This window comes from Sphingomonas sp. PSPC2-2 (genome assembly GCF_049897725.1).
GTDB lineage: Bacteria > Pseudomonadota > Alphaproteobacteria > Sphingomonadales > Sphingomonadaceae > Sphingomonas.
On record NZ_JAFCWU010000002.1, the window covers coordinates 109,310 to 166,980 of the forward strand.

Below are 57,671 nucleotides of genomic sequence, written 5' to 3' on the forward strand. Positions count from 1 at the left end.
GGCGAACGCCGCTGGTATAATGACCGGCTGACGATGTTCATCCTGCGCCACCATCTGACCGATCGCTATGGCGGGCCCGGCCTCGCCCCTGGCACGCGCAACCGCGCGACGATCGAGCGCGAGGCCGCCGAGAATTGCCCGGTGTGCAAGGCGCGCAACCCGGCCTCCATGTCCGAGGCGGACCGCGCGCGCGCCGGTGCCGAGCGCCATGACGATTTCATGCGGCACTATACCAATAAGGTTAAAGCCGAGCGCCAGGCGCGCTTGCGCGGCGACATCGTCGGTGCCGATTTCGCTCTGCGCCAGTTGACCGAAATCGAGTTCATCTTCTGCGTGATCGACCGGCCCGACGCGATCGTCGCGTTCTGGAACGACATGTTCCTGCATCTCGATGATCCCGACCCGGCGGCAGGCACCGAGGATTCCTTCGCGGCGCGGCGCGCCTTGCTCAAACAGGCGCGCGAGGCGGTGTGGGCGCAGGACGCCATGCTGCGTCCCGCGCCGATGACGCGGCGCGGCCTGTCGAGCGCCATTGCCAGCGGCGCGACGCTCGACGCGCGCAGGACAGCCCGAAAGGAAGCCTGCACCCAAATGGCCGCCGCCCAGGCGCAATGGGAAGCCGCCGCGACCGAGGATGGCTGGCGGGCTTGGTGTGCGCGGGAGGGGTAGCATTCGTCTCGGTCCGCCATGCCGGCCGAGGGGACTCAGGCCGTGAAACTCTCCATTTCATAGCGATAGCGCCGATCTTCTTTGTAGAGGATCACGCGTCCCGGGAAAACGGTGGTGCGCCACCCTACGGGAAGCGCTTTCATGATTTTGATGAGGAGCGTTCGGGTCGTGTCGTCGTCGGTGACCTCAATGATCTCAGCATTTCGCTGATCGATATGCCCCTTTCGGTAGCTGATATACTTGTCATCAGTTCCGGGCTTCAGATCTGTCTCGTAGCGCAGATCATAAGGCAAATGCTGCTTCAGAGCGATTAGTAGCAGGAGCGGCAAATAGCGACCCGGCCGGACCAGATGAAGCGGACGGTCGATGTTGATTGGGTAAGAAATATCGAAATCGGCGGGTTGCTGACCTTCTCGATTGTGTCCGGGGTCATTCGAACCAAAACCGCTGTCATTCCAAGCGAGCGCTTTGCCGTCGGCTTTTCGCATAGCATCGATGAGAATTGCCTCGACGTCGAAGTTCGAAAAGACGAGAATCCGGATGGCCTTAAACGCGATTTTCGAAGGGTCGAGATTGCGCCGATTTTGGATCGTAAAGGCATGTCGGTTCAGTCGATCGCGAAAGCCGTGACGCGTGTCCGTCTTGCCCGCATAAACGGGATAGCCGTCGACGAACAAGACATACGCACCTTTGGCACCCTCGGGTATGCTATTAACCGCAGCCGCAGTGAGGGGTGCCAGATCGATCGCCGCGATGACTTCTGGAAGCTCTGTGCGTAACACCTTCTCTATGTCGATTTCGTACTCGACATAGCCCTTGTGTTCGGGGTCGATTATCGTTGCAGCTGCGGTTTGCGATTCGGTCACGCCGCCATTGGCAGCTTCGAGCGGGTCTTCGTCAAGATGTGCGCTGTCCAACGACCCACAGCCTCTGCAAGCTCGCATGGAACGGCATTACCGAGTTGTCGCATGCTTTCACTCCAACTGCGCGGGAATTCGTAGTCATCCGGCAGGCCTTGAAGACGAGCCGCCTCCCGCGTGCTGAAATACCGTACTCCCCCATCTGGAAGTACCATCATGTTTTCCCCGCCGGGCACCCCGTGGTCTCCGGCTTTAAGTGCCTTGGCAGGTTGGTCGAGCAAGCTGCCCGTATGCCCCTTATAAATCTTGGCGCCGGGTTGAAATACGTGATTGTTCATACCGTTGGGTTCGCCCAAGCCCGTCAGCTTATCCCGCACCGTGACCCAGCGTTTGGCGTTCGGCTCTATACCGTTTTTCCGTAAACGGTGTACCGCCCCGGCATCGATCGCTTCGTAGGAATCGAGGGATCGTTTTATCTTATGCTGCTTCCAATACTCGCCCGTTACAAACTGATCCCATAGCAGTCGGTCGCGCGAATGACTTGGGTCAAGCACCGGAATCTCGCCATTGACTACATCCGAACGGAAACCGGCGATCACAACGCGGTGCCGCTTTTGCGCTGCGCCATAGTCGGCCGCATTCAACTGGACGACCCGAACCTGGTAATGAAGGTCGGTGGTCGGCTTGGTCAGCCGTTGCACGATAGAGTTCAGATAGCTCGCAAACTTCGGTCGCGCGATGCCACGCACGTTTTCAAACAGAAAGCTGCTAGGGCGGATTTCGCGAACTGCGCGAATTGCCTGCGGCCACATGTCACGGTGATCGTCGTCGCCACGATGTTTCCCGCCGATGCTAAAGGGCTGGCATGGCGGGCCGCCCGCGACCAGATCGGCCCCTGCATAACTCCGCCAATCAATCTCCCGCACGTCTTTGCGAACAATCGGCCAATGCTTGACGTGTTCAACGCCCTTCGACCGATTGTGAAGGACAGTTTCGACGGCATCACGGTTCCATTCAACCATGAGCTTGTGGCAAAAGCCCGCTTGGGCAAGGCCGAATCCCAAGCCCCCGCAACCGGTGAACAGTTCAACGCTGTGCACGAGCCCAAACCCCTTTCCTGATCGATCCTATCCAACCTGGCGCGATATCGATCGCATTCTGCTCCAGCGTCAGCAAATCCAAATTCCTTTGCCGCGCCAATTTCTAACCGGCCTTGCATGGCCAATTTTTGGCACATGTTCGGCCTATGTTCTACCGAAAATAATGCCAAAACGGATCGATTTTTCGATTGGGCTAATTCGATTGGGCTAAAATGCGCGACCTCCCAGCCAACGCTACCCCTCATCCCCCATCCGCAGCGCCGCAATAAACGCCTCCTGCGGGATGCTCACGCTCCCATATTCGCGCATCTTGAGCTTGCCCTTCTTTTGCTTGTCGAGCAGCTTGCGCTTGCGGCTGGCGTCGCCGCCATAGCATTTCGCGGTCACGTCCTTGCGCATCGCGCTGATCGTCTCGCGCGCGATCACCTTGCCGCCGATCGCGGCCTGGATCGGGATCTTGAACAAATGGCGCGGGATCAGGTCCTTCAAGCGCTCGACCATGCCGCGCCCGCGCACCTCGGCGGTGCCGCGGTGGACGATCATCGACAGCGCGTCGACCGGCTCTTCGTTGACGAGGATGCTCATCTTGACGAGGTCGCCCTCGCGCTTGCCGATCTGGGTGTAATCGAAGCTGGCATAGCCCTTGGAGAGCGACTTCAGCCGGTCGTAGAAATCGAACACGACTTCGTTGAGCGGCAGCTCATAGGTCGCCTGTGCGCGGCCGCCGACATAGGTCAGGTCCTTCTGGATGCCGCGACGGTCCTGGCAGAGTTTCAGCACGCTGCCGAGATATTCGTCGGGGACATAGATCACCGCCTGGATCCACGGCTCGGAAATGCTTTCGATTTTGTTGGGATCGGGCATGTCGGCGGGGTTGTGCAGCTCGATCGTGCCGCCGCCATGCGTCAGCTCGAGTTCGTACACCACCGACGGTGCGGTGGTGATGAGGTCGAGGTCGTACTCGCGCGTGAGGCGCTCCTGGATGATTTCGAGGTGGAGGAGCCCGAGGAAGCCGCAGCGGAAGCCGAAGCCGAGCGCGGCGCTGGTTTCCATCTCGAACGAGAAGCTCGCGTCGTTGAGGCGCAGCTTGCTGATGCTTTCGCGCAGTTTCTCGAAATCGTTCGCGTCGACCGGGAACAGGCCGCAGAACACCACCGGCTGGACTTCCTTGAAACCCGGCAGTGCCTCGGCGGCGGGGCGCTTGGCGTCGGTGATGGTGTCGCCGACGCGGGTCTGCGCGACTTCCTTGATCTGTGCGGTGATGAAGCCGATTTCGCCGGGGCCGAGATCGGTCAGTTGCTCGATCTTGGGGCGGAAGCAGCCGACGCGGTCGACCAGATGGAGCGTGCCCGCCTGCATGAACTTGATCTGCTGGCCTTTTTTCAGCACGCCCGCCATCACGCGCACCAGGATGACGACGCCGAGATAGGGGTCGTACCAGCTATCGACCAGCATGGCTTTGAGCGGCGCATCGGCATCGCCCTTGGGCGGCGGGATGCGGGTGACGATCGCTTCGAGGACTTCGGCGATGCCGATCCCGGCCTTGGCGCTGGTCAGCACCGCCTGGCTCGCGTCGAGGCCGATCACTTCCTCGATCTCGGCCTTGACCTTGTCGGGGTCGGCGGCGGGGAGATCGATCTTGTTGATGACGGGCACGATCTCATGATCATGCTCGATCGACTGATAGACGTTGGCGAGCGTCTGCGCCTCGACGCCTTGCGCGGCATCGACCACCAGCAGCGCGCCTTCGCACGCGGCGAGGCTGCGGCTCACTTCATAGGCGAAGTCGACATGGCCCGGCGTGTCCATCAGGTTGAGGACGTATTCGATGCCGTCCTTGGCGGTGTAGCGCAGGCGCACGGTCTGCGCCTTGATGGTGATCCCACGTTCCTTCTCAATGTCCATATTATCAAGGACTTGTTCGGACATTTCGCGGTCGCTGAGGCCGCCGGTCGCCTGAATCAGGCGATCGGCAAGCGTCGACTTGCCATGATCGATATGGGCGATGATGCTGAAATTGCGGATGGTCTGAAGAGGGGTCACGAATTCGCCCGGTTGTGTGCTGGAAACAGAAGAGGGGGCCATAGCATCGCCTGCACGCCTGCACAAAGCCCGTCATCATCGCGGTCATCTCTATGCCGCCTGACGCAAATCGGATATCGAGCCAGCGTAACGACTCTAAGCGGGGGCAGGGTATGTCGAAAATCGTGACCGGGATGGCGATGGCAGCGATCATCGGGAGCATGCCGATGCAGGTCGCCGCGCAGCGACTGGCCAAGCCCTCGGGCACCCAGAAGCTGCAAGAAGCGACGATGAACGACGTGCCGCATTGCGCGCGCAAGCATGGCACGATCTCGATCGTCGACGGCGACGATTCGCGCGGCTGGACGCAATACAACCTCGCGCCGCCGCAGAAGCTGCTCAAGGTGCTGGTACAGCGTTCGGGCTGCTTCAACATCGTCGATCGCGGCAGCGGCTTGCAGGCAGCACAGCGCGAGCGCGATATCGGCGGCGATCTCGGGCTGCAGCGCGGTTCCAATGTCGGCCAGGGCCAGATCAAGGCCGCCGACTATGTCCTCCAGGCCGAAGTGCAGGGTGCCAATAGCAACGCTAGCGGCAGTGGTGTCGCAGCCGGGCTCGGCGGTCTGATCGGCGGACCGATCGGCGGAATCGTCGGCGGCGTGCGCAGCCGGAAGATGGAAGCCAATGTCGTGCTGTCGATCACCAATGTGCGCACCACCGAAACGCTGGCGACCGAGGACGGCTATGCCGCCAAGAACAGCCTCAGCTTCGGCGGCGGTGGCGGCGTATTCGGCGGCGTCGCAGGCGGCGGGGTGATCGGCGGCGGCTATGACAATACCGATATCGGCCGGATCGTAACGCTGGCGTTCATCCAGGCCTATGCGAAGCTGGTCAACGATCTCGGCTACGTGACGCCGGGTGACACCGGCACGGCCGAAGCCGCGCCTGCCAAGACCTTCACCGCGCAAGGCCCGCTGGCCTTGCGCTCGGCGGCCAGCGCGACCGGCCGTGTGCTGCGCACCTTGCCCGCCGGTGCGATCGTCTACCCGACCGGCAACAAGAATGGCCTGTGGTGGGAAGTCGCCGACGAGAATGACAATGTCGGCTGGGTGCTCAACACCAAGCTCGCGCCGTCGCGCTAACGGGCGGGCTGGCGGCGGCCGGGGCGGCGGGCTAGGGTGAGGGATCGTTTTAGGAGACGTCGCCATGAAGTTTGCCATCCCGTTTGTCGCCGCCAGCCTCGCGCTTGGCTTTGCTACCCCTGCCATGGCCGCGCTGAAGGTTGGCGATACCGCACCGAATTTCACCACCGAAGCCGCGCTTGGCGGCAAGACGCATAGCTTTACGCTGGCGACCGCGCTCAAGAAGGGGCCGGTGGTGCTGTATTTCTTCCCCGCCGCCTTCACCTCGGGCTGCACCGCGGAGGCGCATGCCTTTGCCGAGGCGGCGGCCGATTTCGAGAAGCAGGGTGCCACGCTGATCGGCCTGACGGCGGGTAATGCCGAGCGAATCAAGGAATTCTCATCGGTCGAATGCCGCGACAAATTCCCGGTCGGGCTCGCCACGCCTGCAACGATCTCGGGCTATGACGTCGCGCTGCCGCAAAAGGCCGGCTGGACCAACCGCACCTCCTATGTGATCGGCACCAACGGCAAGATCGCTTACGTGCTGTCCGAGATGAAGCCCGAGGGGCACATCACCGGGACCTTGGCGGCAGTGAAGGCGCTCAAAGCGAAGAAGGGCTGAGCGAGGCGGGATTGGGAGTGGCGGGGTGCCCCCCGACCGAGGCGAGCGCAGCGAGCGCCGCCGCGAGACGGTCGGGGCCGCGCCCGCCCACAAGCACATAGGCCAGGCCGCGCCGCTCCAGCTCGGCACGTGACAGGTCGAAGAAGCGCTGCCGCTCCGCCGTACTGCCGAACAGGCGCGTACCATCGTCGATCCACGGTAAGTCGATGTCGAGCAGCAGGTACAGGTCGGCGGTGTTGTGCCACGCGTCGAACCACGGGTCGCGGGTGCCGAACAGCATGTCGGCCCACACCGCCGTCATCAGCGGATCTGTATCGAGGAATAAAGGGTCAGCACCGGTAGCGCGCGCGGCCTGTGTCATCGCATCGTGCGTTTGGGCAATCTCGACCAGATCGGCCATGGTGAAATCGGTGCCGTGCTGTTCGGCGAAGGTGCGGCCATATTCGGGGACGAACACCGTCGCATAATGCGCGGCAAGCTGTTCGATCAGCGTCGATTTGCCCGTGCTTTCGGGCCCGTGCAGGCAAATCACGGTCATGCGGGGGCGGTCCGTCGCGCGACCCGCTGCCAGTCGAACAGACCCCAGATCGCCAGTGCCAGGAAGATCGCGTAGAGCAGCATCGTCAGCCACAATCCCTTGGCGGCATAGAGGCCGACCGAGCCGATATCGACTGCGATCCACAGCCACCAGCTTTCGACCACACGGCGCGATTGCAAAATCTGCGCGGCGACGCTCATCGCAGCAAGCGTCGCATCGGCCCAGGGGAAGGAGGCGTCGGTGAAGCGGTGCATTGCATATCCCCACAGCGCCGCTGCGGCCAGACACCCGATCGTCCAGGTCAATCGAGCGCGGTTCGTCAAAAGCCCGACCGTCACTTCACCCGCAGCCGCGCGGGCGCGGGACCAGTTCCACCAGCCATAGATTTGCACGACGAAGAAAAACACCTGCAGCAAAGCATCGCTGTAGAGTCGTGTATGGAGAAAGATGACCGCGTAGAGAGTGACCATCGCGAGGCCGAAGACATAGTTCCAGATGCTGCGCAAAACGACCAGCGTGACATTGGCCAGTCCGAGCAGGAACGCGACAATTTCGAGAGCGGTCATGGCGCGGAGCGGTAGCAGTGGGAGATGCCACGCGTCGAGCATGGATGCGCAAAGGGCCGCCCGGTCACCCGAACGGCCCGCTGGCTTAACGCGATATCCCGCTCAGAAGGCGATCTTGACCGTCGCGCGGTAGCTTTGGTTGGAGATGTCGGTCCGACCGGCTGTCGTATCCGCCCCGATGGACAGCGTGACGTCCTTGGTCGCGTAGGACAGGCCGCCGCCGATCTCGCCCCAGTCTTTGTCTTGCGCAGCCAGTGCGAAGGATGCGTTGGGGCCAACGCCGCCGACGAAATTCGCACCGAAGGCGCTCGGCTGGTCGCGGAACGCATGCACATAATAAGCGGACAGATAGGGCTTGAGGATCTTGCCGCCGCTCAGGTTGACACCGCCCAATGCCTGAACGCTGTTCGAGGGTAGCGGCGCGATCCGCAGCGCGGTGCCCCCGCCGGTCTCATTCGTACCCGCCCAGTCGATCTGCCCTGCGCGCAGTGCGGCGCGCGGCGTGATCTTCAGGCCGCCCCCGACGCTTATGTCATATCCCAGCCCGAGCTGCGTCGAATAGGTCAGCGAGCTTTCGTGCCCACGCAGCGTGAAGGGCGTTCCGACCAGGGAAACGCTGCGGCGCGTTGCCGTATCGAGGAAGCCCAGGCTCGCCTGAACATCGAACGTGAGCGGCCCTGCAAGCGCGATTTTGCCATAGGCGCTGGTCTGGAACAGGTCCGCCCGGGCATATTGGCCGCCGGTCGTGGAGCCGCTCGCGTTGGTGTAGGAGAAGGACATGCCGACGGCGGTACGGCTGTCGAGTTCGCCTTCGATGCCGCCGACGACGTAGAACCCGTCAAAGGTGTCGCGCGCGCCGAGCGGAACGGCGGTGGGCATTGGGCGGCTGTTGCCGTTGAGATAGCCTGCCGCGATGTAACCGTTGACGGTTTCGGGCAGCTTGCCCGGGCGCAGCGCCGTATCGTTTGCAGCGAGGGCAGCGCCACTGGCGACGACATCTCCCGACGCGCGGCTCGCCGCGAAGACGAGCGGATTGCCGATGATCGCGAGCGTCCCGTCAAGGTCGCCATGATCGAGATTGGCCAAGCGGGTGGCGGTGAACCGCTGCATATTGTCCACCGCGAGCGTGCCGAGCGCGCGCTTCAGCGTCTGCTCGCGCGGGGCAAGGCTGTCGAGCGTACCTTGGATCGTGGCCGCGTTCTGCAGATCGAGCGGGCCATAAACACCGGCATAGGTGTTGTAGATGCTGCGGTTCTGGTCGAGCAATTGCGCATAAGCGCGCTGCACCGGCGAACTGCCAACGACGTTTGCATACAATCCAGCGTCGATCGCCACCTGCACCGCATTGGCGGAATAGATGAAGCGCGGGGTGAGGATCGCGCTGAGCGCGGTCGGGGCCGCATAGGTGCCGGTCACGCCGCCTTGCGCGGTCAGGATCGTATAGACATCGCCATAGCGAATCGTGTGGCCCGCGACGGGCGCGAAGCCAACGATGCCGCCAACGCTCGCAGCACCTGTGACCGCGAGTTTATCGGAGGTATTTGCCGGTCCAAGGTCGATGAACTGCACCGTTCCCGAGGACAGGATCAAATTGCCGCCGAAGGTGATGGTGCCAATGGTACCGGCCGTGCCGGGCATGATCATGCCGCTCACGCTGGTGAAGAACGGCGCGTTGAAGCGCCCCGCACCGGTGATACCGCCGGTCAGCAACAGATAGTCGCCAACCGAGGTGACCGTGCCGTTATTGGTGACGAGACCCTGCAATTGATTGATGTTGATCAGGCTGGTCAACGAAGCGCCGCTGTTGACGGTCAGTTTGGCGGCAGTGCCATTGAGCGTTAGGCGGTCGATCGTCACGGCCGATCCGAGCGTGGTGGTGCCGGCCGCGGCCAACGTCACGTCGAAATAGCGTGCGTTGATCTGATTCACCGAGTCGGGATTGATATTGTTCGGCACGAAGTTGGTTGCCCCGGGCAAGCCATTGGCGAGCGTCGCGGCGGGGAGGGCGGTCGAGCTGGCGGTGGTGCCGGGAACTGGGTTGGTGACCGCGACGCCGTGGTCATAATAGACGCCGGTCTTCACGTCATAGCAGACGTCATAGGCGAAATTGGGTTCCTGATCGCAGATCTGGCCGAATTTGCCCGATGTACCGGTGGTGCCCTGACCTGCCGTGGTGGGCACGCCGTTGACCAGCGCGCCGTTGACGATGACGTTATAGGCGGGGTCGAGGTTGGTCACCCAATGCGTTGGGTCGGTCCAATTGCCGTCGCCCGCAAGCGTGCTGACGTAGCGATAGGGATTGGCGGCCGCGATATAGTCCCAATACAGATAAAGCGGCTGGTAGAAGGCGCTGGTGCCGTAGCTGCCGGACGGCTGCGCACTGAAATAGCGCGTCCCGCCCGAGAGCACTGCGATCACCAGTTGCTTGGCATAAGTGCGGTCGAGGATCAGCGGACCGCCCGAATCGCCGGGTCCGGTAATCCCTTCTCCAGACAGGGCGTTATCCTTGAAGATATTGAAGTCGAAACCGTTGGTGCGGCTGTTCGGTGCTCCGCTGCTGTCGAAGTCGATCTGATAGAGATTCTGGGGGCGACCCCGTGGCGCGATGCCGAACAGGCCGATATCGATATCGTCGAGCGACCCGAGCAAGCCCAAATAATTCTCTGCCAAGCGCCGCCGATAGTCGACGCCGACCGAAGCGCCGCTGGTCGCGGTCCCGGTATTGCCATAGCCGGCGATGGCCACGTGATAGCCGGTGCCGGTCGTGTCGCTGATCGAGGTGGGGGCGGGCAGTGCAGAGAATAGCAGCGCCCAGGTCGGCACATTCGCTGCGGGCGTATCGAGCGAAGCGACGGCGACGTCTGCCTGCAGGAAGTTGTTTGCCAGCCCCAGATCAAGCGAGTGCGCGTTATATTGCACCTGATTGACGTTATAGAGATAGTCCGTGATCGAGGTCAGATACTTGGCACCGCCCGCGGTGCCATTGAGCCAGTGCCCGAAAGCCGAATTGCCCGCGAGATTGTTGTTCGTCTGAAAGCCGAACGCGATCGGCAACTGGCCAGTACCGGTGCCGTAACCCCAGGGGTTCATAGCCGTGCCCGTCGGGCTCTCATTGACGCAGTGCGCCGCGAAAATGACGGTGCGCGGGTTGATCAGCGTGCCGGTGCACAGGCCGATAAAGCCGTTCTTCTGATCGATGATCATCTGCCCGATGCCGGTGACGTTGGTCGGGTCGCGGTCGGTCACCGATGTGCCGGGCGGCGCGATGACAATGCTGGGATCCGAAACGGGCGGCACCGCGATATTGGTCTGCGGTTCAAGAACGTAGCTCGCAGGGCCGACACCCACCGGTGTGTCGTTGAGCGTAGCGGCCTGCGTCGCGCCAGCGGCGACAAGCGACCAAGTTGCGGCGGACGCGAGAAGGACTGCTCGCGCAGCAGGCGCACGTTTACCAAGCTCGACCATGATAGACTCCCCCGTTTGGCGCTGCCCCTGCCGCGCCGTATTGGGAGGGAGGCTAAATACCCGTTATCAAAAGCTCAAGGCGTGGAAGGCCCGTAACGGGCGCATTTTGTAATATTTCAAGATAATTACAGCGTGTTGCGCTAATGCAACATTGATCGAGTTTATGGGGCACGCCACGATCGATTGTACCTGCCTGGACGGCAATTTTCAGCCGGCGGCGGATCATCATGACATCGGGGAATATGGGGGGACGCCAGGGCAGCCTTCAACGGCAAGTGCCCGCTTCGTTCCAGCAATGGTCGGGGCGATAGGATTCGAACCTACGACCCCTGGACCCCGAGACCAGTGCGCTACCAGACTGCGCCACGCCCCGACACATTGCAGGGCGCAGCGCGTAGCCGCAGGGCGCGGCGGTAGCAAGTCAAAAAAATGCCACGCAGGCGGATCGCGCGTCTGCCGCGGCTCAAAGGAGCACGGCGAGCATCTCGTCGATCGTCGCGAATTTCTCACGGGGGGCACCCTGACGCGCGCGCGCGACCTCCGCCGCCTCGATCTTTTGCCAATCGCGGAAGGTCACGATCTCGACACCGCGCTGTGCGAGCAATTCATCAAGATCGATGCGCCCGCGCTTGCCACTGTCGGCCGGAATGTCCGCAGCGATGAGCTCTGCGATGGCGAAACCGTCGGGGCGGTTGGTGCCGATCGTGCCAGTTGGACCGCGACGGGCCCATCCGACCGCGTAAAGCCCCGGCGCGATCCGTCCCTCGACATTGGCGAAGCGCCCGAGCTTCTCGTCATATGGCACCCCGGCGATCGGCGGCGTGCGATAGCCGATACAGCTGACGACCAGGCCAGCGGGGACCGCATAGGTGTCGCCGGTGTCGCGCACGTTCCCAAGATCATCGATCATGGTGCGGGCGACGATAACCCGTTCCGCGACACCGGTGCCCTCGATACGAAGTGGACGGGCGAAAAAATCGAAGACGATGTGGACCGGCTTGTCGTCCTTCCGCTCGGCAAAAGCCCTCAGGTGAGCGATCGATTTCCGCAGGCCCGGGTCCAGCGCCGCGTCGCTTTCGGGCGAGGGAAGGTCGGAGGGATCCACAACAGGGAGCGCCCGCGAAAGATGGGCAAGCTCGCCGAGCTCCTTCGGGGTCATCGCGATCTGCTGCGGTCCGCGCCTCGAGAGCACGGTGATCGTGGCCAATTCTGTCTCGCGCAATCGTCCAAGCGCGTGGGCGGCGATGTCCGATCCGGCAAACTCGTCCTCGGCTTTTGCGAGAATGCGAGCAACGTCGAGCGCGACATTGCCGGCCCCGATGACCACCGCATCGCCGCGGGTGAGCGGCGGATCGAGGTCGGCAAAGTCGGGATGGCCGTTGTACCAGCCGACAAAGGCGGCCGATCCGATGACGCCGGGCAGGCCGTCGCCCGGTACGCCGAGCGGCTTATCCGCCGGTGCCCCGGTGGCGAGGATGACGGCATCGTAACGATCGAGCAATTCGCCAATGGAGACGTCGCTTCCCACCGTGACGTTGCCGACAAACCGCACCGTGTCGCTCAACGCGACCGTTTCATAGCGTCGGGCCACGCCTTTGATCGATTGATGGTCGGGGGCAACGCCGCTGCGGATCAAACCATAGGGTACCGGCAAACGATCGATGATATCGACGCGTGCAGCATCGCCGAACGTCTTTTGACAGCCTTCCGCGCTATAATAACCCGCAGGGCCTGAGCCGATGATCGCAATGTGGCGCATTGGGGCTCTCCTATGGGGGATATCCTAGCGTGGGGTTCGCTGACGGCAAGGTGCGCCGGCACTCTAGCCTTTGGACCGAAGATAACGATAGAGTTACGAATGACATGAATGTCATGTTGGCGTCGCGTTTAGGCCATGCGAAGGGGCCGATGCGATCATGACGATTTTACCCGAGGACAGGAATTCCATGAGCAGTGCCCCCGTTTTCTACGATGCCTCGGGGCGCCGTCGGCGGCGTTTCGCGGTGGCGGTGACGGCGTTTGTGCTGTTGATCGTGGTGGCGATTGCCGCGCTCGGGGTTTCTATCGGGGCTGTGCCGCGCGCGCCCTTGTTGCCGGTCGAGGCCGAGCACGCCGCGTTGACCAAGCTGCCGCCGCCGCATGAGCCGCTGCTGAAGCGCGCGCGGCATGATTTGAACGACTATGCCCGGCTGCTCGGCGCGCGTCCGCGCGGGGTTGGGGTCGATCAGCCATTGGCGATCGCGTTTCATGCGCCTTGGGACGAGTCCTCGGCGGCATCCCTCCGTCGCAATATCGCTGAGCTTGACTGGCTGATTCCGGGCTGGGTTTCGGTCACTGGCGCGGATCATAAGGTCACTGTGTTTCGGGATGTTGCGGGGCGGGAGATCATCAACCGGTCGCCACATCGCCCCCTGATCTTGCCGATGATCCAGAATGCGGTGAACGGCAATTGGGATCCGCGCGGCATGGAGGCGTTGTTGCGGGCACCGGCGCAACGCAAGGCGTTGCTGGACAAGCTCGAACCCTGGCTGGCGGCCAACCATGCGGGCGGCGCGTTTTTCGATTTCGAAGAGCTTACGCCCAGGGGGCAGGCCGACTTTCGCACGTTCCTGGCCGAGGCGCGGGCGCGTTTTATCAAGCACAGCTGGGTGATCGCGATCGCTGTGCCGATCGGCGAAGCCGATGGGCAGAATGGCTGGAATATGCAGGCATTCGCCCCCGTGGTCGATCGTATCTTCCTGATGGCCTATGACGAGCATGAAGTCGGCGGCGCAGCAGGGCCAATTGCGTCGCAAGCGTGGTTTGAACAGTCTGTCGCAAGAGCGGCGCATGGCCTGCCGCGCAGCAAGGTCGTCGTCGCGATCGGCAGCTATGCCTATAACTGGCACGATCATACCGGGGAGCCGCTCGCGATCGACGAAGCGTGGGAAACCGCGCGGGAATCGAGCGCAATGCCCGTGTTCGACAGGGCCAGCGGCAATACCGGCTTTGCCTATCAGGAAAACGGCAGTCGTCACGAGGTGTGGATGCTGGATGCGGCCTCGGCCTACAACCAGTTGCGCTTTCTGGCGCGATCGGGGCTGGACGGGGTCGCGGTCTGGCGCTTGGGATCGGAGGATCCCGGACTCTGGTCGATCTTCGGCCGCTCGCACCGAACCTTGCCCCCTGCGTCCGTCATCGAGAAAATCCCCGCCGGGACCGACGTCGACATTGATGGCAGCGGTGAGATCCTGAAGATCGCAGGTGTGCCCGTGCAGGGCGTGCGGCGCGTCCAGACCAACAAGGACGGCGCGATCACGAATGTCGTGTTCGAAACCTTACCCTCGCCCTACATCGTCGCGCGCACCGGGTATAAGCCGGGGCTTGTCGCGCTGACCTTCGACGACGGGCCCGACCCGACCTGGACCCCCAAGGTGCTCGACATCCTGAAAGAAAAGAAGGTACCCGGTACCTTCTTCATCGTCGGCGAAAACGCGCTAACCCAGCGGCCGTTGCTCGAACGCATGGTCCGCGAAGGCCATGAAATCGGCAGCCACACCTATACGCATCCCAATCTGGCGGGTGCCTCGCTTGCCGAGACGACCTTTCAGCTCAACACCACGCAGCGCCTGTTCCAGGCGTTTACCGGGCATTCGCTCCGCCTGTTCCGCGCACCGTATTTTGGCGACGCCGAGCCAACCACCGCCGACGAAATCGATCCGGCGCTGCAGGCGCAGGATCGGGGGTATATCTCGGTCGGGCTGCACGTCGATCCGGGTGATTGGAAGCGCCCGGGCGTCCAGAATATCATCGATTCGACGGTGGCGCAGGTAACCGACCCCACGGCCAAGTGCGACCCCACCAATCCCGAGCCGCAGTGCAGCCGCAACATCGTGCTGCTCCACGACGCCGGTGGAGATCGTTCTCAGACGGTTGAGGCGCTGCCGCAGATCATCGATCAGTTGCGCGCCAGGGGGTACACCTTCGTGCCCGTGTCGACGTTGGCCGGCATCCCGCGCGATGTGGTGATGCCGAAGCTGTCCGCGAGTGATCAAGCAGCCGCGGCGACCGATCTGTTCATCTTCAGCGCGCTCGGCGCGATCGTCATCGGGCTAGGGTGGATCTTCTTTCTTGCCATTACGATCGGTATCGCGCGCGCGGTGATCCTCTCGGCGCTGGCGCTGATTCAGGCCCGACGCGAGAGCCGGACGATCTTCCCCGAGATCGACCCGACGCGTTTCGTTACCGTGATGATCCCTGCGTTCAACGAGGAATTGGTGATCGAGCGCGCGGTGCGCGGTGTGCTCGCCTCGACCGATGTGCGCGTCGAAGTCATCGTGATCGATGATGGATCGAGCGATGAGACCAGCGAGGTCGTCGCGTCGGCGTTTGCGCAAGACCCGCGCGTGAAGCTGTTAACGCTCGAAAATGGCGGGAAGGCGCGGGCGCTCAACCACGCCCTCGCGCTGGCAACGGGCGAGATCGTAATCGCGCTCGACGCCGATACCCAGTTCGAGCCAACCACGATCGCCCGGCTCGCGCGCTGGTTCGCCGACCCAAAGATCGGCGCGGTGGCGGGCAATGCCAAGGTTGGCAACCGCGTGAACCTGCTGACCAAATTCCAGGCGGTCGAATATATCACTGCGCAGAATCTCGAGCGTCGGGCGCTGGCGCGGCTTGATGCGATGACGGTGGTGCCAGGCGCGGTCGGTGCATGGCGGCTTGCCGCGATCCAGCAGGTCGGCGGCTATCCCGATGACACGCTGGCTGAGGATCAGGATCTCACCATCGCGATCCAGCGGGCGGGCTGGAAGGTGACCTATGACCAATATGCCATCGCCTGGACCGAATCGCCCGAGACGGTGAAGGGGCTGGCCAAGCAACGCTTCCGCTGGGCGTTCGGCACGCTGCAATGCCTGTGGAAGCACGGCATCATCATCGCGACGGGCAAGCCGCGCGGGCTTGCCCGGGTCGGCTTGCCGCAGGCGATCCTGTTCCAGATCGTGTTCGCCGCGATTTCGCCGATCATCGATCTGGCGCTGATCGTCAGCTTCGTGACGACGTATCTGGCCGTGCAGGCGCATGGCTGGGCGCAGACCCAGCACGATGTCGAGAAGATGCTGATCTACTGGCTGGTGTTCACTGCGATCGATCTGCTCGCGGCGACCGTGGCGTTCGCGCTGGAGCGGCGGGAGAATTGGCGGTTGCTGTGGCTGCTGATCCCGCAGCGCATCGGCTATCGCCAGATCATGTATTACGTCGTGATCAAGGCCATTGCGCAGGCCTTGCGCGGCCCGCGCGTCGGCTGGGGCAAATTGGTGCGCACCGGGCGCGTGCAGGCGGGGTAGCGCGCGGGCGGGAGGGTTTTGCTATATGCGCGTCGATATAGCTATCGTATGGACGGGCCATGAAACGCCTCCTGCTCCTGTTGCTATTTCTGACCGGGATTGCCCCCGCGGTGGCGAGACCTCAGTCGCAAGGACCGTTGGTGCTGGCCGCAGCCAGCCTGCAGGAGGCAATGACTGCAGCGGGGCACGCCTGGGCGGCGCAGGGCCATGCCGAACCCGTGCTGTCCTTCGCCGCCTCCTCGGCGCTCGCGCGCCAGATCACGGCTGGCGCACCTGCCGACCTGTTCGTTTCGGCGGACCAGGCATGGATGGATGATGTCGCAGCCAAGGGGCTGCTGGTGCAGGGCACCCGCGCGCCCTTTCTCGGCAATCGGCTGGTGATCGTCGCGGCCGTGGGCAACCCGGTGAAGGTGCCGCTGGCCCCGGCAGCGCTCGCGCGGCTGCTGGCGGCAGGGCCGCTGGCGATGGCGGACCCCGACAGCGTGCCGGCCGGGCGCTACGGCAAGGCCGCGCTCACCGCGCTTGGCGTGTGGGCGCAGGTGCAACCGCATGTCGTCTCCGGGGACAGCGTACGCGCCGCGCTGGCGCTGGTCGAGCGTGGGGCGGCACCGCTCGGCATTGTTTACGCGACCGATGCGCGTGCCTCGTCCGCCGTCCGGATCGCAGGCGTGTTCCCGCCGCGCAGTTATCCGCCGATCACCTATCCGCTGGCGCGCCTGAAAAGCTCGACGAACCGCGAGGCGGAGGGGTTCCGCCGCTTTCTGCTGTCGCGCAGCGGCCGGGCGATCTTCGCGCGCTTCGGCTTCAGCGCGCGGTAATGCTCACCTCAGAGGAATGGGGCATCGTCCTGCTGTCGTTGCAGGTCGGCGCGGTGGCGATGGCGGCGACGCTGCCGGTGGCCTTTACGCTGGCCTGGATACTGGCGCGGGTGCGCTTTCCGGGCAAGGTGCTGCTTGATGCAGCGGTGCATTTGCCGCTGGTGGTGCCGCCGGTGGTGACGGGCTGGGTGCTGTTGCTGGCCTTTGCCCCGCGCGGGGTGATCGGCGCACCGCTCGAGGCGCTGTTCGGGGTGTCGGTGCTGTTCCGCTGGACCGGGGCGGCGATTGCGGCGGCGGTGATGGCGCTGCCGCTGACGGTGCGCGCGATGCGGCTGTCGATCGAGGCGGTCGATCAGCGGTTGGAGAGCGCCGCGCGCACGCTGGGGGCCGGGAGGGCGCGTGTATTCTGGACGATCACGCTGCCGCTGAGTGTGCCCGGCATCCTTGCGGGCGCAGTGCTGGGCTTTGCACGCTCGATCGGCGAGTTTGGCGCGACGATCACCTTCGTCTCCAACGTGCCCGGGCAGACGCGGACTTTGCCGCTGGCGATCTACAGCGCGCTGCAGCAGCCGGGCGGTGAGGCGATGGCGTGGCGGCTATCGTGGATATCGGTCGCGCTGTCACTGGCGGCTTTGGTCGCGTCGGAAGTGCTGGCGCGGCGGATGGGGTCGGGGCACCATGTCCTTTGATGTCGCACTGACCAAGCGGATCGGTACGACCGAGATCGCGCTGACGCTGGAACCGGGGCCCAGCGCGGGGCCGGGCGCGACGATCCTGTTTGGCCGGTCGGGCGTGGGCAAGACCAGCGTGCTCAACATGGTGGCGGGGCTGCTGCGCCCCGATGCCGGGCATGTGCGGGTGGGCGGCGAGACGCTGTTCGGGGACGGCGTGGACGTGCTGCCCGAGCGCCGCCGCGCGGGCTATGTCTTTCAGGAACCACGGCTGTTCCCGCATCTGCGCGTGCGCGGGAACTTGCTCTACGGCGCGCCGCGTGGGGCGGAGATAGGCGATCGGCTGGATTTCCTCGGCATCGGCGGCTTGCTCGACCGCTGGCCGCGCACGCTGTCGGGCGGCGAGGCGCGGCGGGTCGCGATCGGGCGGGTGCTGCTCAGCGACCCGCGCTTCCTGCTGCTCGACGAGCCCTTGTCCTCGCTCGACCGACCGCGCCGCGAGGAGGTGATGCAAGCGATCGAACATATGCGCGACGTGCTGCGCCTGCCGATCCTGATGGTGACGCACGACCCGGAAGAGGCCGAGCGGCTGGGCACGCGGGTGGTGCGGATGGGCTGAACGACGGCCTGGTATAGAGGACATAGCCGTCGTGCCCGCACCCCAAAAAAAAGCCGCCGCCCGGGGGTCCGGGCGGCGGCGCTGCCGCATGTAGGGGGAGGGGGGTTACATGCGGAAGGAGATCGAGCCGACGAAAGTGCGACCGTTCTTGTAGAAAGCGGTCGGACGATCGGGCGTCGCATTATACTGCAGATAGGTCGAATCGAGCAGGTTCTGCGCGTTGAACGACAAGGTCACTGCCGGAATGACCTTCACACCCAGCGAGAAATCGAGCTGGCTATACGGTGCCACCATTTCGCGCGAGCCCAGACGGCCGATCGTGCGGAAGTAGGACGAACGATAGTTGTAGCTCAGCCGCGCCTGCAGCGGCCCCTTTTCGAAATAGGGGATCACATTGACGGTGTGATGCGACAGATAGGGTAGGTTGAGCGAAGCACCGGTGGTGTCGACCGACGAGGTCGAGCTGTCCTGATACGAATAGTTCGCCTGCAGGCCGAAACCGCCCCAGATTTCCGCCTGGCCCGCCACCAGCACGCCGTTGACCTTGGCCTTGCCGCCGTTGATCGGCTGGTTGACGCTGTAGCTGGTCAACTTGCCCTGCAGCGAGTTGTAGAACACCGTGTCGGTGCGGGTGTTGATGATGTAGTTCGAGATATCGCGACGGAACAGTTCGAGCGAGACCAACGTGCCAGCGCGCGGATACCATTCCGCCGTCAGTTCGTAATTGGTCGACTCATACGGCTTCAGGTTAGGGTTGCCGCCGCCACCGTCGAGCGTGATGTCGTTGAGCGAGGTCGCTGCTGCCAGATCCTCATAACGCGGACGCGAAATCACGCGAGCAACGGCACCGCGCACGATCACCTGTGGGGTGACCGAATATGCGATATTGAGGCTTGGCAGGAACTTCAGATAATCGCTGGTGGTGCGCGTCGGGACGGGCACCGGTGCGACCGTGTTGCTCAGCGTCGTCGCATAGGTCGAGATGTCGCGGGTATAGACCAGACGACCCCCGATATTGCCGCGCACGCCGCCCTGGTCGAAATTGGCCTGGACGTATGACGCTGCGACGGTTTCCTGCACCTTGGTCGAGGCACCGACCTTGGCGACCAGCGGGCTGTTGATCGCGTTGGCGAGGAGGTCGATCACCGCCTGTTGCGACAGGTTGATATATTTGGTGGCATTGCCCGAGCCACCGCTGCCGTCGAAGGTGCCGTCGGGCGTCGTGGTCGTGGCCACGCCGAGTTGCGCCAGCGTTTTCGAGCTCGTCATATAGGTGTTGACGCCGCGCGCATCGAGCCGGTTGACGTGGTCGGTGATCTTGCTGCCGAGCAGGATCTGCGTGAACGGACCGAAACTGACCGGGATCGTAGCGTCATAACCGCCGAACACGTCGCGGTCGGTGGTGACGCTGTAATCGAGGCCGCCGATCTGCGCGCCGATCAGCTGCGTGCCGTTGACGATAACCGGCTTGCCTTCGATTTGCGCCGGGTTGTTGTTCGGATTGGTGAAGTAATTGGCGGGGTTGGTCAGGTCGCCGACGAAGTTGACGGTCGCGCTGTTGGGGCCAAAGGCATAGCTGAACGGCAGCTTGGTTTGGGTGTTGAACAGATACTCAGGATTGCGACCGCCGACCGCGCGGCTCCATCCGCCCGCGAAGTTGACCTTCGTGCCGCCGCTGCCTTCCCAATCGGCGAAGAAATTGACGTTATTGGTCTTCAGGCTGGTGTGGCGGACGTTGGTATCGAGCTCGGCGCTCTGGCTGGTCGCCGCGCCGAACGAGGCGGCATTGACGACGCCATTCGAGACGTTGGCCGATTGCAGCACGTTACCGGTCCAGGCGACGGGGATGGTGTACATCGACTGGCTGTAATTGTTGTAATTGCCGTCAATGTGCAGCCCGTTGAGGGTCAGCGTCAGGTTCGGTGCCGGGCGATATTGCACGGTGCCCGAAACGGTCTTGCGCTCGCGCGTCTGCTGGAAATAGGCGTAGTTGATGCCGAACGGCGCGACCGCCTTGATCAGGTCTTCCTTGGTACCACCGGTGATCGTCGCATTGGGGTTCTGCAGGATGCCCTGGCCCGCCGCGTCGCGCTTCACGGTGCCGTCCGCGTTCTTCTGGAAGAAGTCCGCGCCGCTCTGATAGCCGAAGAATTCCACGCCCGCGCGCGTGATGGTCTGCTTGTCATAGCCGCCCGCGATCAGGACGCCGAAGGTGTCGTCCTTGTTCTTCCAGCTGTACAGGCCCGAACCGCGGAAATTGCCTTTGCCCGAGCGATCATTGTAGCTGTAGCCGCCCGAGGCGAAGATCGAATTTGCCGGTGTGTCGAGCGGACGGCGCGTGCGTACGATGACGGTGCCGCCAAGGCTGCCCTCTTCGATGCGCGGCTCCGGCGACTTGTACACTTCGAGGCGCTCGACCAGTTCGGGGGCAAGCAGCGAATAGTTGAAGGTGCGGCTGGACGGATCGTTGTCATTGCCGCCCCAATCGGCGGAGGCCAGCGCATGGCCGTCGAGCAGCATGCGGTTGAGCGCGGGATCGGTGCCGAGAATGGCGACCTTCTCGCCTTCGCCAAAGCGGCGATCGATGCTGACGCCGGGGATGTGCGACAGCGATTCCGCGACGTTGCGATCCGGGAACTTGCCGATCGCCTCGGATGTGATCACGTCGACGACGGCATTGGCGTTGCGCTTTACCGAGATGGCGCTGCGCAGGCTCTCGCGGATACCGGTGACGACGATATCGTCATTCGACGCAGTATCGGCCTGCGGCGCGGGGGCCTGTGCGGCCGCCGCTGCATCCGGCGTTGCGGTTTGTGCCATCGCCGGTGCGCTGGCGAGACCGGCAAGGATGCTCGAGGTCAACAAAACGGTATGAAGTCGCATAAATCAGAACCCTCCCCAATACATCGGCCAGGCAGCCCAGGCTGACCCCCGATCCGAAGCCCCGGTCCTGCCCGGAGCCACCCACTTTACCGCATCATGTGGTATCACATTGGTGTCTTTTTGCACCGCTACGGTATGGAAATTTATAACCAATGCATTTGGCAAAAGCTATGCCGAAGTTGCATTTCAATGACAGGAGGCCAAGCCGGAACCGCAGAAACAAGTCGTTATATTTCGGTTAGTTACCGCATGGCGCGCGGACATCGTCAAATTTTGTGGTCCGGCGGTAGATAGAACCTGAAGAGAACCTGTGACCAATAATTGGCCTTAACCAGACCAATTTTGCGCGATTCGCGAAACGTGCTCTGCGTGCGGCGCGCCCGGTCGGGACAGTTTCCGAAGCGACGGGTTAGGCGGGTCGCCTTTCCCACGAAAAAGCCGCCGCCCGGTTGCCCGGACGGCGGCCAATTTCGTCAGATCAGGCGCAAAGCCTGAACCGGGAGGATCACTCCTGGTTCAGATACTCGCCAGCATCCGCATCGGTGCCATGGCCCGACGGCGTCACCGCCGCCAGCGCATCGTCGCCGGTGCCGCCGGCATCGCGCGGCGAGCGGGCGAGTTCGGCGTCATGCTCTTCCTTGGCCGAGTTCGGTGCGATGATCGACACCTCGGCCATGCGCCGCTGCTGGACCCGCAGCGCCGCATCGCGCGACGAAGCGGTGACGCGCAGGCGGTTCATGCCCGCACCGGTACCAGCCGGGATCAGACGACCCACGATCACGTTCTCCTTGAGACCAGTGAGCGTGTCCTTCTTGCCCTGTACCGAGGCTTCGGTGAGCACGCGCGTGGTTTCCTGGAACGACGCCGCCGAGATGAAGCTGCGGGTCTGCAGCGACGCCTTGGTGATGCCGAGCAGGACGGGCTTGCCCTGGGCCGGACGATCCTTCTTGCCGATCTTCGAGTTGATCTCGTCCATCTCGTCGCGATCGACCTGTTCGCCGGCCAGCAGCGTGGTGTCGCCGCCGTCGGTGATCTCGACCTTTTGCAGCATCTGACGAACGATCGTTTCGATGTGCTTGTCGTTGATCTTCACGCCCTGGAGACGATAGACCTCCTGGATTTCCGACACGAGATATTCGGCCAAGGGCTCGATGCCGAGCACTTCGAGAATGTCGTGCGGATCAGGGCTGCCGCCGATCAGGTTATCGCCGCGCTTGACGTAATCGCCTTCCTGCACGTCGATGACCTTCGACTTGGGCACCAGATACTCCACGACCTCGCCGCCGTCCTCGGGCTGGATGCCGATCTTGCGCTTCGCCTTATAGTCCTTGCCGAACACCACGCGGCCCGAGACCTTTGCGATGATCGCATTTTCCTTGGGCTTGCGCGCTTCGAACAGTTCGGCAACGCGTGGCAGACCGCCGGTGATGTCACGCGTCTTGGCGCTTTCGCGGCTGACACGGGCCAGAACGTCACCGCCCTGAACCGTCGCACCATCCTCGACCGAGAGCGTTGCGCCCGGGACGAGCATGTAGCGACCGGCCTCCTCGGCGCTTTCGCCGGTGAGGGTCAGGCGCGGACGGAGATCCTCCTTGGTCTTGCCGCTGGCGCGATACTCGATCACGACCCGCTGCGAGATGCCGGTGGCTTCGTCGGCCTGCTCGGTGAGCGTCTTGCCCTCGATAAGATCCTGATACTTCACGACGCCGGGGTTCTCGGTGATGACCGGCATGGTGAACGGATCCCACTCGGCCAGACGATCGCCCTTCGACACGATGTGCTTGTCGTCGAACAGCACATACGCACCATAAGGAATGCGGTGCACTGCACGCTCGCGGCCGTCCATGTCGACGATCGCGATTTCACCCGAGCGGCTGAGCACAACGCGGCGGCCGCGCTGGTCGGTGATGGTGCGAAGATCACGATATTCCATCGTGCCGTCGGCCACTGCCTCCAGGTTGGACTGCTCGTTCAGCTGTGCCGCACCACCGATGTGGAAGGTACGCATGGTCAGCTGCGTGCCCGGCTCACCGATCGACTGCGCCGCGATGACGCCGACGGCTTCACCGATGTTGACCGGCGTACCGCGGGCGAGATCGCGCCCGTAGCACTTGCCGCAGACACCGATCTTGGTCTCGCACACCAGCGGCGAACGGATCTTGCAGCTCTGCGTGCCGATCGCCTCGATCTGCGCGACCATCGGCTCGTCGAGCAGCGTGCCCGACGGGATAACGATCTCGCCGGTCTTGCTGTCGATGATGTCTTCCGCGGTCGTGCGACCGAGGATGCGCTCGCCGAGCGACGCGATCGTCGAGCCGCCCTGCACGATCGCGCGCATTTCCAGCGCGCGGGTCGTGCCGCAATCGAGCTCCATGATCACGCAGTCCTGCGAAACATCGACCAGACGACGCGTCAGGTAGCCCGAGTTCGCCGTCTTCAACGCCGTATCCGCGAGGCCCTTACGAGCGCCGTGGGTGGAGTTGAAGTACTCAAGGACGGTCAGGCCTTCCTTGAAGTTCGAGATGATCGGCGTTTCGATGATCTCGCCCGACGGCTTGGCCATAAGGCCGCGCATACCGGCGAGCTGCTTGATCTGTGCCTGCGAACCGCGGGCACCCGAGTGGGCCATCATGTAGATCGAGTTGATCGGCTTCTCGCGACCCTTATTGGGGCCGTCCTCGTAGCGCTTAACCGCCTTGATCTCTTCCATCATGGCGTTTGCCACCTGGTCACCGCAACGGCTCCAGGCGTCGATCACCTTGTTGTACTTCTCCTGCTGCGTGATCAGACCGTCCTGATATTGCTGCTCGAAGTCCTTCACCAGGCCGCGCGTCTCGTCGACGAGAGCGACCTTGGCGTCCGGGATGATCATGTCGTCCTTGCCGAACGAGATGCCGGCCTTGAACGCGTGGCGGAAACCGAGCGACATGATCGCGTCGGCGAACAGCACGGTCTCCTTCTGGCCGGTGTGACGATAGACCTCGTCGATCACGTCGCCGACGTCCTTCTTGGTCAGCAGGCGGTTGACGGTGTCGAACGGCACCTTGGACGATTGCGGCAGGCACTCACCCAGCAGCATGCGACCAGGGGTGGTCTCATAGCGCTTGAGATACTGGTTGCCCTGCTCATCGGTCTGCGGAACGCGGCTGATGATCTTGGTGTGGAGCGTGACCGCGCCAGCCTCGAGCGCGTGATGAACCTCCTGCATGTCGGAGATCATCATGCCTTCGCCGGGCTCGCCTTCCTTGAGCATCGACAGATAATACAGACCCAGCACCATGTCCTGCGACGGCACGATGATCGGCTTGCCGTTCGCTGGCGACAGGATGTTGTTGGTCGACATCATCAGCACGCGCGCTTCGAGCTGGGCTTCCAGCGAGAGCGGCACGTGGACCGCCATCTGGTCACCGTCGAAGTCGGCGTTGAAGGCCGAGCAGACCAGCGGGTGAAGCTGGATCGCCTTGCCCTCGATCAGCACGGGCTCGAACGCCTGGATGCCGAGACGGTGAAGGGTAGGGGCGCGGTTGAGCATGACCGGATGCTCGCGGATCACCTCGTCCAGGATGTCCCAGACTTCCTTGCGCTCCTTCTCGACCCACTTCTTCGCCTGCTTCAGGGTCATGGACAGACCCTTGGCGTCGAGACGGGCGTAGATGAACGGCTTGAACAGCTCGAGCGCCATCTTCTTCGGCAGGCCGCACTGATGCAGCTTGAGTTCCGGACCGGTCACGATGACCGAACGGCCCGAATAGTCGACGCGCTTGCCGAGCAGGTTCTGACGGAAGCGGCCCTGCTTGCCCTTGAGCATGTCGGACAGCGACTTGAGCGGACGCTTGTTGGCGCCCGTGATCGTGCGACCGCGGCGGCCATTGTCGAACAATGCGTCGACGGCTTCCTGCAACATGCGCTTTTCGTTGCGGACGATGATGTCCGGCGCACGCAGTTCCATCAGGCGCTTGAGGCGGTTGTTACGGTTGATCACGCGGCGATACAGATCGTTCAGATCCGAGGTCGCGAAGCGGCCACCGTCGAGCGGCACCAGCGGGCGCAGTTCGGGCGGAATGACCGGAACGACTTCGAGGATCATCCATTCCGGGCGGTTGCCGGATTCGATGAAGCTCTCGACGACCTTCAAGCGCTTGATGATCTTCTTGGGCTTCAGCTCGGACTTGGTGACCGCCAGCTCTTCGAGCAGTTCCTTGCGCTCACCTTCGAGATCGAGGTCCTGCAGCATGATGCGCACGGCTTCTGCACCGATGCCGGCCGAGAAGGCGTCTTCGCCATATTCGTCCTGCGCGTCGAGGAGTTCGTCCTCGGTCATCAACTGGTACTTTTCGAGCGGGGTGATGCCCGGCTCGATCACGATATACGCCTCGAAGTACAGCACGCGCTCGAGCTGCTTGAGCTGCATGTCGAGCAGCAGGCCGATGCGCGACGGCAGCGACTTGAGGAACCAGATGTGCGCGACCGGGGCGGCCAGCTCGATATGGCCCATGCGCTCACGGCGGACCTTCGAGACGGTGACTTCAACGCCGCACTTTTCGCAGACGATGCCCTTATACTTCATGCGCTTGTACTTGCCGCACAGGCATTCGTAATCCTTGATCGGACCGAAGATGCGCGCGCAGAACAGGCCGTCACGCTCAGGCTTGAACGTGCGATAGTTGATGGTTTCCGGCTTCTTGATCTCGCCGAACGACCACGAGCGGATCTTGTCCGGGGAGGCGATGCCGATCTGGATCTGGTCGAAGGTCTCGGCCTTGATGACCGGGTTCGCGAAGTTTGTGAGTTCGTTCATTTTGCTTCCTTCTCTCCCTCTCCCCGCTGGCGGGGAGAGGGCAGGGGAGAGGGGCAGTCTCTCCCGGCTTGGAAATGGTTTGAGGAGAGGTGCCCCTCTCCCCGACCCTCTCCCCGCGAGCGGGGAGAGGGAGAAGATTTTACTCCGCCGCGATCGCGACGCCGTCGCTGTCGAAATGCTCGGTCGTGGTCAGTTCGATGTTCAGACCCAACGAGCGCATTTCCTTGACGAGCACGTTGAAGCTCTCCGGAATACCGGCCTCGAACGTGTCGTCACCCTTGACGATCGCCTCATAGACCTTGGTGCGCCCGACGACGTCATCGGACTTGACCGTGAGCATTTCCTGCAAGGTGTACGCAGCACCATATGCCTGAAGCGCCCAGACCTCCATTTCACCGAAGCGCTGACCACCGAACTGCGCCTTACCACCCAGCGGCTGCTGCGTGACGAGCGAGTACGGCCCGATCGACCGGGCGTGGATCTTGTCGTCGACCAGATGGTGCAGCTTGAGCATGTAGATGATGCCCACGGTGACCTTGCGGTCGAACTTGTCGCCGGTACGACCGTCGAACAGTTCCGACTGACCCGAGGTGTCGAGACCGGCCAGTTCCAGCATCGCCGAAACGTCCGCTTCACGCGCACCGTCGAACACGGGCGTTCCCATCGGGATGCCGGTCTTCAGGTTTTCCGCCAGCTCGATGATCTGGTCGGCATCGCGCGCCTCGATGTCGGCCGCATAATGCTCGCCATACACTTCGAGCAACCGCGCCTTGACCGCGTCGGGCATCGCGCCCGGTGCGGGTTCGGGGTTGGCTTCGCGCCAATCTTCCAGCGCACGATGGACTTGCTGCCCGAGATTGCGGGCGGCCCAGCCGAGATGCGTTTCGAAGATCTGCCCGACGTTCATGCGCGACGGCACGCCCAGCGGGTTGAGCACGAGATCAACCGGCGTCCCGTCGGCGAGGAACGGCATGTCCTCGGCCGGCAGGATGCGCGAGATGACGCCCTTATTGCCGTGACGGCCGGCCATCTTGTCGCCCGGCTGGAGCTTGCGCTTCACCGCGACGAACACCTTGACCATCTTGAGCACGCCTGGCGGCAGCTCGTCACCACGCTCGAGCTTGTCGCGACGATCGTGGAACTTGTCGAGGATCAGCTTGGCGGCATCGTCATACTGCGCCTTGACCGCTTCCAGATCGCTCTGGACCTTGTCGTCGGCAACCGCGAACTTCCACCATTCGTGACGATCGACGCTGTCGAGCACGTCCTCGTCGATGACCACGCCCTTCTTGGGGCCGTTCTTGGGAACGGCGGTCGCGGTCTGGCCGATCAGCATTTCCTTCAGGCGCGACCAGGTCGCACGGTTCAGGATGGTGCGCTCATCGTCCGAGTCCTTCTTCAGGCGCTCGATTTCCTCGCGCTCGATCGCCATCGCGCGCTCGTCCTTGTCGATGCCGTGGCGGTTGAACACGCGCACTTCGACGACGGTACCAGCAACGCCCGGCGGCAGGCGCAGCGAGGTGTCGCGCACGTCCGACGCCTTTTCACCGAAGATGGCGCGGAGCAGCTTTTCTTCCGGCGTCATCGGCGATTCACCCTTGGGGGTGATCTTGCCGGCGAGAATATCGCCCGGCTCGACTTCGGCACCGATGTACACGATGCCCGCCTCGTCGAGGTTGCGCAGGGCTTCCTCGCCGACATTGGGGATATCGCGCGTGATGTCTTCCGGCCCGAGCTTGGTGTCGCGCGCCATGACTTCGAATTCCTCGATATGGATCGAGGTGAAGACGTCGTCCTTCACGATACGCTCGGAAATGAGGATCGAGTCCTCATAATTGTAGCCGTTCCAGGGCATGAACGCGACGAGCGCGTTGCGGCCCAGCGCCAGCTCACCGAATTCGGTCGACGGGCCGTCGGCGATGACGTCGCCAGCGGTAATCACGTCGCCCACCTTCACCAGCGGACGCTGGTTGATGCAGGTGTTCTGGTTCGAGCGCTGGAACTTCATCAGCGTGTAGATGTCGACGCCCGACTGGCCGGCTTCGACATCACCGGTCGCGCGGATGACGATACGCGACGCATCGACCTGGTCGACGATACCGGCGCGCTTGGCCGAGATCGCAGCGCCCGAATCGCGCGCAACGGTCTCTTCCATGCCGGTGCCGACGAACGGTGCCTCGGCCTGGACCAGCGGCACAGCCTGACGCTGCATGTTCGAGCCCATCAGCGCGCGGTTGGCGTCATCGTTTTCCAGGAACGGAATGAGCGATGCCGCGACCGAGACGAGCTGCTTGGGGCTGACGTCCATCAGGGTGATGTTGTTGGGGATCGCCATCAGGAATTCGCCCGCCTGACGCGACGAGACGAGTTCTTCGACAAAGCCCTTGTCGGCGTTCAGTTCGGCGTTGGCCTGCGCGATCGTGTGCTTGGCCTCTTCCATCGCCGACAGATAGACGACGTCGTCGGTCACCTTGTGATCGATGACCTTTCGGTACGGCGTTTCGATGAAGCCGTACTTGTTGACGCGGCTGAAGCTCGCGAGCGAGTTGATCAGACCGATGTTCGGGCCTTCCGGCGTTTCAATCGGGCAGATGCGGCCATAATGCGTCGGGTGAACGTCGCGGACTTCGAAGCCCGCGCGCTCACGCGTCAGACCACCCGGTCCAAGGGCCGAAACGCGGCGCTTGTGGGTGACTTCCGACAGCGGGTTGGTCTGATCCATGAACTGCGACAGCTGCGACGAGCCGAAGAATTCGCGGACCGCGGCAACCGCCGGCTTGGCGTTGATCAGATCGTTCGGCATCACCGTCGACACGTCGACCGACGACATGCGCTCCTTCACGGCGCGCTCCATGCGGAGCAGGCCGACGCGGTACTGGTTCTCGAGCAACTCGCCGACCGAACGGACACGACGGTTACCGAGGTTGTCGATATCGTCGATGTCGCCCTTGCCGTCCTTCAGATCGACCAGCGTCTTGATGACGGCGAGGATGTCCTCGGTGCGCAGCGTGGTGACCGTGTCCTCGGCATCGAGGTCGAGGCGCATGTTGAGCTTTACGCGACCCACCGCCGACAGATCGTAGCGATCGGGATCGAAGAACAGGCCCGAGAACAGCGACTCTGCGGTTTCGAGCGTTGGCGGCTCGCCAGGGCGCATGACGCGGTAGATGTCCGACAGTGCCTGTTCGCGCTCCTCGGCCTTGTCGACCTTGAGCGTGTTGCGGATCCATGCGCCGGTGGCGACGTGATCGATGTCGAGCAGTTCGATGCGATCGATACCGGCCTGGTCGAGCAGTTCGAGGTTCTCGGCCGACACTTCGTCGCCCGCCTCGATGTAGATCTGGCCGGTATTGTCGTTGATGAGATCATAAGCCGAATAGCGGCCGAAGATTTCCTCGGTCGGGATCAGCAGGTCGGTCAGGCCGTCCTTGGCTGCCTTGTTGGCGGCGCGGGGGCTGATCTTCTGGCCGTTGGCGAACACGATCTCGCCGGTCTTGGCGTCGATAATGTCGTACATCGGCTTCTGGCCACGCCAGTTCTCGGCCTGGAACGGGATGATCCAGCCACCCTGGCCGCGGACGAAGGTCACGCGGTTGTAGAAATGGTTGAGGATCTCCTCACCGGTCATGCCGAGTGCGTACAGGAGTGCGGTGACCGGCAGCTTGCGCTTGCGATCGATGCGGACGTTGACGATGTCCTTGGCATCGAACTCGAAATCGAGCCACGAACCGCGATACGGAATGACGCGGGCGGCGAAGAGGTACTTGCCCGAGGCATGCGTCTTGCCGCGGTCATGATCGAACAGAACACCCGGCGAGCGGTGCATCTGCGACACGATGACGCGTTCGGTGCCGTTGATGATGAAGGTGCCGTTGCCCGTCATCAGGGGCATGTCGCCCATGTAGACGTCCTGCTCCTTAATATCGAGGACCGAGCGCGAATCGGTGTCGGCATCCACCTCGAACACGATCAGGCGCAGCGTGACGCGCATCGGTGCCGCATAAGTGATGCCGCGCTGGCGGCATTCGTCGGTGTCGAACTTGGGCGGCTCAAGCTCATAGTTCACGAAGTCGAGCTCGGCGGTGCCGGCGAAATCGCGGATCGGGAAGACCGAGCGCAGCGTCTTTTCGAGACCGGAGACATAGCCGATCGACGGATCGGAGCGCAGGAACTGTTCGTAGGATTCGCGCTGAACCTCGATCAGGTTCGGCATCTGCACGACTTCGTGAATGTTGCCGAAAACCTTGCGGATGCGGCGCTTGGCCGTGCCGCTTTCGGCGCGCCGCGTGGGGGTGCTGCCGTCGATTGCTTTGGTCGCCATGGAGATGTCTGCCCTCAAGCTGTATAATCTGGCCCGGAATCCACCGGGCGGGCACGCTCCAAAGACGCAAAAAGCCGCATGTCCTCCTCATCGGATGACAGCAGCTTGTAAGCGTCTCTAGATACTACAATCTCCAATACGATCGATGTGCTGCGCGACGGCACATCATTTCCCGAAAATTGCAGTGGAACGCGCCATATAGGGAGGGCAGGGCGCGCTGTCAAATACGGCGGCGTTGCTCTCCGCTGCTGCCGTTAGGCATGTGCCCCCTCGATCGACGCTACGCGTCGGCGATGGTCGCTGAAGCGCTCTCCGCCGATCCGCTCGGTGCGAACGCCATTTGCCTTCCAAGGCTTGCAGAGCTTGCAACCGGCGCGCTGATTGCGCGCGCGGCCTCGTTTATGATGCATTGCTGCCTCCATGCTGTGCGTTCAGCATAGAGGAGGTGGGGTGTGGATGCGATCGCGAATCTGCTGCATTCAAGCTGAGACATTGCCGCACGCTCCGGTGTTTCGAACAGGGGCGGACGCAGTATAGCGTGCTGTTTCCCTGTGTTCCGGGTCAATTAGACGCGGATAAAACGGAACTTGCTCCAGCCGATATTGACGTCCTGCCCTACCTGTCCCGTTGGATGGCATTATCTTCGCCATCGGTGTGTACGGATTGCGTGTATCGGGGGGCGTCTTATCGAGCGTCGCTCGCACCTATGGTGCGGTCGGGCGCGTCTTGACACTCGCGGCCTTGGCGGGGGGGGATTTGTCGTTATGCCGGTTCGGGTGAAACCGATGCCTTTTCTTGTCGTTGCGGCGGTGCTGCTGGCGGCTGCTCCCATGGCGCATGCCCAGAATACACCGGAGGCCAAACCCCTGCCGGGGCTGGACGACTTCAACCTGCCGTCATCGCGGCCCCGGCCCGCAGTGCCGACCCCCGAACCGACGGTCAGCGGACTGCCGCGCCGGGACAGTCCGGCCGACCGGCCCAGCACGGAACGCGTGCAGCCGCCGCTGGTGGTGCCGACCGAGCGCGCAACCCCTGCTGCTCGCCCGACTGCGGCACCGCGCGCTACGCCGATCCCGACCCCGACCCCGACGCCCATTGCGGCACCGACACCAGTTCCGGCTTCCGAGCCAACGTCGCTCCCCACGGTGGCCGCCGATCCGGCACCGGTGGAGTCGTCTTCTGCGCCAACGGCGTTGCCTGCAGCGCCGCCGCCACCTGGCCGTGCGGCGCGGGTGGCTCCGTCGGAATCGGTCATGCCCGCAATTGGACTTGGGTTTGGCGGTGTGGCGCTGGTGTTGGCGCTCGGGGCGCTCGGCTGGTGGTGGTGGCGTCGCCGCGAGGCTGATCGCGGGGATCGGCGCCGCCACCGCGACCACGAGATCTTCCTGTTGCATCCAGCGGGCGGAGACAGCGCGCCACCACCACCACCACCACCACCACCACCACCACCACCTGCGGTCGCGGAGCCGGTCCCGTCCGAAGCTGCGCCAGACACGCGGGCCCTGATCGAAGTCACCCTGGTTCTCAAGCGGGCCGGCACCAATGTGCTGAGCGCCGCGGTCGACTATACGATCGTTGCGCAGAACACAGGAAACCGCGCGGCGACTGGCATCCACCTCAACGTGCGCTTGCTCAGCGCGGGCACGCAGCAGGATGCGCAGATCGCGGCGGTGTTTGCCGCGCCGATCGCGCAGCCCGTGGCCGCGCCCTTCGATTTGCCGCCGGGCGCGACGATCGAACTGGGCGGCATGGCGATGCACCCGAAGCAGACGCTTGAGCCGCTGGACGTTGCGGGCAAGGTGCTGTTCGTGCCGGTGCTGACGGTCAACCTGACCTATGATTGGGCCGGTGGCAGCGGCCAGACCGCGCGCTCCTATGTCATCGGCATCGATCGCGGAGCCGAGGCGAAGTTGCAGCCGTTCCGCCTCGATGCGCCGCCGCGCATGTATGATAGCGTCGTGGCCTTGCCCTATCTGATCGCGGAGACACGCTGAGCACTTTACGATTATCGATAAGTAGCATATCGATAATCGTAAAGGAGGCGGCGATGGGTGGTTATGATCGAGTCTTGAAAGCGTCGCGCTTCACGGTGCGGTTGTTTCTGGTGGTCAATCTTGTGTGCATCGTCGGCTTCGTTGCGGCGATCCTGCTGTCCTTTCCGGTGGATGGCTGGCTGACCGCGCGGCTGGTGCATAAATATGGGACGACGTTGCACGTTGCGGGCGTCATCCTTGCGCTGCGGCTGTTAATGGCCTTGGGCGCTGTTGCCGGGCTGGTGCTGCACCGTATCTTCACCCAGCTATTGGCGATCCTCGATACGGTGCGGCGTGGTGATCCGTTCACCGCCGCAAACGCCACGCGGCTCCGCGCGATCGCCTGGGCGATGCTGGCGTTGCAGGGGCTCGATCTCGTGCAGGGCGCGATGACGGCGTGGTTCGCTGCGCTGCACGTGCAGTTCGTCAACTGGACGCCCTCGTTTGGCGGCTGGGTGGCGGTTCTGCTGCTGTTCGTTTTGGCGCAGGTGTTCTCGCGTGGTGCCGACATGCGCGACGAACTGGCGGCGACGGTCTGATGCCGGTGGTGGTGAAACTCGACGACGTGCTCCACGCGCGCCGCATGACGCTGACCGAATTGGCGGCGGCGGTCGACATCAGCGTGGTCAATCTGTCGATCCTGAAGACGGGCAAGGCGCGCGCGATCCGTTTTTCGACATTGGAGGCGATTTGCACCGTGCTGGACTGCCAGCCGGGGGACATTTTGCGGTTTGAGGGGGAGGGGGACGCGTGACCAAGCGCTTTTTCAAGAGTTGGGGCGGTGCATTTGGCGACACGGCGCGGACCGCACGCGCGCTGCCGTGGATTGTGCTGGTGATGGCCGCGATCGAGCTGGCGCAGCATGGGGTCGAGGTTCGCACCGGATTTTTCTCAGCCGATCCGGCCACACGCCATGCTGCTGGATTGACGGCGGCGCGGCTCGCCTTTGGCTGGCCGAAAATGCTGATCGTGTGGAGCGTGGCGTTCGTGGCGACGCGCTACCTGGTGCTGCACGACCGACGGATCGCGCTGCGTCCGTCGGCGCTTGCGGCGCGGCGTTATGGCTGGGTCATTCTGTTTCAGTTCGTGCCGACCGCGATCGTCATTTATGCCGAGCCGATCCTGAAGCTGTTCGGGGCCGCCAGCGAGGGGCAGGTGACGGCCCTTCGTGCGATTGCTGGGCTCGCTCAACAATTGCTCGAACCGGCCTTGCTGTTGTGGTTCGTCAGCGCCGCGATCGGCACTCGCGGATATGGGCCGATCGCTTCGGCGCGCGTGACCGGTTGGTGGTATTTCTGGGCGCTGTTGCTGATTTTCGTGACGCGCATGCCGTTCAACGCGGCGCATCAATTGCTCAATCGGTTTGCGGCGGGGCAGCCGCCTGCCATTTTATGGCCGATGCTGGTGCTGGATGCGGCGGTCGTGCCGGCGATGGTGATCGTCGTTGCGGCGGCACAGGTGCGTGCGGCGCGCGCGATCGCCGAGCGCCGCGGACGGACGTTGCTGGAGGGGTGAGATACGAAAAAAGGGCGGCACCGTGTGGTGCCGCCCCTTTTCTGTGTCGCGGGACGGTCATGGGCAAAGCCCATGACGTCGGACGCGGGCTGGGCCCGCGCCGTCCGGCCTTGCGGGAGTGCGCTTTAGCCGAGGCTAAAGCGTCTCTCCCGCTGCGGCTTACTTGACTTCGACGGTTGCGCCGGCTGCTTCCAGCTGGGCCTTGATCTTGGCGGCTTCGTCCTTCGACACGCCTTCCTTGATCGCCTTCGGAGCGGATTCGACCAGCGTCTTGGCTTCGGTCAGGCCGAGCGAGGTGATCGCGCGGACTTCCTTAATGACGTTGATCTTCTTGCCGCCGTCGCCGGTGAGGATGACGTCGAATTCGGTCTGCTCTTCAGCAGCCGGAGCAGCGGCGCCGCCGCCAGCTGCCGGAGCTGCTGCAACCGCTGCTGCGGCCGAAACGCCCCACTTCTCTTCGAGAAGCTTCGAAAGGTCAGCCGCTTCGAGAACGGTCAGAGCGGAAAGCTGGTCAACCAGCGCGTTGAGGTCTGCCATGTGTAGTCTCCAGTAAAATCAGTTCAGGGTGTAATCTCGAAGGCCTGAAATCAGGCGTCCGCCTTGTCCTTCTCGGCATAGGCCATGAGAACGCGGGCGAGCTGTGCCGCAGGAGCCTGGGTGATGGTCGCGACCTTGGTTGCGGGTGCAACCAGAAGGCCAACGATCTTGGCACGCAGTTCATCCAGCGACGGCAGAGTCGCGAGCGCCTTCACGCCGTCCACGTCGAGGACGGTCGCGCCCATCGCCCCGCCGACGATCTCGAACTTGTCGGTCGTCTTGGCGAAGTCGACAACCACCTTGGCGGCTGCGACAGGGTCGATGGAGCTGGCGAGACCGACCGGCCCGGTGAGCAGAGCGCCCAGCGAGGTATAGTCGGTGCCGTCCAGCGCGATCTTGGCAAGCTTGTTCTTCGAGACCTTGTAGGTCGCCCCTGCGTCACGCATTGCGTTACGCAGCTTGGTCGACTGAGCCACCGTCATGCCCAAGTTGCGGGTGACAACCACCACGCCGACTTCGGCAAACGTCTGGTTCAGCTCGGCGACGAGCTCGGTCTTTTGAGCACGATCCATGCCATTCTCCACGTTTTGACCTTACCGCGAACGGCAAGGCCGGTTACGAACCGGGCACGCAAATGCGCATCCGGTGTTGTCCAGCGATGGGGAATGGGAGCGACGCCCCTGGTGGGAGGCGGCAGGCCGGTCGCGGAAAACCGCCCCGGCAAAATCCTGTCCCCGTCTCGGCAGGAAATTAAGACCGGCAAATCCCGGTCACCTACTGTCTCGGACGGTCCCGCCGTGCTGACGCGCGACGAGAGAGTGCGTGCCCTTAACGGGCTGCTCGAAAAAGTCAACGCAAAGGGCGCGGTGGGTTCGCACGTTTGAAGACGCGCGCGAAAACCGCGAGTCCGGGGGTAAATGTCGCGGAATCTCACGGGTTTGAAACAATGAAGTAGTTTTTCTACTTCAAGATGTAGCTTTTGTGTCCAATTTGCGGAACACTCCCTCCCAAGGGCCGGGGAGCCTGCGCAGGAGAGATGGGAGATTTTCGCAAAACAGGGGGTCCGATCCGATGACGCACAGCACCTATCTCAATGAAGAATCGCAGGATGATCTGCTGAGCCGCGGTTTTGCGCGGCGCGACCTTGCGCGAATCGCGGCAGTGTTCGGGGTAGGGGCGGTTGCGGCGTCGATCGGTCGCCCGGCCTGGGCCTCGGGCGGGGTGCCCGATCCGGCACCCACGGCGAAGGTTCGGATCGGTGCCAACGAATGCTGGACCGGCCCGCTCGCGCCGGGTGCCTTGGCCGCGACCAACATGGTGTCGCAGGGCAATCGCTATTCGCCGCAGGACCAGCGCGGCGATTTCATCAAGGCGGTGATGGCGGTCGAGAACGTCCCCTATGACCATGTCGCGCCCTGGCCAGGGTCGAGCGATCCGCTCTGTCGCTCGGTCGTCACCTTCTGTTCGCCGACCAAGGGGCTGGTGACGGCCGATCCGACCTTCGAGCTTGCGGGGCGGACTGCGGCTTGGCTGGGCGCACCGGTCAAGGCGGTTCCGCTGACGGCGGATTATACGCATGACGTGAAGGCGATGTTGGCGGCCAACCCCGATGCGGGCCTCTATTATATCTGTACGCCCAACAACCCGACCGGCACGATCACGCCGCTGGCCGACATCGAATGGCTGATCGCCAACAAGCCGGCCGGATCGATGGTGCTGATCGACGAGGCGTACACCCACTTCGCGGGCGTGCCGGTCGCGTCCTATCTGGCGGTGAAGCATGACGATGTGATTGTGATGCGGACCTTTTCCAAGCTGTTCGGCATGGCGGGCCTGCGCGTCGGCTATATCATCACCAACCCCAAGAACATCGCCAAGATGATGCGCTATGATGGCGGCATGCAATCGGGGGCCTTGCCCGTGACCAGCATCGCCTGCGCGACGGCGAGCCTGACCGCGGCACCGCTGATCGCCGCGCGCCGCGCCGAGATGCAGACCGCGCGCGGGCTGACGCTCGACCACCTCAAGGCAAAGGGGATCGACGTCAAGCCGACCAACGCCAACATGTTCATGATCGACTGGAAGACCAAGAAAGCCAGCGAGATGCAGGCGGCGTTCCGCAAGGAAAGCGTGGAGATCGGGCGGTCCTGGCCGATCTGGCCGACGGTCAGCCGGGTGACGGTGGGGTCGGCAGCGGAGATGAAGGCGTTTTGTATGGCGCTGGACAAGATTGTGGCTTGAGGCATTTTCCGACGTCACCCCGGCTTTATGCCGGGGTCCACCGTGGTCCGCGCCTTTCGATGATGGAGCCGGACGCACGGTGGATGCCGGGACAAGCCCGGCATGACGGAAGAGGAGCTACCCCCGCACGATCAACGGCAGGATTGCGTCGAGCAGCAGCATCCCCGTTTCGGTGACGCCGAGATGGTCGCCATTGCGTGCGATCAGGCCTTGCTGTTCAAGGCGCTCAGCGGCGGTCTGATCGATCAGCGCGGTAGGTGTTGTCTCGCCCAACTGCGCGATCCGCGCGAGATCGACGCCTTCGCGCAAGCGCAGGCCCATCAGCAGGGCCTCGGTCGCGCGGGCATTTGGGGCGAGGGGCTCCTCGATCTGCGCGCCGTGGCCGTTGCGGGCGACCGCACCGATCCAGTTTTCGGGCTTTTTGTGGCGCGCCGTTGCCAGCCCGCCCCGCCTGCCGTGTGCGCCGGGGCCGACCCCGGCATAGTCGCGATAGCGCCAGTAAACGAGGTTGTGGCGGCTCTCCGCGCCGAGCCGCGCATGGTTGGAAATTTCATAAGCCGGCAGCCCCGCCGCTGCGGTCATCGCACGCGTTGTCTCGAACAGATCGGCGGCGGAATCGCCGTCCGGAATGACGATCCGCCCCGCCGCCGCTTCGGTCGCGAAGCGCGTGCCGGGCTCGATCGTCAATTGGTAGAGCGAGAGATGCTCGGTGCCGAAGGCCAGCGCGCGCGCCAGTTCAGCCTCCCACGCAGCGAGCGTCTGGCCGGGGCGGGCGTAGATCAGGTCGAAGCTGACTCGCGCAAAGGCGGCTTGCGCGGTGTCGAGCGCGGCGAGCCCCTCGGTTACATCGTGCGCGCGGCCGAGAAAGGCGAGCGCGGCATCGTCGAGCGCCTGCAGGCCGAGCGATACGCGGTTGACGCCGGCGCGCGCAATATCGGCAAAGCGCGCCGCTTCGACCGAGGAGGGATTGGCCTCCAGCGTAATTTCGATGTCTGGTTCGGCGGGCCAATGCGCGGTGGCGGCGTCGATCACTGCCGCGACCGTCTCGGGCGGCATCAGCGAAGGCGTACCGCCGCCGAAGAAGATCGAGCCGAGCCGCCGTTCCGGCAGCGCTTGCGCTTCATAGGCCAGGTCGGCGAGCAGCGCGTCGCGCCACGCCGCCTGATCGACGCTGTCGCGGACATGGCTGTTAAAGTCGCAATAGGGACATTTCGAGACGCAGAATGGCCAATGGACATAAAGCGCCAGAGGAGGCGTTAGCAGGGGCGTTTCTGGGGCATTCATCAACGGGAGCCTATGGGCGTGTCGGGGAGATTACGAAAGATGCGCGTTTACTGGCTGGCTTTGCTGCCGCTGGGATTGCTGATGGGATGCGTCGCATCCGACCCCGATCAACCGCCGCGTGTGACCGAGCCGCGATTGAGCGAAGCGCCCGCCGCGCGGGGAGAATCGCTGCTGCAGCGCGCCATGCTCGACGGGCACAACCGCGCGCGCGCCGCAGTCGGCGCACCGCCGCTGGCGTGGAATGCCGAACTCGCCAAGGACGCAGCGCGCTATGCCGCAGTGCTGGCCGCGACGCGCGAGTTCAAACATTCGACCGAGCCGCGCGGGCGAATCGCCGAGGGCGAGAACCTCTTCATGGGATCGCGCGGGGCCTATCGATACGACGAGATGGTGCAGCTCTGGGTCGATGAGGGGCGCAGCTATCGCGCCGGCGCAGTGCCCGACATCAGCACGACCGGCCGCTGGCAGGATGTCGCGCATTACACGCGGATCATCTGGCGGCGCACCAGCCAGATGGGCTGTGCGCTCGCGAGCAGTGCGCGCGACGACTATCTGGTGTGTCGCTATACGCCGCCGGGGAATGTGGTCGGACAGCACGCGGGGGATTGATGCGTCCCTAGCCGTCCGTCACCCCGGCCTTGGGCCGGGGTCCACCCAGCCGCGCGGATGTCGCGCGATTTTTAGCGTTGCGCGCCCTGCACGGTGGTCCCCGGCCCAAGGCCGGGGTGACGGGTTGGGGTTTACAGCACCGCCGCAATCAGCTGCGCAAAAGCCGCCGCACGGTGGCTGATCGCGTGTTTCTGGGCCGAGTCCATTTCGGCATAGGTGACATCGCTGCCGAGCGGCACGAACACCGGATCATAGCCGAAGCCGACTTGACCGCGCGGCGGCCAGGTGAGCGTGCCGTCGGCGCGGCCTTCGAACCATTGGACATGGCCGTCGGGCCAGGCGAGCGCGAGGACGCAGACGAAATGCGCGTCGCGGCTGGCATCGGGCCCCTTGGCGGCGAGGGCTTGTTCGACCTTGGTCATGGCCAAGGTCCAGTCGCGGCCATTGGGCGTTTCCGCCCAATTGGCGGTGTAGACGCCGGGATCGCCGCCCAGCGCATCGACGCACAGGCCGCTATCGTCGGCCAGCGCGGGGAGGCCCGACAGATCCGCCGCCTGCAACGCCTTCAATTCGGCATTGGCGACGAAGGTGGTGCCGGTCTCCTCGGGCTCGGGTAAATCGAGTTCGGCCGCCGAGATCGCTTCAATGCCATAAGGGGCGAGGAGCGCGTTGATCTCGCGCACCTTGCCGGCATTGTGGCTGGCGATGACGAGCTTGCCGGGGGCGAGCTTGCGGATCGCTTGCGGCGGCACGGCCTCGGTCATTTTGCGACGGCCTTGGCTTGCGCGGCGAAGATGTCGGTGCAGCCCATGCGCGCGAGGCGGAGCAAGCGCAGCAGCGCTTCCTCATCATAGGTCGCGCCTTCGGCGGTCGCCTGCACTTCGGCGATGTTGCCGTTTTCGAGCAGAACGAAATTGGCGTCGGCGTCGGCGTTCGAATCCTCGTCATAATCGAGGTCGAGCACGGGCGTGCCCTTGTAGATGCCGCAAGAGATGGCCGCGACCTTCTGGGTCAGCGGGTCGGCGGTGAGCTTGCCGCTCGCCAGCAAGCCATCAATGGCGAGGCGTAGCGCGACCCATGCGCCCGAGATCGAGGCGGTGCGGGTGCCGCCATCGGCCTGGATCACGTCGCAATCGAGCACGATCTGGCGCTCGCCGAGCAGTTTCAGATCGGTGACAGCGCGCAAGCTACGGCCGATCAGGCGCTGGATTTCCTGGGTGCGGCCGGATTGCTTGCCCTTGGCGGCTTCGCGGCTGCCCCGGGTGTGCGTGGCACGCGGGAGCATGCCGTACTCGGCGGTGACCCAGCCTTCGCCCTTGCCGCGCAGGAACGGCGGCACCTTTTCCTCGATCGAGGCGGTGACCAGCACCTTGGTGTCGCCGAAGCCGATCAGTACCGATCCCTCGGCATGGCGCGTGAAGTTGGGCGTGATGGTGATCGCGCGCATCTGGTCGGGGGTACGGCCGCTGGGGCGCATCGATATTCTCCTGAAAATGGTCGGCTCGCCGTACCCGTGCGTTGAGGCAGTGTCACCCCTATCTGAGGGGGCACTTCACGGAGCCACGCCGTCACGATGACGCACTATCACCCTTCGACCCAGGATCGCCTGAAAGGTGCAGGCGGTGCGGCGCTGCTGGTGCTGGCGATCGGCTATGGGCTAATCAGCGGGCTGTCGGTCGATTTCCGGACGAAGGTGGTGGAGGACTTGAAGGCCTTCGTCGTCACGCCGCCCGCGCCGCCGCCCAAGCCCGACGTCGTCCCTGCACCGCATGAGGCGCAGAAGCGCAAGGCGGGCGCGGCCGCACCCCCCAATCTTACCGCCAAGGCGAACGAAGTCGTTGCGCCGCCGCTGGTGATCCGCCCGCCGCAGCCGCCCCCCATTGCCGTTGCGCCGATCGCTGGAATCGGCAGTGACCCTTCGGCTGGCGCAGCCCCAGTCCGCGGCCCCGGCACCGGCAGTGGCGGGCAGGGCAATGGCACCGGCAGCGGAGACGGCGGCGATGGCGACGGCGGCGGGGGCGGGGAAATCCCGCTGCAACTGATTCACGGCGAACTGAAATACCGCGATTTGCCGCGCGCGCTGTACGACGCGGGCGTGGCGGGCAAGGTCGGGCTCGAATTCGACGTCGGTGTTAAGGGGCGCGTGACGGCGTGCCGGGTCACGCGGTCGAGCGGGAATGCCGCGCTCGATGCGGCGACCTGCCAGTTGATCATCGACAAACTGCGCTATCGCCCGACCCGCAACGCGGCCGGCCGGGCAATTCCCGATACGGTGACGGGCGAACAGGTGTGGACCGTCGAGCGCGATCGCGGCGACGATTGAGCGTCTGTCCCCAGAGCCCCAGGGACAGACGATTGAGGGTGCTGGTTGAGTGGGCGGCGCGTTAGCCCCATATTGCCGACCATGACCACCGCACCGATCACCGAACTCAACGACCGCGCCCGCGACGTGTTTCGCGTGGTGGTGGACAGCTACCTTGCGACCGGCGCGCCGATCGGTTCGCGCACGATTGCGCAAATGTCCGGGCTCAACTTGTCGCCCGCCTCGATCCGCAATGTGATGCAGGATCTCGAAGAACTTGGCCTGCTCGCCGCGCCGCATACCAGTGCCGGGCGGATGCCGACCGATAACGGCCTCCGGTTGTTCGTTGATGGCATGATGCAGGCGCTCGAACCCTCGCCCGAGGAACGTGCCGCGATCGAGCGCCAGATTGAACAGGCCGGGCCGGTCGAACAGGCGATCGCGGCGACGACGGCGGCGCTGTCGGGCCTGTCAGCCTGCGCCGGTATGGTGATGGTGACCAAGCGCGAACTGGTGTTGCGGCAAATGACCTTCGTCACCCTCTCCGCCGACAAGGCGTTGGCCGTGCTGGTCGGCGAGGACGGCTCGGTCGAAAATCGCGTGATCGATATCCCCCTCGGCCTGCCACCATCGGCATTGGTCGAGGCTGGCAATTATATGAGCGCTATGCTCGGCGGCCTGACCTTGTCCGAGGCCCGCGCGCGGATCGAGCGGGAGATGGCCGACGAGCGCGCCGCGCTGGACGGCGCGGCGCGGACGCTGGTCGAACGCGGCCTCGCGATCTGGAGCGAGGATGCCGATCGCCGCCCGGTGCTGATCGTCCGCGGGCAGGCACGGCTGATCGACGATGCCGCCGCCGCCGATCTGGAACGTGTCCGCGAATTGCTCGACGACCTGGAGGGCAAGCAGGAAATCGCGCGTCTGCTCGACAATGCCAGCGCGGGCGATGCGACGCGCATCTTCATTGGTGCGGAGAACAAATTATTCTCGCTTTCCGGTTCATCTGTCATCACCAAACCCTTCCGTGGTCTTGATGGTCGCGTGATCGGCGTTGTTGGTGTGATTGGGCCGACACGGTTGAACTATGCGCGCGTCGTGCCCATGGTGGATTATACCGCCGCGACACTCGCGCGGCTCATGGGCTAATTGGATAGTGTGACGACATGATCGAAGACGAAAAGATCAACTTGACCAGCGAACTGCGCGCCGAAACCGCGACCGACGCGCCGGAAGTGGCCGAACACGATTACGCGAAAGAGCGTGTCGCCAAGCTGGAAGCCGAACTTGCCGATGCCAAGTCGCAGGTCTTGTATGCCCATGCCGAGGCGCAAAATGTCCGTCGTCGTGCCGAGAAGGAATCCGCCGACGCGCGCGCTTATGCCGCGACTGCTTTCGCGCGCGATTTGCTGTCGGTCGCCGACAATCTCGCGCGCGGCCTGGACGCGATCCCCGCCGAGTTGCGCGAGGATGAGAAGCTGAAGGGTCTGATCGCGGGTCTGGATGCGACCGGTCGCGAACTGGAAGCGGTGTTCCAGCGCCACGGCATCAAGAAGATGACCACGATCGGCGAGAAGCTCGACCCCAATTTCCACCAGGCGATGTTCGAAGTGCCGAGCGACCAGCCGGTCGGCACGGTCGTGCAGGAAATGCAGTCGGGCTATATGATCAAGGACCGCCTGTTGCGGCCGGCGTTGGTGGGCGTGGCGAAGGCGGGGTGACGTTTACGGAGAACGCTCTAGGCGACATCCTGAGCTGCGCCTTTGCAGCAGCGCTGATAGGATATGTCGCCTGGGCGTTTCCCCGCAGACGCAAACCAAAACCGGTCGAGGTGCCCGACAAGCGGGATCAACCCTACACAGTGTACACCACACAACATGATCTAGTCCTGCGAGGACGAGACGTGCCCGACACGTTGGCCAATGACGCGTTTCTTAAGGCAAAGGGTTGGTCCTTGTGCGATGGCACGATCTGGCAGCGCAAGGTAACCGTCGCGCGGGGCATCGAAGCAGTGATGACCGATCGGGTTGCGATGCCGCCGCCGCTGGATGATTGGGCAATCTGCCTCTTGGTCGATCAATCGGGGTCCATGCGCGATGATCCGATTGCCCATACAGCCGCGACTGTCAGAGGGGTCAGCCAGGCGTGGACTGCGGCTGGGGCCCGCATCGCCGTTTTTGGCTTTTCGACGGTCGGCTGGCACGGCGGAAAAGCGCGACAGGATTGGCTTTGGAACGGGCAGCCCAAACGTCCCGGTCGCCTCTGTGCGCTGTTGCATGTGATCTACAAGGATTTCGATCGTCCGTTTGACGATGACGACTGGGCCGCCATGCTGTATCCTGACCTCTTGCGCGAAAACATCGACGGCGAAGCGATCGTCTGGGCCGCCGGGATGTTGTGCCAACGTCACGAGGCTCACAAAGCACTTATTGTCGTGTCCGATGGGGCTCCGGTCGATGACATCACCTTGCTGCATAATGGCCCATCTTATCTCGAGCGTCATCTCCGCGCGACCATCCGCGCTATCGAGCAGGGGCACGAGATTCATATCGCAGCGCTCGGAGTCGGATTCGCCGTCGATCGCTATTATGCGCTATCCGAAACGGCAAAACGTCTCGAGGACTTGCCGGTCGCTTTCAACGCGCTGATTTCCAAATTGAAAGGCGAGAGCCATGCCCATTAACCCCAACCTCACCGCCGAGCGCGCGACGTTCGTCACGCATCTCGAATGTTCGATGACCGGGGAGCGTTATGAGGCGGACCAGCTTCATGGCCTGTCGCGCGTTGGGCGGCCGTTGCTGGTGCGCTATGATCTGGCCGCGGTGAAGGCGGCGATCCCCAAGGCGATGATTGCGGCGCGGCCGACCGATTTGTGGCGCTGGCGCGAATTGCTGCCGGTGCGGCATACGCGCGATATCGTCAGCCTGGGCGAGATCGAGACCCCGCTGATTGCGATCCCGCGCTCGTCGGGCAGCCCCAATGTGCTGGTGAAGGACGAGGGGCGGCTGCCGACCGGATCGTTCAAGGCGCGCGGGCTGGTGATGGCGGTGGCGATGGCCAAGGAGCTGGGCGTCACCCGCATCGCGATGCCGACCAACGGCAATGCCGGGGCGGCGCTGGCGGCCTATGCCACGCGCTGCGGGATCGAGACGATCGTGCTCTGTCCCGACGATACGCCCGAGATCAACGTGCGCGAAATCGCGGCGCAGGGCGCGCGCGTCTACCGCGTCAACGGCCTGATCGACGATTGCGGGGCGATCGTCGGCAAAGGCGCGGCGGAAGGCCGCTGGTTCGATTTCTCGACGCTGAAGGAGCCCTACCGGATCGAGGGCAAGAAGACGATGGGGCTGGAACTGGCCGCGCAGTTCGGCTGGAAATTGCCCGATGCGATCTTCTACCCGACCGGCGGCGGCACGGGCTTGATCGGCATGTGGAAGGCGTTCGATGAGCTCGAACAGCTCGGCTGGATCGGGTCCGAACGCCCGCGCATGTATGCCGTGCAGGCGAGCGGCTGCGCGCCGATCGTCCGCGCGTTCGAGGCGGGCGAGGAGCATGCCGAACGCTGGGAGGACGCCGCTACCGTCGCTGCAGGGATCCGCGTGCCCAAGGCGGTCGGCGATTTCCTGATCCTGCGCGCGGTGCGCGAAAGCGGCGGCAAAGCGCTCGGCGTCGGCGATCCCGCGATCCTGAAGGCGGTCGACGATTGCGCCAGGAAAGATGGCCTGTTGCTGTGCCCGGAAGGCGGCGCGACGCTCGCCGCCTATCGCGAGGCGCTGCGCACGGGCGAAGTGGATGAGGATGAGCGCGTCGTGCTGTTCAATTGCGCCACGGGCCTGAAATATCCGATGCCCGCCGCAGACGCTGCGCTCGACCGTTTCGGAGAGATCGACCTGGGCGCGCTCTAGGCGATTGCGCGCCCGCCCGATCAGATCACCTGCGCGCGATTCTCGTCGCGGTGCTTCTTCAGATATTTCATGAAGGGCGTGCCGCCAGTGCCGACATCGGGATCGTTGCCCGCAGCATTGCTCGCCTGCTTGTTGATATAAGCGGCGGCATATTCGAGGTGACGGCTACGGAAGCGCGCGACTTGCTCGACACAAGCGTTGAACGCCGCTTTCAGCGTCGGCGACTGTGTCACGGCGAAGGCGCGCAGGCCGCTTGCCGCCTGCATATCCTCGATAAAGGCGCGGTGCGTACGCGGGCGGTATTGATGCAGCTCGAGCAGAAAATCGCGTAGCTCGTCGCCGGAATGGACGACTTGAAAGAGCGCATCCATCGTTGGCACGATCGAGCTTTGCGATCCGGTTTGTCCGCGTAGTGCCTGCGGCTTGCCGTCGAAACGGGCGACCCCGTCATAGATCAGCCCGCCGGGCATCGCCGGATTGTTCTTCCAGCCGTTTATATAGGGGCGCACCCGATTGAAGTAGATATAGGGGTCGCACTTCTCGACCATGCGATCGAAGATCGCGTTGATCGCATCCCATACCGCGTGCATGTCCAGCAGCAGCGCCTCGACCGCGACGGCATCGCCGGTATCGCTGGCCTGGACCAGCTTCACCGCCAGTTCGAGTGCGCGGCCTGCCTCGGCCTCGATCGCGACATGGACCAGCACGAACCAGTTTTCGTCCTGACCACCCGCGAAATGCTGATCCATTACCAGATTTTCGAGGGCGATCGGGCCGCTCTTGTCGAGCCGATACCAATTGTCGAGCACATAACCCGCATAGTTCATCACCGGCGGGAAGCCGATCCGGTCCGCCAGCGCGACAAACGGCACGGCGAGATTGGCGGGCAGCCGGTCGAGCGGCGTCGGCTCCCCCCACACATAAGCCTGAACGAGAAAGGAATAGCGCACCATCGCACGCCCGATTTCCGCATCGGCGGCCGTGGCGAGGAAGGCAGCGATATCGGGGGTGGGCAAGGCATCGAGCCAGTGGCGAACCCGGCCGGTGGTCACCAGTCCGGACAGCTTGGCGGCCGCCTCCTCGATCGGGCCAAAGTCCCCGGGCAATGCGATCTCGTCGATTTCATGGGGCGACAGGAATCCGCGTTCGGCAGACAGGCCATAATGAGCAAGGTCATGGAGCGGCATCGCGAGTCTGGCCTCAATGTGGTTTCGAATGAAACTTCTTATCGTAAGCCCGCGTCTCGCGCCAGTTGCGCTAAAACGGTAGTATGTTGACAGGGTCGATGCTGGTCCGCACGGTTGGGCTGGCGCCAGTCGTCGCACCGTCCGGCTTAAGCCAGCGTTCGAGACCAAAGTTATGGCACCCCAGGATCAGAAAGCCGACCCAGCGACAAGCAGAGAGGGCGTGCGTTTTCTCGACGGCGGCGGCGCGGTCGGGGCGCTGCTGCGCGATTTCGATTGGGCGTCGCATCCGCTCGGGCCCCCGCAGGATTGGCCCGCCGCCTTGAAGCTTAGCGTTGGGCTCTGTTTGCGTTCCAGCTTCCCGACTGCGATCTACTGGGGCTCCGAATTCCTGCTGCTCTACAACGATGCGTGGACCGTGCTCGCGGACAACCACCCCTCGGCGCTGGGCCGACCGGCGGCGGAGGCGCGCCCCGACATCTGGCCGGTGCTTGGTGCCCAGTTCCGCGAGACGTTGGCGGCCGGTGAGGGGATCTCGCATGTCGCCCAACGTCTGATGATGGTGCGCGGAGGTGCGCTGACCGAGACCTTCTGGAGCTATAACAGTTCACCTATTCTGGACGAGGACGGGGTGGCCCACGGCATCCTTAACCAGGGGCTTGAGGTCACCGCGCAAGTGCTGAACGAACGCGCGCTAATCGCGGCGAAATCCGAGCGGGATTTCGTTTTGCACCTTGTCGAACAGCAGCGGGTTCAGCGCGATTCCGCCGAGGTTATGCACCTGACGGCGGAAGCGGTCGGCCAATATCTGGGCGTTGACCGGGCGGGCTTCTTCGATGTGACCCCGGATCACGTCGTCGAATATGGGCCGAGTTGGGTTGGTGGAGCATTGTCGCCGCTTACGCGGCCGATCCCTGCGGCTGTTTTCGGGGCGCGCTGGGACGCTGCCATGCGGACAGGCGAGACGATCGCGTTCGGCATGCCGGATGACCGTGATGCACCGCCTGCGGAGGCGCTGGGCCTGGTCGGCAGCCGAGCCGGGGTCACGGTACCCTTGCTTCGTGGCGGCGAATGGCAAGGCGGCTTCTATCTTAGCCATGCGGAGCCGCGAAACTGGACCGGCAACGAAATCGCACTGATTGAGGAAGTTGCGGAATTGAGTTGGGACGCAGTCGCGCGCGTGCGGGCGGTCGAGCGGCTGCGGGCGTTGAACGCGGACCTGGCTGGCGAAGTCGCAGCGCGGACCGCCGAGCGCGACCGGCTGTGGGAGGTGAGCGAGGATTTGCTGGGGATTGCCACGCGCGATGGTCGGTGGCTGTCGATCAACCCTGCCTGGGAACGCGCGCTGGGGTGGTCCGCCGAACATATCCTGGGCCGCGATTCGCAATGGTTGCGCCATCCCGAAGACACTGGTGGCAGTGCCGCCGAGATCGCACGCATCGCCGCCGCCGAAACGACCCACCGGCTGGAGAAGCGCTTGCGGACCAGGGCGGGCGACTACCGCACCTTTGCGTGGCAAACCACGCTGTTCGGGGACCGACTCTACACCAGCGCCCGCGACATTACCGAGGAGCGGCGACAGCATCAAGAGTTGCTGGCGGCCGAAACGCGCACGCGGATGGTGCTGCAGGCGATGGACGGGGTGGGGGTGTGGACCTACGATCTGGCGAACGACCGTTTCGAGAGCGATAGCGAGTTTGCCGCGCTATACGGTTTCAGCCCGGAGCATGTGGCGCGGGGCGTTACGCTGGCGGACGTGATGGCGCGCATCCACCCGCAGGACCTGCCCAAGATGCAGGCCACAATCGCGCATGTCCGTGCGACTGGCGGCGACGGTGCCAATGAATATCGTCTGCAACTGCCCGACGGCAGTGTGCGCTGGATAATGGCGCGCAACCACGTGCTGCGCGACCCGGACGGCAAGCCGGGCAAGGTCGTCGGTGTCGGCGTCGACGTCAGCCGCCAGCGCGAATTGGAGGAGCGGCTGCGGCAATCCCAGAAGATGGAGGCGGTCGGACAATTGACCGGCGGCCTCGCGCACGATTTCAACAATCTGCTGACCGGCATCTCGGGCGCGCTGGAGCTGATGCAGCTTCGCCTGAACCAGGGGCGGATCGACGATCTGCCGCGCTATATCGGCGCGGCGCAATCGGGAGCCGCGCGCGCGGCTGCACTGACGCATCGGTTGCTCGCCTTCTCGCGCCGTCAACCGCTCGACCCCCGACCGACCGATGTGGCGAAGCTGATTGCGGGGATGGAAGATCTGGTGCGCGGGACGCTGGGCCCCAGCATCGTGCTCGACGTGGTGACGCCCGCCGATAGCTGGCCGATCCTGGCCGACGCCAACCAGCTTGAGAACGCCTTGCTCAACCTGTGCATCAACGCGCGCGATGCCATGCCCGATGGCGGCATGGTGACGATCGCCACGCACAATGTCGTGCTAGACGAGAAAGCGGCGGGCGAGCGTGACGTGCCGCCAGGCCCCTATCTCGCGCTCAGCGTCGCCGACACCGGCACGGGCATGAGCCCTGAAGTGATCGCGCGGGCGTTCGATCCGTTCTTTACGACCAAGCCGATGGGGCAGGGAACGGGACTTGGCCTGTCGATGATCTATGGCTTTGTGCGACAATCGGGCGGGCATGTGCAGATCGATTCCGTGCGCGACCAGGGCACGACTATGACGCTTCTGCTGCCGCGCCATATCGGCGAGGCGGCGGACTTGATCGCCGCCGGGGCCGGGACCGCGATCCCGGTCGGTGCGGGCGAAACGGTGCTGGTGGTCGATGACGAGCCGACCGTGCGGATGCTCGTCATGGAGTTGCTCGGAGAACTCGGTTATTCGGCGATCGAGACCGAAACCGGCGAGCAGGCACTTAAGGTGCTGAAATCGCAGGGACGAATCGATTTGCTCATCACCGATGTCGGCTTGCCCGGCGGCATGAATGGGCGACAGGTCGCCGATGCCGCCCGCGCGCACCGCCCAGACCTGCCGGTGCTGTTCATCACGGGCTTTGCCGAAAATGCGGTGGTCGGGGATGGTCCGCTCGAACCGGGCATGGCGTTGATCGCCAAGCCGTTCGCGATGGACACGCTCGCCGCGCGGATTCGCGCGATGTTGGCGGGGGCTTAGGCGGCGCGCTCGCGCGGCAGAGCGATTTCATCCTTGCGCCGCAAATAGGGCGCGACGAGGTTGCGCGCGCGGAACCATTCCTGCCGCTCGGGCGACAGTGTGGAGAAATTGCCGATCACGCGGCGGCATTCCGGGCTGCGGCACTGGCAGATCATGTGCCAGTTCGATTCGGCGAGCGTGGTCGAATAATCCCAGGCGATTTCTTCGCCGGGCGCGATGTTGCGGGTCGCGACCAGCACGACGCTGGTGCCGCCAAAGCGCAGCCCGGCATTGGGCGAACAGCTATGGTTGATGAGATCGTCGATACGGCCAGAGGGACCCATATAATGTTCGGGGGTTACCTGGACGAAGCGGTCGCTCGATCCGCGCATCAGGCTCGGCACGCGATCTGCGCGGAAGCGGCGACCGGTGAAGCGGATGATCTCGTCGCCTTCGGCAAAGCCTTGCGCGGCATAGACCGCCTTGCCCAGATGCGTCTCGCCGACCGCGAACAGATTGGCGGTGGGGGCATAAGCGTCCAGCACGTAGAAGCGCCCGTCGCGGAAACCGAGCGAGCGCAGCGGGTTGATCGTCGCCAGCCCGACCATGAACCACACGCTGGCGTGGCAGAGCAGTTCGACCAGGATATAGACATATTCCCCGGCATGTTGGTCGCCATTGCGCGTCGCCACCAGCAAGGTCGCCAGATCGCCGATCGTCCACAGTCCCCATGCGGGTGAGCGTTCGCGCGTGCGGTCTTCCATCACGCTTTGCCAGGTCGGCCAGAAGCTGACGGGGACGGCGGCGACCACCAACATGTGCGCCCAAAAGGCATTGCGCGACACGATCCACACTAGCAGCGCGGCGAGGCACGCGGCGGTGCAGGCCACTTCGCCGCGCGACGGCGCGCTCCACACCGAACGCCGCCAGATCCCGATCGTCACCACCAGACACGCGAGCGTGGAGAGCGCGAACACCCAGCCTTGCAGCGCCGCTGGGTTGACTGCCGCATAGGTGGCGGCCTCGACCGCCGTCGCTGCCGTCCAGATCAGCCAGGAGGCGCGATTGGGTTGTACCAATTGCCGTCGCAGCCCGGCGAGATACGATCCGTATCCTGCCAGGCTGCAGACGATTGCAATTGGGAACCAGGGGTCGATCGCCATGCCCGCGTGCCGTTATGGTTAAGCCCGAGCTTACCCATTCTGCGGACTCGCGTCCACACAAACCGAGGACTCACCACGAGTCGCGGGGAATTTTGAGTCGTTTGAATCGCTTAGAGCGCGGCGACGCGCACGATTATGTCGCGGTAGATTCGGCTCAGCGCGAGCAGATCGTCGAGTGCTACCGCTTCATCGAGTTTGTGCATCGTCGCGTTGAGCAGGCCGAATTCCACCGTCGGGCACAGCGCCGACAGGAAGCGCGCGTCGGAGGTGCCGCCGGTGGTGGAAAGTTCGGGGCGGGCACCGGTATGCGCCGCGATCGCATCGCCGATCAGGTCTGAGAAGGGGCCGGGCGCGGTGAGGAACGCTTCGCCCGAAATGCGTGCAACCATCGTGGCGGCGGGATCGTGGCGCTTGACGATCGCCTCGATCCGGTCGGCGAGATCGACGCCGCGCTGTTCGTCGTTGAAGCGGATGCTGAGCCGCGCCTCGGCCCGCGCCGGGATGACGTTGGTGGCGGGGTTGCCGACGGTGATGTCGGTCACCTCGATGTTGGAAGGCTGAAACCACGCGTTACCGGCATCGAGCACGATCGCGTCGATTTCCGCGAGCATCGCGACCAGGCGCGGGATCGGATTGTCGGCCAGGTGCGGATAGGCGACATGGCCTTGCTTGCCCGGCACCCCGATCCAGATGTTGACTGATCCGCGTCGCCCGATCTTAAGGGTATCGCCCAGCCGCGCGGTCGAGGTCGGCTCGCCGACCAAGCACAAATCGGGCCGGACGCCGTTTTCCGCCATTCGTTCGATCAGTGCGCGCGTGCCGAAAATGGCGGGCCCTTCCTCATCGCCGGTGATGATGAGACTGAGCGGAATGCCGGGCTCGACCGGGATTGCTGCGACGAAGGCTGCGATCGCCCCCTTCATGTCGACCGCGCCGCGCCCGTGCAGCAGCCCGCCGCGCACTTCAGGAGCGAACGCGCCGCTGGTCCACCCTTCGCCCGGCGGCACGACGTCGAGATGCCCGGCAAAGGCCAGGTGCGTGCCACGCCCGCCGCGCGTCGCCAGCAGGTTTTCGACCGGTCCGTCGGGCGCGGAACCAACGATGGAGCGGTCAACCGTGAAACCGAGCGGCAGCAACGCTGCCTCCAGCACATCGAACACCGCGCCGTGGGCGGGCGTAATGCTTTCGCAAGCGAGCAGCGCCTTGGCGAGGTCGAGCGGATCGGGCAAAAGACTATCGTTCATGGGAGGCGACATTGCCCAAGCTCGATCTCGACACAATCCCGCAAACCAATGCGACCGGCTATCCGCCACCGTTTGATGCGCCGGTGGCGGAGCGCTGGTATCGTCGGCTCGCGCCGGTGGCGGGATTGAAAAGCTTCGGGGCGAGTCATGTTACACTCAAACCCGGTGCCTGGTCATCGCAGCGCCACTGGCATGATGACGAGGACGAGATGGTGGTGATGCTGTCGGGCGAGGCGGTGCTGATCGAGGATGGCGGCGAGACGCTACTGCGCGCCGGCGACATCGCGACTTTCCCGGCCGGGGTGCACGACGGGCATCATTTGCAGAACCGAACCGAGCACGATTGCGTGTTCGTCGCGATCGGGGTGGGTGAGCGGCTGCTCGGCGGCGAGTATCCCGATATCGACCTGCGCTTCACCGCCCAGGGCTATGAGCATAAGGACGGCACGCCCTACCCGACGACGCGCGTGCCGTGATCGTCAGGCCCGGGTTGCGGGTTGTTCGAACTGCTCGATCACCCATTCCTCTTCCTGCGCCGAGGCGATCCAGTCCTGCATAAAGGGGTGATGCAGCACCGCGTCCATATAGGACGTCGCAAAGCGTGCGACGGGGAGCGAATAGGTGACGATTCGGGTGACGACAGGCGCGTACATGATGTCCGCTGCCCCGAACGCGCCGAAGAGGAAATCGCCGTCGCCACCAAAGCGCGCGCGGGCCTGCGCCCATAGCTCCATGATCCGCCCGAGATCGGCCAGAACGTCCTCATCCGGGCGTTGCGGCGGGAAGATCTGGCGGACGTTCATGCTGTGCTTGCGGCGCAGCGCGGTGAAGCTGGAGTGCATTTCCGCCGCCATCGACCGCGCCATCGCGCGCGCGGCGGTGTCCTCCGGCCAGAACAGGTCGCGGCTGGTCTTTTCCGCGAGATATTCGACGATGGCGAGGCTGTCCCACACCACCGCATCGCCATCCCACAGGATCGGCACCTTGCCCGAGGAGGGCGCGAATTCGTCGCCCTCGCGGCGCTTGTCCCATTCGGCATCGTACAGCGGCACGACCGCTTCCTCGAACAGCAGGCCCGATTGCTTGCACGCAAGCCAGCCGCGCAGCGACCAGGAGGAATAGGCCTTGTTGCCGATGATCAGTTTCATGGGGCCCTGCCTAAGCGAGGCGCGCGCGGGGTGCAACATGGCGACGGGAACCCGGGCGATGGTGATGCCGATCGCCCGGGCTGACTCCGGAGACGAGGGGCAAATATTGTTCGGCCGTACCGAAGATCCGTCGTCGAATTTCCTATGATAGAACTGACGTTTCGCTTTGTCGTGCCGCGTCTCCTGTCGCTTGGCGTTAATTCGTCGCAAATTGGAAGACGCAATGAATTTGATGAAACGCCTCGACTCGATTCGTTCCTTACAGCGAAAGATCGCGACAATCTCCGGGCTGTGTTTGGGAATAACTGTCATAATTCTTGTTGCGATCAGCGCGATTTCATCGCTCACCTCGCATCTGTATGTCAGCAGCGAAGTGGGCGGGATTGTCAGCAGCCAGGCCAAGGATACGCTGCAAAATCGAGCGGCGGTCGAGGCGGACACCGTGAAGGGCGCATTGAACGTTGCATTCGATGCGGCCCGAACGACTGCTCAGTCCTTCGCGGTACTGGTTGGCAGCACGCCGAGCGGCGCGCGGCGCGACCAGTTCAACGCGATCATGCGGAGGGTTCTGGAACAAAACCCCGGCTTCAACGGCACCTATTCGGCATGGGAGCCGAATGCGATCGACGGCGCGGACGCAGCGTTCGTCAATAATCGCGCCAAGGGGTCGGACGATAGCGGACGCTATCTGCCCTATTGGACGCGTGCGGCCAATGGCAGCGTCGCGATCCAGCCGCTGGTCGAATATAACAGCGCCGAGCGCCATCCCAACGGGCTGGTCAAAGGTGGCTGGTATCTTGGGCCGCGCACCAACAATCAGGAAAGCATCCTTGGCCCGTTGCCCTATACGGTGCAGGGCAAGCGCGTATTTCTGGCGACGATGTCGGTGCCGATCTCGGTCGGCGGCAAGTTCGTGGGCGTTGCCGGTGCGGATTACGATCTCGATTTTCTGCAGAAATTGGCGATCAAGACCAATAGCTCGCTGTTTTCGGGCAAGGGCGTGATGCTGATTGTCAGCGATACCGGCCTGATCGCCGCAAACAGCGCCGACCCGTCCTCGATCGGAAAGCCGGCCGCGTCGGTCGATCCGCGTTGGTCGCAATTGGAAGGGATCGTACGATCGGGTGAGGCCAAGGTGCTTGACGACGCGAAGCAGACCAATATCGACGTCTATTCGCCGATCCATCTCGGGCGCAGTACGACCCCATGGTCGGTGGTCATCTCGGTGCCACGTGCTCTGGTTCTGGCGCAGGCCGATACGCTTAGCGCTACGCTCGGTTCACGTGCGATCTCGGGGGTCGTCTGGCAGCTTGTGCTTGGCCTCGGCGTAGCCGTCGCTGCGATCTTCGCGATTTCCCTGGCCGCTGCCCGTATTGCCCGCCCGATCCGCGAATGCGCCGAGTTTGCCGATGGCATCGCGCGAGAACAGCTCGATCAAACGCTGCACATCCAACAGGTCGATGAGGTTGGCACCCTGGCCGAATCCTTGCGGAAGATGCAGGGCGATCTCAAAACCAGCATCACGCGGCGCGCAGAGGAGCAAGCGAAATCGCTTCTGGTCGTCGACACGCTATTAACCAACCTTGGAGGTTTGTCGCGCGGCGATTTGACGGTCGACATTACCACAACGTTCGCCCCGGAATTTGACGAGTTGAAGAACAACTTCAATTCGGCCCTGTTGAATCTGCGTACGCTGATCGGCGCGGTGGGGGAAAGCACGGCGGGCATCCTGACGGGATCGGGCGAGATTGCTCAGGCATCGGAAGACCTGGCGCGGCGTACCGAAAGCAATGCGGCAAGCCTTGAGGAAACCTCTGCCGCGATTGCCCAGATGGACAATCGTCTCAAGGCGACCGCGGTCGCCTCCGGACAGACGGTCGCGCGGGCCGATCAAGCGATTGCGACGGTCGGCGGTGGCCGCGAAACCGCAGACGAGGCGGTGCAGGCGATGGGCCGGGTGAGCCATAGCGCGGAGGGAATCGACAGCGTCATTGAGGGCCTCGACAAGATCGCTTTCCAGACGCGGGTGCTGGCGATGAACGCAGCGGTTGAGGCGGGGCGTGCCGGCGACGCGGGCCGGGGCTTCGCCGTCGTTGCCGATCTGGTGAGCGCGCTCGCCATGCGTGCCGAGGAGGAAGCGAAGCGCGCGCGTGACCAACTGACCGTGACGCAAACCGAGATTGTGACGGCGGTGAAGGCGGTCGAGCGGGTCGATGTGGCGCTGGCGAACATCGCTGGCGATGTCGATGCGGTGCATAAGCTGCTCGGCTCGATGGCATCGGACAGCCAGGCGCAATCGTCGGCGATCACCGAGATCAGCGCGGCAATCAACGAAATGGACCGTTCGACTCAACAGAATGCGGCGATGGTTGAGGAAACGTCGGCCGCCGCGCGCAACCTGTCGACCGAAGTGGTGTCGCTGAGTGCGCAAGCGTCGCAGTTCAAGGTCGACACGTCCGCAAAACCGGGGGCAGGATCGCGCGCACTCACCAACGGTCAGCGTCGTCCGGTGGCGACGCAAGCCGCATTGCAACAGGGGGCGTGGGTCCGTCACTAAGACGGCTTGAAGACCAGGAAGAGCCCCGTATCGGTGGTGTCGCACGATCTGCGATGCCGCCGATACGGGGTGGTATCACGCAAAGTGATCGCGCATGAACGCGGGCATGAATCGCAATGCCCCCTATCTCGTCCGGCTGGTTTCGATCGTGTGGCGACGGCGCGGTGCGCGCCATGCCGGTGCGGAATTGCTGCGGGCGCGACGGCGGTTGGCGACGGGTGTGGGCGCGGTGCTGCTGGGGCTGGTGGCGCTCGCTTTCGCCGCGATCAGCGATCGTGCGCAGGGGGCCTTTGCGACGCTGATCGCGCACTGGCCTTATGCACCGCTGCTGCTGACCCCGGCGCTGTTCGCCGCGGTGGTGTGGGTGACGCGGCGGAGCGCGCCTTATGCGCGCGGATCGGGCATTCCGCAGGTGATCGCCGCCAGTCGCGCGCCCGATACACCGCCGAGCAACGCGCTGGTGTCGCTGTGGACGGCGAGCGTCAAATTCGTGCTGACGGTGGTGATGCTGCTCGGCGGGGCCTCGGTCGGGCGCGAGGGGCCGACGGTGCAGATCAGCGCGGCGATCATGGTCAAGGTGCATCGCTATCTGCGCGTGCCGATCACCGCGGGCGTGCTGATCGCGGGCGGCGCGGCGGGCGTGGCGGCGGCGTTCAATACGCCGCTCGCCGGCGTCGCCTTTGCGATCGAGGAACTGGCGGCGGCTTATGAACAGCGCGTCGCGGTGCTGGTGATGGGCGCGGTGATGATCGCCGGGCTGGTCAGCCTCGGCATTGCTGGGGACTATGTCTATTTCGGCGCGATGCGCGAGACGCTGGGCGTGTCGGCGGTGCTGATGATCACGCCCGTGGCGGGCGTGCTGGGCGGCGCTGCGGGCGGGCTGTTCTCGCGGCTGGTGCTGGGGTTTGCGGGTGCGCGTTGGCGGCCGATCGCGGCGGCGCGGGCGCATCCGATCCTGTTCGCGGCCGGATGCGGGCTGACGGTGGCGGTGCTTGGCATTGCGACCGGCGGCGCGACCTGGGGCACGGGCTATGGCGCGACGCGGTTGCTGGTCGAGGGGCATGGCCAGTCGGACTGGTTCGGCCCGGCCAAGTTCCTCGCCGCGCTGGCGACGACGCTGAGCGGCGCGCCGGGCGGCATCTTCGCGCCGTCGCTGGCGGTGGGGGCGGGGTTCGGCAATTTGCTGGCCGGGGTGTTCCATAACCAGCCCGCAGGGGCGGTGGTGCTGCTGGGCATGACCGCCTATTTCGTCGGCGTGGTGCGTGCGCCGCTGACCGCCGTGATTATCGTGATGGAGGCGACGGCGGCACGCGGGCTGATCCTGCCGCTGTTCGCGACCGCGCTGATCGCCGACGGGGCAAGCGCCTTTGTCTGCCGCGAGCGGCTGTATCATGGCCTCGCCAAGCCGTTCCTGGCGCTGGTCGAGGGCAAGGCGGCGTAAGCCGGGTTCCGCTATTCCTGCCGCATTTTCCGCTCTATAGCGTTCGCCGAGGGGGGAGAAAGCCATGGCCAAGCGCACATTCGATCCGAGGGTGTTGCCGATCACCAGCGCGGTGGCGACAGCGTTGCTGGTGGGGGCGTGCAGCCCGTCTTCCGATGTCGCCAAGTCTGATGTCGCGGTGTGCCGCGATGCCGCGGGCGTGCGCGTCGATGATGCTTATTGCGCGCGCGGCACCAACGGGCGGACTGGCGGCGGTGCCGGCGGCTGGTATTATATCGGGCGTGGCGGCCGCGTGCCCGCGATGGGCGAGGCGCTTTCGGGCGGTTACACCACGCCACGCGCGGGCGTCGGCTATGCGCGCGCCTCCTCGGCGACGGTGTCGCGCGGCGGCTTCGGGATGAGCGCACGCGGTTTCGGCGGCGGGGCGGGCGAGTGATGCGCCGCACCGATTGCAGCCCGCGCCGCGACTGGCAGGCGCGGGTCGAGGAGCTTGGCCTCGTCTGGCATAGCGTTGGCGGCCAGCCTTATTGGGACGAAAGCGCCTGCTATCGCTTTTCGCTGGCCGAGATCGAGACGATCGAGCGCGCCAGTGCCGAGCTGTACGAGATGTTCCTCGCCGCCGGGCAGCATGTGCTCGACCGCGAATTGCTCGGCGATTTCGGCATTCCCGCTTTCTGCCACAATGCGATTTACGATTCCTGGAATGCCGAGCCACCGGCGCTCAATTTCGGGCGGTTCGACCTGGGCTATGACGGGTCTGGTCCGCCCAGGCTGTTCGAGTTCAATTGCGACACGCCGACCTCGCTGATCGAGGCGGCGGTGATCCAGTGGGACTGGAAGGAAGCGGTCTTCCCAAGCCATGACCAGTATAACAGCCTGCACGAGGCGCTGATCGCCAAATGGCGCGACATCGCGCCGCCGCCGGGGAGCAGCGCGCTCTATCTGGCGCATATCGCGGATGCGGCGGGGGAGGATAGCGTGACCACCGCCTATCTCGCC

43 protein-coding genes and 1 tRNA gene (2 of these 44 running past the window's edge) are annotated in these 57,671 nt (G+C 64.1%); 24 read left to right on the forward strand and 20 right to left on the reverse strand.

The window, feature by feature from the left end; all coding sequences use genetic code 11:
- Positions 1 to 669: the 3' portion of a hypothetical protein gene (locus ACP7BY_RS04825; protein ID WP_052192349.1), read on the forward strand. The gene continues 324 nt to the left of window position 1, outside the view; the window shows 669 of its 993 coding nt (coding positions 325–993); its start codon lies beyond the left edge, outside the window; its stop codon occupies positions 667 to 669.
- A gap of 35 nt (positions 670 to 704) precedes the next feature.
- Here the strand turns inward: ACP7BY_RS04825 and ACP7BY_RS04830 are convergent, their stop codons facing one another.
- The 3 genes from ACP7BY_RS04830 to lepA all read right to left on the reverse strand — a co-directional run bounded on the left by ACP7BY_RS04830 (position 705) and on the right by lepA (position 4,672).
- Positions 705 to 1,586 carry a hypothetical protein gene (locus ACP7BY_RS04830; RefSeq protein WP_137902513.1) on the reverse strand — a complete coding sequence of 294 codons (882 nt, stop codon included), beginning with the start codon at positions 1,584 to 1,586 and terminating at the stop codon, positions 705 to 707.
- Positions 1,532 to 2,629 carry a DNA cytosine methyltransferase gene (locus ACP7BY_RS04835; protein WP_137902514.1) on the reverse strand — a complete coding sequence of 366 codons (1,098 nt, stop codon included), beginning with the start codon at positions 2,627 to 2,629 and terminating at the stop codon, positions 1,532 to 1,534. Before ACP7BY_RS04835 ends, ACP7BY_RS04830 begins: the two co-directional genes overlap by 55 nt.
- Positions 2,630 to 2,863: 234 nt before the next feature.
- Positions 2,864 to 4,672, reverse strand: coding sequence for a translation elongation factor 4 (lepA, locus tag ACP7BY_RS04840; protein ID WP_249340813.1), 1,809 nt, complete (start codon positions 4,670 to 4,672; stop codon positions 2,864 to 2,866).
- 152 nt (positions 4,673 to 4,824) lie between these two features.
- On the opposite strand from lepA, the gene ACP7BY_RS04845 reads away from it, so the two are divergent.
- Together ACP7BY_RS04845 and ACP7BY_RS04850 are read left to right on the forward strand one after the other, a co-directional pair.
- On the forward strand, positions 4,825 to 5,793 hold the full coding sequence (locus ACP7BY_RS04845) for a CsgG/HfaB family protein (RefSeq protein ID WP_033964995.1): 969 nt from the start codon (positions 4,825 to 4,827) through the stop codon (positions 5,791 to 5,793).
- A gap of 64 nt (positions 5,794 to 5,857) precedes the next feature.
- Positions 5,858 to 6,397 (forward strand): redoxin domain-containing protein, encoded by a 540-nt coding sequence (locus ACP7BY_RS04850; RefSeq protein ID WP_033964992.1) that lies wholly within the window; start codon positions 5,858 to 5,860, stop codon positions 6,395 to 6,397.
- Here ACP7BY_RS04850 and ACP7BY_RS04855 read toward each other — a convergent pair.
- The 5 genes from ACP7BY_RS04855 to ACP7BY_RS04875 form a co-directional block, all read right to left on the reverse strand.
- The gene (locus ACP7BY_RS04855; RefSeq protein WP_137902516.1) at positions 6,378 to 6,935 is read right to left on the reverse strand and encodes an AAA family ATPase; all 558 of its coding nucleotides are present in this window, start codon (positions 6,933 to 6,935) and stop codon (positions 6,378 to 6,380) included. The two genes, ACP7BY_RS04850 and ACP7BY_RS04855, sit on opposite strands and share 20 nt — an antisense overlap.
- Entirely contained in the window at positions 6,932 to 7,501 is a 570-nt protein-coding gene (pnuC, locus tag ACP7BY_RS04860; protein ID WP_137902517.1) for a nicotinamide riboside transporter PnuC, read from the reverse strand. Before pnuC ends, ACP7BY_RS04855 begins: the two co-directional genes overlap by 4 nt.
- 102 nt (positions 7,502 to 7,603) lie before the next feature.
- On the reverse strand, positions 7,604 to 10,966 hold the full coding sequence (locus ACP7BY_RS04865; RefSeq protein WP_249340814.1) for an autotransporter outer membrane beta-barrel domain-containing protein: 3,363 nt from the start codon (positions 10,964 to 10,966) through the stop codon (positions 7,604 to 7,606).
- A 296-nt stretch (positions 10,967 to 11,262) separates the two neighbouring features.
- Positions 11,263 to 11,339, reverse strand: a tRNA-Pro gene (locus tag ACP7BY_RS04870).
- A gap of 90 nt (positions 11,340 to 11,429) precedes the next feature.
- The gene (locus ACP7BY_RS04875; RefSeq protein WP_033964991.1) at positions 11,430 to 12,725 is read right to left on the reverse strand and encodes an FAD-dependent oxidoreductase; all 1,296 of its coding nucleotides are present in this window, start codon (positions 12,723 to 12,725) and stop codon (positions 11,430 to 11,432) included.
- Positions 12,726 to 12,912: 187 nt separating this feature from the next.
- On the opposite strand from ACP7BY_RS04875, the gene ACP7BY_RS04880 reads away from it, so the two are divergent.
- The 4 genes from ACP7BY_RS04880 to ACP7BY_RS04895 are packed head-to-tail and all read left to right on the forward strand — an operon-like array spanning position 12,913 to position 18,401.
- Positions 12,913 to 16,293: a glycosyltransferase gene (locus tag ACP7BY_RS04880; protein WP_137902518.1), complete on the forward strand. Its 3,381-nt coding sequence runs from the start codon at positions 12,913 to 12,915 to the stop codon at positions 16,291 to 16,293.
- 59 nt (positions 16,294 to 16,352) lie between these two features.
- Positions 16,353 to 17,111 (forward strand): molybdate ABC transporter substrate-binding protein, encoded by a 759-nt coding sequence (gene modA / locus ACP7BY_RS04885; protein WP_137902519.1) that lies wholly within the window; start codon positions 16,353 to 16,355, stop codon positions 17,109 to 17,111.
- Positions 17,111 to 17,800: a molybdate ABC transporter permease subunit gene (gene modB / locus ACP7BY_RS04890; protein ID WP_033964990.1), complete on the forward strand. Its 690-nt coding sequence runs from the start codon at positions 17,111 to 17,113 to the stop codon at positions 17,798 to 17,800. Before modA ends, modB begins: the two co-directional genes overlap by 1 nt.
- Positions 17,790 to 18,401 (forward strand): ATP-binding cassette domain-containing protein, encoded by a 612-nt coding sequence (locus ACP7BY_RS04895; protein WP_033964989.1) that lies wholly within the window; start codon positions 17,790 to 17,792, stop codon positions 18,399 to 18,401. The genes modB and ACP7BY_RS04895 overlap by 11 nt, the downstream gene beginning before the upstream one ends.
- A gap of 105 nt (positions 18,402 to 18,506) precedes the next feature.
- Here the strand turns inward: ACP7BY_RS04895 and ACP7BY_RS04900 are convergent, their stop codons facing one another.
- From ACP7BY_RS04900 to rpoB, 3 genes are all read right to left on the reverse strand, one after another.
- Positions 18,507 to 21,284, reverse strand: coding sequence for a TonB-dependent receptor (locus ACP7BY_RS04900; protein WP_033963916.1), 2,778 nt, complete (start codon positions 21,282 to 21,284; stop codon positions 18,507 to 18,509).
- 505 nt (positions 21,285 to 21,789) lie between these two features.
- A complete protein-coding gene (gene rpoC / locus ACP7BY_RS04905; RefSeq protein ID WP_137902520.1) occupies positions 21,790 to 26,082 on the reverse strand; it encodes a DNA-directed RNA polymerase subunit beta' in 4,293 nt (1,430 codons plus the stop codon).
- 139 nt (positions 26,083 to 26,221) lie between these two features.
- On the reverse strand, positions 26,222 to 30,403 hold the full coding sequence (gene rpoB / locus ACP7BY_RS04910; RefSeq protein WP_033963913.1) for a DNA-directed RNA polymerase subunit beta: 4,182 nt from the start codon (positions 30,401 to 30,403) through the stop codon (positions 26,222 to 26,224).
- Positions 30,404 to 31,188: 785 nt separating this feature from the next.
- On the opposite strand from rpoB, the gene ACP7BY_RS04915 reads away from it, so the two are divergent.
- From ACP7BY_RS04915 to ACP7BY_RS04930, 4 genes are read left to right on the forward strand one after another with little or no spacing between them, the layout of a single operon-like run.
- A complete protein-coding gene (locus ACP7BY_RS04915) occupies positions 31,189 to 32,397 on the forward strand; it encodes a hypothetical protein (RefSeq protein WP_249340815.1) in 1,209 nt (402 codons plus the stop codon).
- 53 nt (positions 32,398 to 32,450) lie between these two features.
- Positions 32,451 to 32,975, forward strand: coding sequence for a DUF2975 domain-containing protein (locus tag ACP7BY_RS04920; protein WP_033964282.1), 525 nt, complete (start codon positions 32,451 to 32,453; stop codon positions 32,973 to 32,975).
- On the forward strand, positions 32,975 to 33,190 hold the full coding sequence (locus tag ACP7BY_RS04925; protein WP_137902521.1) for a helix-turn-helix domain-containing protein: 216 nt from the start codon (positions 32,975 to 32,977) through the stop codon (positions 33,188 to 33,190). Before ACP7BY_RS04920 ends, ACP7BY_RS04925 begins: the two co-directional genes overlap by 1 nt.
- Positions 33,187 to 33,951, forward strand: a complete 765-nt coding sequence (locus ACP7BY_RS04930) for a hypothetical protein (protein ID WP_033964283.1) — start codon at positions 33,187 to 33,189, stop codon at positions 33,949 to 33,951. The genes ACP7BY_RS04925 and ACP7BY_RS04930 overlap by 4 nt, the downstream gene beginning before the upstream one ends.
- 159 nt (positions 33,952 to 34,110) lie before the next feature.
- On the opposite strand, the gene rplL is transcribed toward ACP7BY_RS04930, so the two are convergent.
- Positions 34,111 to 34,488, reverse strand: a complete 378-nt coding sequence (gene rplL / locus ACP7BY_RS04935; protein ID WP_010407636.1) for a 50S ribosomal protein L7/L12 — start codon at positions 34,486 to 34,488, stop codon at positions 34,111 to 34,113.
- 50 nt (positions 34,489 to 34,538) lie between these two features.
- Entirely contained in the window at positions 34,539 to 35,060 is a 522-nt protein-coding gene (rplJ, locus tag ACP7BY_RS04940) for a 50S ribosomal protein L10 (protein ID WP_010407637.1), read from the reverse strand.
- A 499-nt stretch (positions 35,061 to 35,559) separates the two neighbouring features.
- On the opposite strand from rplJ, the gene ACP7BY_RS04945 reads away from it, so the two are divergent.
- Entirely contained in the window at positions 35,560 to 36,729 is a 1,170-nt protein-coding gene (locus ACP7BY_RS04945; RefSeq protein ID WP_137902522.1) for a pyridoxal phosphate-dependent aminotransferase, read from the forward strand.
- Positions 36,730 to 36,846: 117 nt separating this feature from the next.
- Here ACP7BY_RS04945 and hemW read toward each other — a convergent pair whose 3' ends face one another.
- A complete protein-coding gene (gene hemW, locus ACP7BY_RS04950; protein WP_137902523.1) occupies positions 36,847 to 38,013 on the reverse strand; it encodes a radical SAM family heme chaperone HemW in 1,167 nt (388 codons plus the stop codon).
- 39 nt (positions 38,014 to 38,052) lie between these two features.
- Between hemW and ACP7BY_RS04955 the strand changes: the two genes are divergently transcribed.
- Positions 38,053 to 38,622 carry a CAP domain-containing protein gene (locus ACP7BY_RS04955; protein WP_033964285.1) on the forward strand — a complete coding sequence of 190 codons (570 nt, stop codon included), beginning with the start codon at positions 38,053 to 38,055 and terminating at the stop codon, positions 38,620 to 38,622.
- A 131-nt stretch (positions 38,623 to 38,753) separates the two neighbouring features.
- Here the strand turns inward: ACP7BY_RS04955 and rdgB are convergent, their stop codons facing one another.
- Entirely contained in the window at positions 38,754 to 39,386 is a 633-nt protein-coding gene (gene rdgB, locus ACP7BY_RS04960) for an RdgB/HAM1 family non-canonical purine NTP pyrophosphatase (RefSeq protein WP_033964286.1), read from the reverse strand.
- A complete protein-coding gene (rph, locus tag ACP7BY_RS04965) occupies positions 39,383 to 40,099 on the reverse strand; it encodes a ribonuclease PH (protein ID WP_033964287.1) in 717 nt (238 codons plus the stop codon). Before rph ends, rdgB begins: the two co-directional genes overlap by 4 nt.
- Before the next feature lie 96 nt (positions 40,100 to 40,195).
- On the opposite strand from rph, the gene ACP7BY_RS04970 reads away from it, so the two are divergent.
- The 5 genes from ACP7BY_RS04970 (at position 40,196) to ACP7BY_RS04990 (ending at position 44,826) form a co-directional block, all read left to right on the forward strand.
- Positions 40,196 to 40,945: an energy transducer TonB gene (locus ACP7BY_RS04970; protein ID WP_033964288.1), complete on the forward strand. Its 750-nt coding sequence runs from the start codon at positions 40,196 to 40,198 to the stop codon at positions 40,943 to 40,945.
- An 81-nt stretch (positions 40,946 to 41,026) separates the two neighbouring features.
- The gene (hrcA, locus tag ACP7BY_RS04975; protein WP_033964289.1) at positions 41,027 to 42,070 is read left to right on the forward strand and encodes a heat-inducible transcriptional repressor HrcA; all 1,044 of its coding nucleotides are present in this window, start codon (positions 41,027 to 41,029) and stop codon (positions 42,068 to 42,070) included.
- Positions 42,071 to 42,087: 17 nt separating this feature from the next.
- Positions 42,088 to 42,642, forward strand: a complete 555-nt coding sequence (grpE, locus tag ACP7BY_RS04980) for a nucleotide exchange factor GrpE (protein WP_033964290.1) — start codon at positions 42,088 to 42,090, stop codon at positions 42,640 to 42,642.
- A 182-nt stretch (positions 42,643 to 42,824) separates the two neighbouring features.
- Entirely contained in the window at positions 42,825 to 43,604 is a 780-nt protein-coding gene (locus tag ACP7BY_RS04985) for a cobaltochelatase CobT-related protein (protein ID WP_052192255.1), read from the forward strand.
- Positions 43,594 to 44,826: a threonine synthase gene (locus tag ACP7BY_RS04990; RefSeq protein WP_033964291.1), complete on the forward strand. Its 1,233-nt coding sequence runs from the start codon at positions 43,594 to 43,596 to the stop codon at positions 44,824 to 44,826. Before ACP7BY_RS04985 ends, ACP7BY_RS04990 begins: the two co-directional genes overlap by 11 nt.
- Positions 44,827 to 44,846: 20 nt before the next feature.
- Here ACP7BY_RS04990 and ACP7BY_RS04995 read toward each other — a convergent pair whose 3' ends face one another.
- Entirely contained in the window at positions 44,847 to 46,013 is a 1,167-nt protein-coding gene (locus ACP7BY_RS04995) for an indoleamine 2,3-dioxygenase (protein ID WP_033964293.1), read from the reverse strand.
- 220 nt (positions 46,014 to 46,233) lie between these two features.
- Between ACP7BY_RS04995 and ACP7BY_RS05000 the strand changes: the two genes are divergently transcribed.
- A complete protein-coding gene (locus tag ACP7BY_RS05000; RefSeq protein WP_033964294.1) occupies positions 46,234 to 49,140 on the forward strand; it encodes a PAS domain-containing protein in 2,907 nt (968 codons plus the stop codon).
- Here the strand turns inward: ACP7BY_RS05000 and ACP7BY_RS05005 are convergent.
- On the reverse strand, positions 49,137 to 50,282 hold the full coding sequence (locus ACP7BY_RS05005) for an SET domain-containing protein (protein ID WP_033964295.1): 1,146 nt from the start codon (positions 50,280 to 50,282) through the stop codon (positions 49,137 to 49,139). The genes ACP7BY_RS05000 and ACP7BY_RS05005 overlap by 4 nt on opposite strands.
- A 110-nt stretch (positions 50,283 to 50,392) precedes the next feature.
- Complete coding sequence (gene dapE / locus ACP7BY_RS05010) at positions 50,393 to 51,526, reverse strand: succinyl-diaminopimelate desuccinylase (RefSeq protein WP_033964297.1); 1,134 nt, start codon at positions 51,524 to 51,526, stop codon at positions 50,393 to 50,395.
- A gap of 11 nt (positions 51,527 to 51,537) precedes the next feature.
- On the opposite strand from dapE, the gene ACP7BY_RS05015 reads away from it, so the two are divergent.
- On the forward strand, positions 51,538 to 52,002 hold the full coding sequence (locus ACP7BY_RS05015) for a cupin domain-containing protein (RefSeq protein WP_033964298.1): 465 nt from the start codon (positions 51,538 to 51,540) through the stop codon (positions 52,000 to 52,002).
- Positions 52,003 to 52,005: 3 nt separating this feature from the next.
- Here the strand turns inward: ACP7BY_RS05015 and ACP7BY_RS05020 are convergent, their stop codons facing one another.
- Positions 52,006 to 52,674 (reverse strand): glutathione S-transferase family protein, encoded by a 669-nt coding sequence (locus ACP7BY_RS05020; RefSeq protein WP_033964299.1) that lies wholly within the window; start codon positions 52,672 to 52,674, stop codon positions 52,006 to 52,008.
- 373 nt (positions 52,675 to 53,047) lie between these two features.
- On the opposite strand from ACP7BY_RS05020, the gene ACP7BY_RS05025 reads away from it, so the two are divergent.
- The 4 genes from ACP7BY_RS05025 to ACP7BY_RS05040 form a co-directional block, all read left to right on the forward strand.
- Positions 53,048 to 55,231: a methyl-accepting chemotaxis protein gene (locus ACP7BY_RS05025; protein ID WP_137902524.1), complete on the forward strand. Its 2,184-nt coding sequence runs from the start codon at positions 53,048 to 53,050 to the stop codon at positions 55,229 to 55,231.
- 94 nt (positions 55,232 to 55,325) lie between these two features.
- Positions 55,326 to 56,672: a chloride channel protein gene (locus ACP7BY_RS05030; RefSeq protein WP_137902525.1), complete on the forward strand. Its 1,347-nt coding sequence runs from the start codon at positions 55,326 to 55,328 to the stop codon at positions 56,670 to 56,672.
- 64 nt (positions 56,673 to 56,736) lie between these two features.
- On the forward strand, positions 56,737 to 57,108 hold the full coding sequence (locus ACP7BY_RS05035) for a hypothetical protein (RefSeq protein WP_137902526.1): 372 nt from the start codon (positions 56,737 to 56,739) through the stop codon (positions 57,106 to 57,108).
- Positions 57,108 to 57,671, forward strand: partial view of a glutathionylspermidine synthase family protein gene (locus ACP7BY_RS05040; RefSeq protein ID WP_137902527.1) — the start only. Its footprint extends 576 nt past the window's final position; the window shows 564 of its 1,140 coding nt (coding positions 1–564); the start codon lies at positions 57,108 to 57,110; its stop codon lies beyond the right edge, outside the window. Before ACP7BY_RS05035 ends, ACP7BY_RS05040 begins: the two co-directional genes overlap by 1 nt.

Bases quoted from the DNA above. Each gene is read 5' to 3' on its own strand.
- ACP7BY_RS04915 (WP_249340815.1), top strand. From the start codon at position 31,189: ATGCCTTTTCTTGTCGTTGCGGCGGTGCTGCTGGCGGCTGCTCCCATG.
- hrcA (WP_033964289.1), top strand. From the start codon at position 41,027: ATGACCACCGCACCGATCACCGAACTCAACGACCGCGCCCGCGACGTG.
- modA (WP_137902519.1), top strand. From the start codon at position 16,353: ATGAAACGCCTCCTGCTCCTGTTGCTATTTCTGACCGGGATTGCCCCC.
- ACP7BY_RS04990 (WP_033964291.1), top strand. From the start codon at position 43,594: ATGCCCATTAACCCCAACCTCACCGCCGAGCGCGCGACGTTCGTCACG.
- ACP7BY_RS04875 (WP_033964991.1), bottom strand. From the start codon at position 12,725: ATGCGCCACATTGCGATCATCGGCTCAGGCCCTGCGGGTTATTATAGC.
- ACP7BY_RS04925 (WP_137902521.1), top strand. From the start codon at position 32,975: ATGCCGGTGGTGGTGAAACTCGACGACGTGCTCCACGCGCGCCGCATG.
- dapE (WP_033964297.1), bottom strand. From the start codon at position 51,526: ATGAACGATAGTCTTTTGCCCGATCCGCTCGACCTCGCCAAGGCGCTG.
- modB (WP_033964990.1), top strand. From the start codon at position 17,111: ATGCTCACCTCAGAGGAATGGGGCATCGTCCTGCTGTCGTTGCAGGTC.
- rplJ (WP_010407637.1), bottom strand. From the start codon at position 35,060: ATGGATCGTGCTCAAAAGACCGAGCTCGTCGCCGAGCTGAACCAGACG.
- rpoB (WP_033963913.1), bottom strand. From the start codon at position 30,403: ATGGCGACCAAAGCAATCGACGGCAGCACCCCCACGCGGCGCGCCGAA.
- ACP7BY_RS05020 (WP_033964299.1), bottom strand. From the start codon at position 52,674: ATGAAACTGATCATCGGCAACAAGGCCTATTCCTCCTGGTCGCTGCGC.
- rplL (WP_010407636.1), bottom strand. From the start codon at position 34,488: ATGGCAGACCTCAACGCGCTGGTTGACCAGCTTTCCGCTCTGACCGTT.
- ACP7BY_RS04850 (WP_033964992.1), top strand. From the start codon at position 5,858: ATGAAGTTTGCCATCCCGTTTGTCGCCGCCAGCCTCGCGCTTGGCTTT.
- ACP7BY_RS04845 (WP_033964995.1), top strand. From the start codon at position 4,825: ATGTCGAAAATCGTGACCGGGATGGCGATGGCAGCGATCATCGGGAGC.
- rdgB (WP_033964286.1), bottom strand. From the start codon at position 39,386: ATGACCGAGGCCGTGCCGCCGCAAGCGATCCGCAAGCTCGCCCCCGGC.
- ACP7BY_RS05030 (WP_137902525.1), top strand. From the start codon at position 55,326: ATGAACGCGGGCATGAATCGCAATGCCCCCTATCTCGTCCGGCTGGTT.
- hemW (WP_137902523.1), bottom strand. From the start codon at position 38,013: ATGAATGCCCCAGAAACGCCCCTGCTAACGCCTCCTCTGGCGCTTTAT.
- ACP7BY_RS04920 (WP_033964282.1), top strand. From the start codon at position 32,451: ATGGGTGGTTATGATCGAGTCTTGAAAGCGTCGCGCTTCACGGTGCGG.
- ACP7BY_RS04900 (WP_033963916.1), bottom strand. From the start codon at position 21,284: ATGCGACTTCATACCGTTTTGTTGACCTCGAGCATCCTTGCCGGTCTC.
- ACP7BY_RS05005 (WP_033964295.1), bottom strand. From the start codon at position 50,282: ATGGCGATCGACCCCTGGTTCCCAATTGCAATCGTCTGCAGCCTGGCA.
- ACP7BY_RS04855 (WP_137902516.1), bottom strand. From the start codon at position 6,935: ATGACCGTGATTTGCCTGCACGGGCCCGAAAGCACGGGCAAATCGACG.
- ACP7BY_RS04970 (WP_033964288.1), top strand. From the start codon at position 40,196: ATGACGCACTATCACCCTTCGACCCAGGATCGCCTGAAAGGTGCAGGC.
- ACP7BY_RS04955 (WP_033964285.1), top strand. From the start codon at position 38,053: ATGCGCGTTTACTGGCTGGCTTTGCTGCCGCTGGGATTGCTGATGGGA.
- ACP7BY_RS04995 (WP_033964293.1), bottom strand. From the start codon at position 46,013: ATGCCGCTCCATGACCTTGCTCATTATGGCCTGTCTGCCGAACGCGGA.
- ACP7BY_RS04945 (WP_137902522.1), top strand. From the start codon at position 35,560: ATGACGCACAGCACCTATCTCAATGAAGAATCGCAGGATGATCTGCTG.
- pnuC (WP_137902517.1), bottom strand. From the start codon at position 7,501: ATGACCGCTCTCGAAATTGTCGCGTTCCTGCTCGGACTGGCCAATGTC.
- ACP7BY_RS05035 (WP_137902526.1), top strand. From the start codon at position 56,737: ATGGCCAAGCGCACATTCGATCCGAGGGTGTTGCCGATCACCAGCGCG.
- ACP7BY_RS04895 (WP_033964989.1), top strand. From the start codon at position 17,790: ATGTCCTTTGATGTCGCACTGACCAAGCGGATCGGTACGACCGAGATC.
- rph (WP_033964287.1), bottom strand. From the start codon at position 40,099: ATGCGCCCCAGCGGCCGTACCCCCGACCAGATGCGCGCGATCACCATC.
- ACP7BY_RS04880 (WP_137902518.1), top strand. From the start codon at position 12,913: ATGAGCAGTGCCCCCGTTTTCTACGATGCCTCGGGGCGCCGTCGGCGG.
- rpoC (WP_137902520.1), bottom strand. From the start codon at position 26,082: ATGAACGAACTCACAAACTTCGCGAACCCGGTCATCAAGGCCGAGACC.
- grpE (WP_033964290.1), top strand. From the start codon at position 42,088: ATGATCGAAGACGAAAAGATCAACTTGACCAGCGAACTGCGCGCCGAA.
- ACP7BY_RS04865 (WP_249340814.1), bottom strand. From the start codon at position 10,966: ATGGTCGAGCTTGGTAAACGTGCGCCTGCTGCGCGAGCAGTCCTTCTC.